This window comes from Paenibacillus xinjiangensis (genome assembly GCF_059686975.1).
Map to the genome: position 1 here is coordinate 1 of NZ_JCAALS010000035.1, position 55,852 is coordinate 55,852.

The window sequence follows — 55,852 nt, forward strand, 5'->3', positions numbered from 1 at the left end:
ATTACTTGTTTATTGCTTCTCCATAAATTCCGTGGAATCTATGGGGCAGTTTCGCTCGTTGTTCAGTTTTCAAAGAACAATTCTTCTTGTTTTGTTTCTCTCGTTCTCGCCATATGTCTCAGCGGCGACTCATATAATATATCACGTATGCCCAAACGAATGCAACCCTTTTTTTTAACTTTTTCAAACTAATTTAACTTGGGATTTTCTACCTGTAATTGCGGACATTCAGAGCGTAGCGTGACAGCTCCTTAGGGGAAGCAATTCTAGCGTACATACGGAAGATGATTTTGTAGCGTCTTGTAATAGCTTGCTTAATATCTCCGTCCAAACGGGAGTCATTAAGATCAAGAAGCATCTCATCTAATTCTTTGCGCAGCACATAATCGAGTTCTTTGCATTCTTTGTCGTTGAATAGTATCCCTAGCATAACAGTTGTGTGCCCTCCTAGTATGTAAGCCTGTACTCTTACTGGTTGAATCACGAGAATGGCTAACAGACAATGAAGTCTGTTAACAAAAAAGCAGCATCTGCGCTTACGCGTCACGACGCTGCTTTACTGTTATGCTCAATTAATAGGAATTTTATTACAACGATAATAACCAAACACTTAATGTACTTTCAATTATAGAAGCAACAAGTAAGGATACCGTCAAAATAACGACAACCGGAATCGTTCGTATCATGAAATATTCGATCTCTCCACCGCCATCTTTCTTCTTCTCAGCGGGTACGAATACAGATCCAATTCTTCTGAGCACGAGCACTCCGAACTTCATGCCATATGCACATGCAATGATAATCGCAGGTATCTCAATGATCCCATGTGGAAGCAAGCCTTTGAACACAACAGCCAGCATTTCGCCCGTCCCCTCAGTAGCAGCGATATGCTGAAGCAGATAACCGATAACCATGCCGTTAATCAATAGAAACAGCAATGGAAGAATACCGAATAAAGCTCCGAGATAGATGATGAAGACAGACTTGATCGCATTATTGAGGAAAATAAAAATGATAAACGATAATGTTGGATTGTCCGATTCATTGAGAGATTGCGCTACACCTCCTAAGGAAGCAAGCTGCTGCTCCAAATAATTACTAAAGGATTCATTCGTCGCTCCGACAAACACTCCGGCAAAAAACAAAATGAATCCAAATATGATGTATGGATTCATAACTCTAAAATGATTCCTGATCTCACGCCATTTGAACAAGATATGTGCACCCTTTCCTTAAGCTTGTTTCTTTGAACAAGGATGAATAACTTTTATGTACGAGCATAGATTGTACTAGAACAAGCTTTCATTAGAGAGGAGAGCCCCCTGAGATGAATTTCTTTTATGTGCTGAACGGCCGCAAAATCAAACGTTACTTCTTAATCACGCTTGCGCTCGTCTTCTCTGTCGGTGTGATCTATGCCGAGAGAGACAACATCACGGTGTTTGCCCCGCAGCAGCCTGCTGCAATCTACAATGTTCCTACAGAAAATAAGGTTGTAGCTCTGACCTTCGACATTAGCTGGGGAGACAAGCGTACGGAACCAATCCTGCAGATTCTAAAAGACAAAGGCATCACCCAAGCGACCTTCTTCCTATCCTCCCCTTGGAGCCAATCACATCCCGACATTGTCAAAAAAATTATGGATGCGGGTTTTGAGATCGGAAGCCACGGTCATAAGCACGACAACTACAGCAAGCTAAGCGATGATGAGATTCGCACACAGATTACGACGGCACATACTATTTTATCCGATCTGACTGGTAAACAACCGAACCTGATTCGTCTGCCTAATGGAGATTTCGACAAACGTGTTCTTCGTATTGCAGGGGAACTGAATTACAAGGTCATTCAATGGGATACAGACTCCCTAGATTGGATGAACATTGGTACGGATAAAATCATTAACCGTGTCGTCAGCCGCGCACACAACGGGGATATTATCCTGATGCATGCCAGCGACTCCGTCAAGCAGACCCATGAAGCGCTTCCCGTCATTATAGACGAGCTTCGATCCAAGGGATACGATTTCGTCTCCGTAACAGGGCTCATATCGCAAACCGAAACGGAAGGTAAAGCCGTCCAGGATAAATCATCTTCGACTTCCTTAACAGGACGGCTGGATGCTGCTGAATATTGATGATTAAGCGACCGGCTTTGCAGATGCTGCAGAGTCGGTTGCTGCTGTTGGCGCAAGCAGCTTAGGCAGAAGAAGGATTTGGTAGGCATTGCAAACAAACAACGGGATAACCATAAAGATTATAGCGGATATATTCGTCTCTCCCTGAAGTGCCGGCCACGCTTCAATGAAGGTCACGAAATACATGAGAAACACAGTTGGGACGAACGCACTACGGTTCGTTTGTTTGATTTTGATATAACCAATGGCAAGTGAGAATAACAGCAGTACTAGAGGAAGTACCCAGAAGAACCAGTTATTCGTTCTTTGCTCATACAGGAGGTAGCCAAGACCTGCTACAGCAAAAACAGTGGTATACCCTTGCAAGGCATTCCATAGGTAGCTTTTGCGGAAGACGCTAAGTGCGATGTAGTTCAGTGTTAGATATGCGAAGAAGCCCATCTGACTGAATGCCCCAATCAGCAGTCCGACCATCCCCATCATTAGAGCGTTGAAGCCTGCGGCCTCGAGTCCCATAAATCCGAATGAGGCATCCGTCCATTGCATGATCGAGCCACTAATAATGGTAACGACCGCACCAACCGCCATACAGCTCCAAAATAGAAAAAACCATTTTCTCAAATTCACGATGTATCCTCCTTATAGTTTTGCGCCAGCAAAACTGGCTTCGTAAGCGTTGGCTTAGTTTTGCGCCAGCAAAACTGGCTTCGTAAGCGTTGGCTTAGTTTTGCGCCAGCAAAACTGGCTTCGTAAGCGTTGGCTTAGTTTTGCGCCAGCAAATTCTTTAGCATATGTACGAAAAATCTCCTGTAAAGCGCATGCATGGACAACAAGTTTTATTTTACCACGTTCGCAATAAAAAGCTAACCTAAACGCATGATAATCCCGTGAACAATAAGGCATACTATCGATTATAAAACAGCAGTTCTGTCACAGAAGGGAGAACAGAGGCATGCGCATAAGATGGGCTTTATTGGCGGCTGTATCAGCCCTATCCATTGTACTCACAAGTTGTGGTGCTGAATCATCTGGCGGCAGCCAGCAGCCTAGTTATAAAGACATGAAATCCATGGTTATCGACATTCTAAAAACAGAGGATGCCCAGAAGGCTCTTCAAGAATCCTCACAGCAAATGTCCGGCTACAGCGGCTCAACGTCCAAGCTATTGTCGGTACAGGATCAGGAGCAAGTTCGACTTGCCGTTAAAGACGTGCTGGTCTCTCCAGATTACAGCAAGGTGCTCAAAACCATGATGACTGACATTCGCTTCGCAGGTGAGTTCGCCAAAGCCGTTAATAAGGAAAACAAAGACATTCACAAGGAATTGCTGAAGGATCCTTCTTATCAGGAACAGCTCATTAAGGTGATGAAAAACCCTGAGATGGATAAAATGATTCTTGATGTGCTTCAAAGTACGCAGTACAAAAAGCAAGTCATGTCGCTTATGCAGGAATCGATGCAAAATCCATTGTTCCGTCTTGAGGTTCTTGATCTAATGAAGAAAGCTGTTCAGGAGGAGCTCAAGCCGTCTCCTACCGAGAAGGTGGATAAGCAGAAGGAACAAGAAGGTGAAGGTGGCGGTGAAGAAGAAGAATCCGGAGAAAGCGGTGAATCCGGCGGTGAGGAAGAGTCTGGCCAAGAAGAGGGCTCTTCGACCTAACTAGCCTTTATATTAGAAAAAGCCCATGCAAGCCAGAGAAGATGGATTTTATCTCTTCCTCGGCTTGCATCGGGCTTTTTTAGTTTAATGGTCGCACTTAGCGATGACTTGATCAGCTAGCTCCAGATAGAGCTGACCTGTCTCGGTATCTGCTTTATATACGGATGGTGAGAAATCGATTTCGGAAATATGGTTGTCTGGTGCACCTAACGGAATTTGCGACAATAGCTCAGCATGTAGAGACTCTGCTAGTCGAGCACCGCCGCCGCGTCCGAAGATATACTCAATATCGCCGTTCCTATCTTTGTAGAAGGACATATTCTCAACTATACCGATAATTTCATGGTTGGTCTTAATCGCCATCGCCCCTGCTCGCGCTGCTACAAAGGCTGCAGTCGCATGCGGAGTCGTAACGATGATTTCTTTACTCTGCGGAATGATCTGATGCACATCAAGCGCTACATCACCCGTTCCTGGCGGCAAATCGAGCAGCAAGTAGTCCAGCTCGCCCCACTCGATCTCGGTGAAGAAATTGCGCAGCATTTTGCCAAGCATCGGTCCACGCCAGACGATCGGGCTGTTGTCTTCTACGAAGAAGCCCATGGAGATCACCTTCACACCGAACTTCTCAATCGGGATGACTCGCTCATTCACGACTTCAGGACGGTTCTCGATGCCCATCATATCGGGCACGCTGAAACCGTAGATGTCGGCGTCGATAATGCCGACGCGCTTGCCTTTACGAGCCAAGGCGACCGCAAGATTGACGGTCACCGTGGATTTGCCGACGCCGCCCTTGCCGCTGGCTACGGCAATGAACTGCACGCCGCTGCTGGGATCGAGCAGCGGGCTTGTTAGCCCGGCCCCGTGCCCTTGGACGGGGCCTTTGGCCGCGCCGCCTGCTGCGGCAGCGGCGGGTGCTGGCGCATCCGCGGCAGCCGCAAGCGGACGAAACCGGCAATGCACGGTTTCGGCGCCAGCCTGCGTCAGCGCGTCGCGCAGCGCAGCTTCCAGCGAGGGCTTCGCTTCCTCGCTAGCCACAAGGACCGTCATCGATACTGCACGGTCCCGAACCATCACATCGCGGACTGCTACGGAGTCCGCGCTATATTGCGCCGTCACTGAACCGACGACTTCTACTGCTTGCTCACGCGTTAACATATGTATGTCCCACCTTTATGCATTCAATAGTGTGCTTATTTACAATGATTATAACACACTGTCTGTTTAGGCGGTTTAATTGTTGCTGGCAAGCTTCTCACCAGAAGCATAGCGCAATATGCCTTCATAGATCGACCCTGCCACTTGTCGTTGATACTCGGCATCAGCTAGTCGAGCTGCCTCACCGGGATTCGACAGGAAGCCGACTTCGATTAGAGCGGTCGGTATATCCTCGATTGCTTTTAATAAGAACACTTTGTCTTCAGTAGCAGCCTGGCGATTCGTATTCTCTAGATTACGTTTAATTTCAGCCTGTATAAATGTGGCCAATAGGCGGTTATCCGGATGATTAGCTGGATTGAAGAATGTCTGAGCTCCAGACCATTTGTCCGATGGAATGCTGTTCATGTGAATACTGACCACCATGCTAGCTTTACTTTCTTTGATGTTACTTACTCTTTTGTACAAATCCTCTGTCTTACGCTTGCTGTATGCCCTGCTATCTCCCTGTGCCAGATCATAATCCCCTTCTCTTGTCATCACGACTACCGCTCCAGCCTGCTGCAAAAAATCACGCAAATATAAAGCAATCGATAAATTCAAATCCTTCTCTACAATTCCTTGCTTACTCACTGCCCCGCCGTCAGCCCCGCCATGCCCCGCATCAATTGCAATGGTCTTCCCTGATAAAGGAAGCGTCCAATACGTAAAGGTTCGTGCGAACGGCTCACTCTGGGTCAACAATATCCAAGTGAGCACAAGAGCCAGTACACCTGCGGTAATACGGAGCGCTCCTTTGTAGGTCATCCACACGACAATGCCACGTCCTTTTCGGCGCATAAAAAAACCACCCCGTCTTCCATCTAATGATTAACGAGTGCAGTGCTTTTTAGTGCAAGCTCTGTACTCCTTATCATTTATATGGGACGAGATGGTCGATTATGAGCCCGAGTTAGCCAACTGGGTGTTCAGACATACCTTCAATCAGGATTTGAGCAACTTCTGGACGGGAGAATTCCGGCGGCGGGCAAATGCCTTCACGCAGCAAGGCACGAACCTTCGTTCCAGACAGTGTCAAATGATGGTCTTTGTCATGCGGACAAGTTTTGGATGTAGCCATGTTGCCGCATTTTTTGCAGAAGAAGCTGTGCTCGAAGAAGAGCGGAGTAATGCCAAGATCTGCTGCTGGAATTGTACGCAATAAATCCTGTGCTTCATACGTGCCGTAATAGTCGCCTACTCCTGCATGGTCACGGCCTACAATAAAGTGGCTGCAGCCATAATTCTTACGAACAAGCGCGTGGAAGATCGCTTCACGAGGACCAGCATAACGCATAGCCCCTGGGAATACCCCAAGGAATACGCGATCGCTTGGATAGTAGTTCTCCAGCAGAGCCAGATAGCTCTTCATCCGTACATTTGCAGGAACGTCATCGGTCTTCGTCTCACCAACAAGTGGATTCAAGAACAGAGCGTCAACAATTTCCATAGCTGTCTTCTGAATATACTCATGTGCACGGTGCACGGGATTACGAGTTTGGAATCCAACTACTGTCATCCAGCCCTTCTCCGCAAAGATACGACGAGTCTCAACCGGATCAAAATAATAATCGCCGAATTTCTCTGGCTGTGGACGATTCAATACGGTAATTGCACCGCCTACATAAGTAGAAGGACGGGACAATAGCTTTTGAACGCCCGGGTGCTCTAGATCATCGGTTTTGAACACGTTAACCGCTTCAACCTTCTGATCGACAGAGTAGATGCTCTCAACGTCAATAATGCCGTAAGTAACACCATCTTCACCAACGAGAACAGCACGAGTGCCTGCTTGCAGTTCCGCAGCCTTCTGCTCCTCAACCGCTAGAGTAACTGGAATGCTCCATACAGTACCGTCAGCCAGACGCATTTGTTGAACTACAGAATGATAGTCGGCTTCATTCAGGAAACCTGTCAGAGGAGAGAATGCTCCTACACCGATAAGGTCAAGATCTGAGATTGTCCATGCGTTAACAATAATTGTGTTAAGGCCTTGTGCTTCCTTGAGCAATGCTTCGCGCTGCTCACCTGTAGCGACCCGGTCAACCAGTACGCCGCCATGCGGTAAAATTTGACTCATTATTGTATTTGCCTCCTAAGGAGATCTGGATACATTATCAAGCCAGCTAACTTTATTATTTATGAAGACCGCATTCTGTTTTCTCTTGACCAGACCAGCGTCCAGCGCGAGGATCCTCACCAGGCATTACCTTACGAGTGCAGTACTCGCAGCCGATGCTCGGGTAGTTCTGGTCATGCAACGGGTTGTAGATAACATCATTCTCACGAATATAGTTCCAAACATCTTCAGTTGTCCAGTGAGCGATAGGATTGAATTTAACGAGTCCGAACTTCGTATCATATTCAATTTTCTTGGAGTTCGCACGGGTTGGAGCCTGATCACGACGAATACCTGTAATCCATGCTTCGTATTTCGACAGAATTTGTGTCAGCGGTTGAACTTTGCGGATGTTGCAGCATTGGTTAGCGTCCGTCTTCCACAGCTCTTCTCCGAATTGTGCGGCTTGCTCTTCTGGTGTAATCTTCGGCTTCACCTCTACAAAAGGAATACCAGGGTAACGCGCAATCATCTTGTCGCGAGTCTCGTACGTTTCTTTGAAGTGGAAATCCGTATCCAAGTAGAAAATATCTGTTGTCGGGCTTATTTTTTGCAGCATGTCGACAAGAACAACATCCTCTGCGCCGAAGCTGCATGCAAATGTAATATTAGGGAATGTTTCGACTGCGAACGCAATAATTTCTTCGGGAGTGGCATGTTCCAGCTCATCCACCTTTTGTTGGATCAATGCTTCTTTTTCAAATAGGTTCATCATTGAGACCTCCATTTTTAATTCCAAGTAAGTTTATATGCTATTGATTTAAATTATACGTTCTCCAGCTCTAATGTTCAACCATAGTTTACTCCAAATTGAAATAAAGTGGCTACTTTTTTTTCAATCGGGTCAAAAACCCTGTACTTCAACATCAATAAGGTCTGAATTCATTAATCATATACCTGGAGAGTTCGAACATGCGATGCTCTCTGCCCCTACTCTTTAAGCTATTAAAAGGCAGCGGAGCAGACGAATGATTCTGATGAAGCGTTAGCGTTCGCCTTTGTTTTCGGATTACCACCTGTCTATATCGTTCAAGTAATCCGAAAACAACAGCGATCGTAAGAACATTCGTCTGCGCAGCAGCTGTTTTAACTCATTTCATTTCTAACAAAATAAAATAAAGCCCTTGACCGTAATCGGCCAAGGGCATTTCCTTGTAAAACAAGGGATATTAACGTTTCGAGAATTGTGGCGCGCGACGAGCCGCTTTAAGACCGTATTTTTTACGTTCTTTCATACGTGGGTCACGAGTCAGGAATCCAGCACGTTTCAGAGCTGGGCGGAATTCAGGGTCTGCTTTGAGCAGAGCACGAGAAATACCGTGGCGGATAGCGCCAGCTTGACCAGACATACCGCCGCCGTTAGCAATTACGAGCACGTCGTATTGGTTAAGCGTCTCAGTAAGATTAAGCGGTTGTTTAACGATCAGCTTCAGCGTTTCCAGACCGAAATATTCGTTCAGATCGCGTTTATTAACAATGATTCGTCCTTCACCTGGCACAAGACGTACACGTGCAACAGAGTGTTTACGACGACCGGTTCCATAGTATTGCACTTGAGCCATGAAACTGTCCTCCCCTTATTAGCCGCGAAGTTCGTAAACTTCTGGATTTTGTGCTTGATGCGGATGCTCCGAACCAGCGTATGCTTTGAGTCTTAGCTTCATGCTGTTACCTTGACGAGTTTTCGGCAACATGCCGTGAACTGCGAATTCGATAACGCGGTCAGCTTTCTTAGCGATCATTTCGTGTGCAGGCGTAACTTTCAGTCCGCCTTGATACATCGAGTGACGGTAGTACATTTTGTTTTGAAGTTTCTTACCTGTCAAAACAATTTTGTCAGCGTTGATTACAATGACGAAATCGCCAGTGTCAACGTGCGGCGTAAATTGTGGCTTGTGTTTGCCACGGATCAGGCTTGCTGCTTCAGTAGCCAGACGACCCAGCGTTTTGCCTGCCGCATCGATGATGTACCATTTACGCTCAACTTCATTTGGCTTAGCCATATAGGTGGTACGCATGGATGATCCTCCTTAATTCCGTTACATTTAAAATTTTATAAACAACGTTTCACGTTTGTTTGTTATCTGTTTAAAGCTGCCAAGTTTGTGAATTCTCAGTCGGGGCTGTGGGATAGCCACTAAGAAAGCACAAGTTATATTCTACTATACAAAGTAGGTTAAAGCAAGCGGTTTGTCATGATTTCTATCATTTTTCATTCGGGTATTCAACCTGAATTAGAATGAGTCCATGTGACATCGCTGTCGGTCCTGCCAAGGCTCTGCTGCGCCCTTTCAATATGCGTTCCATATCGTGTGGCGTGCGTTTTCCTTGACCAACCTGAAGCAATGTTCCCATAATGACCCTGACCATATTGTACAAAAAACCGTTGCCGGTTATATACATATGGAGCAGGCTTCCTTGTTTCTCCAAATAAGCTTCGTAGATGGTTCTGACATGATGTGGCTTAGTGGAGTGTATGGAAGTAAATGATGTGAAATCATGCTCGCCTACCAGATGACTTAAGCCTTGCTGCATAGCCTCGATATTCAAGGGTCTTGGATGGTGGAACGCATAGTGACGGACGAACACGTCAGGAAACTTTCCCATATCAATGGTGTAGCGATAGGTTTTCCGTTTCGCCGATTTCCTAGCGTGATAATGTTCAGGAACCTCGTATGCTTCCCGTATAACGATATCCTTCGGCAGCCTTGAATTCAGCGAGATCGCCCAGCGTTCAACTGGAATCGTAGATTCCGTATAGAAATTGAACACTTGCCCTAGCGCGTGAACGCCTGCATCTGTTCTTCCGGAGCCGATAATAAGAATATCCTCACCCGTCAGCGCCTTAATGGCCTTCTCAATCTCTTGCTGTACCGTTCTTCCGTACGGCTGTGACTGAAAGCCATTAAAGTCCGTTCCGTCATAACTAACCGTGACACCTATGTTTCTCATCCATGCACCGCCTTTACAATCAAAGTGAATAAGCTAGCAAAGAAGTATAGTCCTAGGGACGATCCTTCACCTGGCGCAGCTCCCCCGAGTTGCTCGCCATTCCAGCCCATCACTTGTGTTTCCCTACTACTAGCGGAAGTGGTGTTCTGTTGTTTGTATAGTAGAACAGTCCTTCCGGCCTCTCTTAATCCGATAATCAAACAACGCTTCGTTACTAAGAGAGCTGCTTCCAAGCCATTACAGAGTAAGGCTGAGTATAAGTTAGGAGTTACCCTGTTTGGCTGTAAGCAGATTAAACATTCATCATGTTTATGTTTAACGTATTGGTATGAGTCTGTCCTTACAGGCACAGACTACACGAACGCAGCAGCCGCCTGCATGCTTAAGCACACACACGTCCCACCTGCTGCATGCCAGACCCTTCTCGCCACTAAACAGGCAGCGTAGAGGCATTCTGGAGCCTATAGCAGTTCCTCAGCATGAACTAAAGCTTCTATAGGACCAGTCAGTCTCAAGAAGGCAATAAAAAAAGGTGGCCTCAAGGGTCCACCCTTTCTCAAAGATAAGAAAGTATAAATTTGAACCTTATACTACCCTTATCTTTCACTGCGAAACGTGAGCTTCGCCGCCAAAGGGCGGTGTCAGCCGTTTACGCCTGTCTTACGCGCGATCAACCAGTTCCAAATATACCATTGGCGCAGCGTCGCCACGGCGAGGTCCTAGCTTCAAAATCCGCGTGTATCCGCCTGCACGTTCCGAGTAACGGGCGGCCAGCTCGGAGAACAGCTTTTGGATTGCGTCTTTCTCACCGTCAACTGTTTCACGACGAACGTAAGCTGCTACTTGACGACGAGCGTGCAAGTCGCCTTTCTTAGCCTTAGTGATCAGTTTTTCCGCGATCGAACGAACCTCTTTTGCTTTTGCTTCCGTTGTTTGAATGCGCTCATAAAGGAACAGGTCAGTAACGAGGTCACGGAACAATGCTTTCCGTGCGCTAGCGTCACGGCCTAGTTTTTGATATGCCATCTTGATTTCCCCTCCCTTGCCTTTAGTCTACACTAGATGCTCTTAATGGTAACTACTCTTCCATACGAAGGCCCAAGCCGAGCTCTTCAAGCTTCTCTTGAACTTCCTCGAGGGATTTACGGCCCAAGTTACGAACCTTCATCATGTCCTCTTCGGATTTCGTGATTAGCTCTTGAACCGTATTGATGCCTGCACGTTTCAAGCAGTTGTAAGAACGTACGGAAAGATCCAGTTCCTCGATAGTCATCTCTAGAACTTTCTCTTTCTTATCTTCTTCCTTCTCGACCATGATTTCCGCGTCTTTGGCTTCATCAGTCAATCCGACGAACAGATCCAAATGCTCGGTCAAAATTTTAGCGCCGAGGCTAACAGCCTCTTCCGGTCTAATACTGCCGTCGGTCCATACTTCAAGTGTTAGCTTGTCGTAGTTAGTTACCTGACCTACGCGAGTATTCTCAACGCTGTAATTGACACGGGTAATTGGCGTGTAAATCGAATCGACAGGAATAACCCCAATCGGTTGATCGTCCCGTTTATTACGGTCCGATTGAACGTAACCACGTCCCCGATTAGCAAAAATTCGCAAATGGAGCCGAGCGCCGGAGGCCAAGGTTGCGATGTGAAGATCAGGGTTCAAGATCTCGACATCACTGTCAGCCCGAATATCCCCCGCCGTAACGATCCCTTCACCTTCAGCGTCAATTTCCAACACCTTTTCTTCATCAGAGTGGATTTTCAACGAGAGGCCTTTCAAGTTCAGAATGATTTCAGTAACGTCCTCCATCACTCCAGGAACCGTAGAGAACTCGTGAAGCACTCCGTCGATTTGAACTGAAGTTACAGCTGCGCCAGGCAACGATGACAACAAAATTCGGCGAAGCGAATTTCCAAGCGTCGTTCCATATCCGCGCTCCAGCGGTTCTACGACAAAACGTCCGTATGTTCCATCTTCATTCAAATCTACGGTCTCGATTTTCGGCTTTTCGATCTCAATCACTAATAGTACCCTCCTTCAAACGTCGCTCCGTTACAAACCGTTTTTTTAGTCAAATCTCGTAGTATGCCAAACCTTCACAACCATTATTCACAAGTTGTTGATATTTGATACCACAGCGGACCTAACTATACGCGACGACGTTTCGGCGGACGGCATCCGTTGTGAGGAACTGGCGTTACGTCTTTAATCAGGTTAACTTCCAGACCAGCTGCTTGAAGCGAACGAATCGCTGCTTCACGGCCTGCGCCTGGACCTTTAACCATAACCTCAACAGCTTTCATGCCATGCTCCATCGCTGCTTTAGCTGCTGTTTCAGCTGCCATTTGAGCTGCGAAAGGCGTGCTCTTACGGGAACCTCTGAAGCCCATGTTACCGGAGCTCGCCCATGAGATTGCATTACCGTGAGGGTCTGTGATCGTTACGATCGTGTTATTGAATGTCGAGCGAATGTGCGCTACGCCAGACTCAATATTTTTACGGTCACGACGTTTTGTACGAACGACTTTTTTTGGTTTAGCCATTGTCCTTAATCACCCCTTATTATTTCTTCTTGTTAGCTACAGTCCGACGAGGACCTTTACGCGTACGCGCATTTGTTTTCGTGCGTTGTCCGCGAACAGGCAAGCCACGACGGTGACGAACACCACGGTAGCATCCGATCTCGATCAAACGTTTAATGTTAAGCGAAATTTCACGACGCAGGTCGCCTTCCACTTTAACGGATTTGTCAATCGCTTCACGCAATTTCGCAAGCTCATCTTCAGTCAGATCGCGAACACGAGTGTTTGCGCTAACGCCAGTTGTGCTCAAGATTTTTTGTGAAGTTGTTTTGCCAATTCCGAAAATGTATGTCAGGGCGATTTCCACGCGTTTGTCACGCGGCAAGTCTACACCAGCTATACGTGCCATAGGCCGTTATCCCTCCTTCTATCCTTGTTTTTGTTTGTGTTTCGGATTTTCACAAATCACCATAACGTTGCCTTTGCGACGAATGACTTTGCATTTCTCGCAGATCGGCTTAACCGAAGGTCTTACCTTCATTGTGATTACCTCCCGAATCCTACGTTAGCAAACCTAAGCCGATTTACTTCCGATAGGTAATGCGCCCTTTTGATAAGTCATAAGGCGATAACTGTATAACCACCTTGTCTCCTGTCAGAATACGAATAAAGTGCATTCTGAGCTTACCGGAAACATGTGCGAGAATTTGATGACCGTTCTCCAGCTCCACCTTGAATGTGGCATTCGGCAACGGCTCAATCACCGTTCCTTCGACCTCAATGATGTCTTCCTTAGCCAACCGTCATTCTCCTTTCGCAATTGCATACTTCTGAATCACATAACGTAACTTGGCATTGGTCACCCTGCCCGTCTCAAGCAAGCTGTCAGTGACCTCTGTGCTTACAACGGGTTGTAACTCGAGATGCAGAACGTTCTTTTTCTTCGGTTGATCGAATCTTCGTTTGTCACCATCGACAATCAGCACGAACCTCTCGTCAACAATTTCAATAATAACAGCATAGCTGCTCTCATCTTTCCCCCGAAGCACCTTAACGATTTGGCCGACTTGCGGTAGTTTCTCCATAATAGATTACTCCACGTCCGGTAACTTCGTTAAAATTTCGAAACCGTCCTCCGTTACAGCCACAGTATGCTCGTAATGAGCGCACCATGTGCCGTCTTCTGTTACGACCGTCCAATTGTCTTCTAGCGTGCGGACATATCGTTCGCCGATGTTCACCATAGGTTCGATACAAAGCACCATTCCAGGCTCAAGCCTGGGACCGCGATCTGGCAAGCCGTAGTTCGGTATTTGCGGTTCCTCATGAAGGTCCTCACCGATTCCGTGCCCGACAAATTCGCGTACGACCTGAAAACCGGCCGCTTCGACAACCTGTTGAACCGCATGCGATATTGTAAATAATTTAACACCAGGACGGATAAGCTGCAATGCTGCGTACAGCGATTGCTCCGACACTTCGAGCAGCCGTTTGACTTCACCAGATACCGTACCGACCGGGTAGGTCCATGCGGAATCGCCATGATAGCCTTTATACTTCGCTCCGATGTCAATGCTTATAATATCGCCTTCGTTCAACCTTCTGGGTCCGGGGAAACCGTGCACCAGCTCGTCATTCACAGAAGCGCAAATGCTGGCAGGAAAACCATTGTAACCTTTGAAGGATGGTTCGGCGTCTTGACTGCGAATGAACGTTTCAGCAAGTTGATCAAGCTCTTGAGTCGTAACTCCTGGCTTAACCGCCTCAGCCATTAAACGATGCGTCTCCGCAACAATGCGACCGGCTTCCCTCATATATCGCAGCTCCAATTCGGATTTGCGGATAATCATTACAATGAACCTCGCAAGCAGGAAACGATCTGAGTAGTTACCTCATCAATTTCCTTCTCACCGTCGACTTCACGAAGAAGACTTTTACTCTCGTAATAGTCAAGAAGCGGTGCTGTTTTTGAGATATACTCATCAAGCCTTGTTCCGACTTTTTCTTCTGTGTCATCAGACCGTTGGTATAATTCGCCGCCATCTTTGTCACAAATACCTTCTACCTTAGGCGGGTTGAACAATATATGGTAGGTCGTACCGCAAGCTTTACAGATGCGTCTCCCGGTCAATCGGGCTAGCAGAAATCCGCGGTCAACTTTCAAGTTAACAACATGGTCAATACTGCGATCGAGTTCCGTAAGCATTTGGTCAAGCGCTTCGGCTTGCTGCAAAGTACGTGGGAATCCGTCGAGCAAGAACCCTTTATTGCAATCTTCCAGAGCAAGACGCTCTTTCACGATTCCGTTCGTAATCTCATCAGGAACGAGCAGTCCTTGATCGACAAACTCTTTCGCTTTGAGACCGAGCGGTGTACCTTGTTTCATCGCAAGGCGAAATGCATCGCCTGTCGAGATATGTGGTATGCCAAACTCATCAACGATCCGTTCGGCTTGTGTCCCTTTACCGGCTCCCGGAGGACCCATGAATAAAATGTTCATTGCCGTCTTCCTCGCTTTAAGCACAATAGGCTCATGCGGGTTCCGCCCCATCGCACGCGACGTCACGGAAGCCCCGTCAGAACCTATTGTTATTTATTGATAAACCCTTTGTAATGGCGTTTAATCAACTGGCTCTCGATTTGCTTCATCGTGTCAAGCGCGACACCAATGATGATTAGAAGCGAGGTACCGCCGAGTTGTACCGATTGCGGCAGTCCGGCAAGCTTACCGAACACAACCGGCAACAAGGAAATAACCGCCAGGAATAGCGCACCTGTCAGAGTAATACGTGACAAAACGCGAGTCAAGTAAGATGAAGTCGGTTTACCAGGACGAATGCCTGGGATATATCCGCCGTTCTTCTTCATTTGATCCGCCATTTGAACCGGATTAATCTGAACGAAGGTGTAGAAGAAGGTGAACCCGATAATCAACAGCACGTACAATACCATGCCAAGCGGCGCGTTATAGTTCAAGTTGTTGATAATCCAATTCGCCCAATTAGCCCCTGCCCAGAATTGAGCAATGGTAGCCGGGAACATCAATAGTGAAACCGCGAAAATGACCGGAATAACACCTGCACCGTTCACTTTCATCGGAATATGCGTTGATTGTCCACCGTACATTTTCCGTCCAACAACACGTTTAGCGTATTGAACCGGAATTTTACGGATACCTTGCTGAACAAAGATAACTCCAACGATGATGAGGATGATCACTAGAAGGATCAGCAACATCTTACCAATATTCCAGAACAGCATGCTCTCAGAACCAACGAATTGATCTGTATAGATCGTACGAATATGTCCTGGGATACCTGCTGAAATTGCTGCGAAGATCAGGATCGAGATACCGTTACCGATACCACGCTCCGTAATTTGCTCACCAAGCCACATCAGGAAGGATACACCTGCCGTCAGGATGATAGCAATTACCAAGTAATCAACGAAAGTTGCACCTGGAACCATTTCGTAGCTGTATTGGCGGTTGAAGCCGATAGCTGTCGCAAAGCCTTGCACCAAACCAAGGATAACCGTGCCATAACGTGTAATCTGGGCGAGCTTACGTTTACCGTTCTCGCCTTCCTTCGCCCATTCCGCGAATTTCGGAATAACATCCATAGATAGCAGCTGCACGATAATCGAGGCTGTAATATATGGTGTAATCCCTATCGCGAAGATGGAGAATTGGAATAGCGCGCCACCGGAAAACGTGTTTAGCAAACCGAACAGGTTTGTACCGGCATCGTTGATCTGTGTAAATACGTCTTTGTTAACACCCGGCACCGGAATGAACGAGCCGATGCGGTAAATGAAAAGTATGAAAAGGGTAAACAAAATCCGCTTGCGCAAATCTTCCACTTTCCAGATATTGGACACGGTTTTGAACAATTAGATCACCTCGGTTTTACCGCCGGCAGCCTGGATTTTCTCTACCGCAGATTGAGAGAACTTGCTTGCTTTTACAGTCAGTTGAACATTAACTTCGCCATTGCCCAAAATCTTAATACCCGCTAGTGGATTTTTTACAATCCCTTGCTCAAGAAGAACTTCTGGTGTGACTTCAGTACCTGCTGCAAAGCTGTTAAGTTCTTCAATGTTCACGATCGCGTATTCTGTACGGAAACGGTTGTTAAATCCACGCTTCGGTACACGACGATACAATGGGTTCTGACCGCCTTCAAATCCAGGACGTACACCGCCGCCGGAACGAGCGTTCTGACCTTTGTGACCACGGCCCGATGTTTTACCGTTACCTGTACCAATACCGCGGCCTTTACGTTTACCCACTTGCGTGGAGCCTGGTGCTGGTGCGAGTTCATGCAATTTCATCGTTCTTGCACCTCCTTATTTATTTCTGGAACCATCTATTGTTGTTATACTTCTTCAACTTTAACCAAGTGGCTTACATGGTTAACCATGCCTCGAATAGCCGGGCTATCGTTCAGTACAACCGTTTGACGAATTTTTTTAAGACCGAACGATTGAACTGTTGCACGTTGTTTCTCGTTGCGGCCAATTAAACTGCGAACGAGGGTGATTTGCAATTTTGCCATCGTATACCCCTCCTTAACCTAAAAGCTCTTCGACAGTTTTTCCACGAAGCTTCGCAACATCTTCCGCACGTTTAAGACGGGAAAGACCTTCGAGCGTTGCGTTAACCATATTCATGGAGTTCGAAGAACCGAGCGATTTCGTCAAGATGTCGCCAACGCCAGCAAGTTCTAGAACCGCACGAACTGGTCCGCCAGCGATAACACCAGTACCTTTGGAAGCCGGCTTCAGGAGAACTTCTCCTGCTCCGAAGTGTCCAAGCACTAAGTGAGGAATTGTTGTGCCAACGAGTGGTACATGGATCAGGTTTTTCTTAGCATCTTCAATACCTTTACGAATTGCATCAGGTACTTCGCCAGCTTTACCGATCCCTGCGCCAACGTAGCCATTGCCGTCGCCGACAACTACAAGCGCACTAAAGCTGAAACGGCGTCCGCCTTTAACAACTTTGGAAACGCGGTTGATATTGACAACTTTTTCTGTCAGTTCTAACGTATTTGGATCTACACGCAAGTCGATTAACCTCCTTATAAGAAAATTCGACTAGAATTCCAGACCAGCTTCGCGTGCTGCGTTAGCCAGCGCCTGAATTCTGCCATGATACAAGTAACCGCCACGGTCAAATACTACTTGGGTCAACCCTTTCGCTTGAGCGCGTTTTGCAACCAATTCGCCGACTTTAGTAGCAGCTTCTACGCTACCGCCGTTACCGATTGTTTCAGCAAGCTCTTTATCCTGTGTGGATGCAGCAGCCAGTGTTACACCAGTTACATCGTCAATCAATTGTGCATAAATATGCTTCGAAGAACGGAATACCGATAGACGCGGACGTAATGCCGTTCCGTTGATTTTTTTACGAACACGCAAGTGTCTTTTCAGACGAGCCTTGTTTTTATCGCCTTTCGTGATCATTCAAGGTTCACTCCTTTCCTAATCCTTATACCGCTATGTTAAGCAGCCCAATTAGACTGCTTATTTCTTCTTACCAGCTTTACCTTCTTTACGGATGATGCGCTCACCCTCGTACTTGATACCTTTACCTTTATAAGGTTCTGGCTCACGTACGGAACGGATTTTGGCAGCAGTTGCGCCAACGAGCTCTTTGTCGATACCGCGAACAATGATTTTCGTGTTCGCAGGTACATCGAACTCAATTCCATTCTCAGGAGTGATCTCTACTGGATGAGAGTAACCAACGTTAAGTACGATTTTCTCTCCAGATTTGCTTGCACGGTAACCTACGCCAACGAGCTCCAAGTTTCTTGAGAACCCTTCAGTAACTCCGCTCACCATGTTAGCGATGACGCTGCGAGTTGTTCCGTGCAATGAGCGATGCAATTTATTGTCAGACGGACGTTCAACCACGATCTCAGTAGCTTCGACATTGATCTTCATATCTTTGTGAAGCGAACGGGACAACGTGCCTTTCGGTCCTTTAACTGTAATTACTGTTTCGTCCAGGTTAATGCTTACGCCAGCTGGCACCTGGATCGGTTTGCGACCAATACGGGACATTGTTACACCTCCAATCTTTGTGACTTGTTACTTACCAAACGTAGCAGACGACTTCGCCGCCAGCTTTACCTTGACGAGCTTCTTTATCGGTCATAACCCCTTTGGACGTGGAAATAATAGCAATTCCCAGACCGCCCAAAACACGTGGGATTTCAGTCGCTTGTGTGTACACACGCAATCCTGGTTTCGAAATACGTTTCAAACCAGTGATAACGCGCTCTTGGTTCGGGCCGTATTTCAAGAAAATACGGATAATCCCTTGTTTGTTGTCCTCGATATATTCAGCATCGCGGATGAAACCCTCGCGCTTCAAGATTTCAGCAATTTGCTTCTTCTGTTTCGAAGCGGGCATTTCTACGGTTTCATGACGAACTACGTTCGCATTACGAATGCGTGTCAACATATCTGCAATCGGATCAGACATAACCATTTGTGTTAACCTCCTTCCCGAACTAGGCTGATTACCAGCTTGCTTTTTTAACGCCAGGAATCTGGCCCTTGTATGCTAATTCACGGAAACAAATCCGGCAAATTTGAAACTTTTGCAAAACAGAGTGCGGACGGCCGCAACGTTCACAGCGTGTATAAGCACGCACTTTAAACTTAGGTGCACGTTGTTGCTTTACTTTCATCGAAGTTTTTGCCACTGGGTATTACACCTCCTACAAGTGGATTACTTCGCAAACGGCATGCCCATTTGGGCTAGCAATTCGCGAGATTCTTCGTCAGTTTTTGCAGTCGTGACGATGACGATGTCCATACCGCGCACTTTATCAACTTTATCATACTCGATCTCCGGGAAGATGAGTTGCTCTTTCAAGCCAAGTGTATAGTTACCGCGTCCGTCGAATGCTTTCGTCGAGACACCACGGAAGTCACGTACACGTGGAAGCGAGATGTTGAACAGCTTGTCAAGGAAATAGTACATGCGCTCACCGCGCAATGTTACTTTAACCCCAATCGGCATATTCTCACGAAGTTTAAAGCCTGCAATAGACTTTTTCGCGCGAGTTACAACTGGTTTTTGACCTGAGATAATGCGAAGTTCTTCAACAGCTACATCAAGCACTTTGGAGTTGGAAACTGCTTCGCCAACACCCATGTTGATGACAACCTTCTCGACCTTCGGCACTTGCATCACAGTCGTATAGTTGAACTTCTGCATTAGTGCAGGCGTGATTTCATTCAGAAAACGATCTTTCAATCTTGCTGCCATTTTTGATGGACCTCCTTTCCTAACGTAACGATTAGTCGATCGATTCGCCGGAACGTTTTGCAATCCGGACTTTTTTGCCGTTGTCGAGCACTTTGTATCCGATACGAGTTACCTTGCCGCTCTTCGGATCAATGTGCATCACGTTCGATACGTGAATCGGCGCTTCTTGCTCGATGATACCGCCCTGCGGGTTTACTTGCGATGGACGAGTATGTTTTTTGACGAAATTGACGCCTTCTACGAGTACACGGTTTTCACGTGGATACGCAGCGATTACACGACCTTTTTTGCCTTTGTCCTTACCGGAAATGACAATTACAGTATCGTCTTTTTTAACGTGCAATTTGTTGTTGTGCGATTCAAGAATTTTTTTCAGCCTTGGCATGAGTTACACCTCCTGCATGCTTGATGATCAAGCTATTGCGACCCCATAGGGATTGAATTAAATAACTTCTGGAGCAAGTGATACGATTTTCATGAAATCTTTGTCGCGAAGTTCACGAGCAACTGGTCCAAAGATACGAGTACCACGTGGGCTCTTGTCTTCTTTTACGATAACAGCTGCATTTTCGTCAAAAGCAATATAGGAACCGTCTTTACGACGAACCGAACGCTTCGTACGAACGATTACTGCTTTAACAACGTCACCTTTTTTGACAACGCCGCCTGGTGTTGCTTGTTTAACTGAACACACGATCAAATCGCCGATAGCGCCGACGCGACGTCCCGTACCGCCAAGCACACGAATACACATTAGTTCTTTGGCGCCAGAGTTGTCAGCAACGCGCAAACGAGAAAATGGTTGAATCATTTTAACGTCCTCCTTCCGGGAAAATGCTCATTTACTATACTACATCTTAAAGGATAATCGCCACTTCAGTTATTTCCACGAGTCTGAAGCGTTTGTCTTTCGACAACGGACGAGTCTCCATGATTTTCACGATGTCGCCAATTTTCGCCTGATTCTCTTCATCATGCGCTTTGAACTTTTTCGTGACCTTAATGCGTTTATGGTAAAGGTTGTGTTTTTTATATGTTTCAATAGCAACAACAACTGTTTTATCCATTTTATCGCTTACGACTTTACCAACTAGTACTTTGCGGGCATTACGTTCGCTCATGTTCTTCCTCCTTCCATAAACCTAGAAGTTCCTTGAATTAGGGACAACTATTTAGCTGCTGATTCCAAGTTCTCTCTCATGCAAAATAGTTTTAGCGCGAGCGATGTTCTTACGCACGTCACGAATACGTGTCGGGCTTTCCAATTGGCCAGTAGCCAGTTGGAAACGAAGATTGAAAAGCTCCTCTTTAAAACCAGTGATTTTTTGTTCTATCTCAGCAGAGGTTAGGTTGCGAAAATCATTAGCTTTCATTTGCTTCACCACCTACTTCTTCGCGTTTCACGAACTTCGTTTTAATCGGCAGTTTGTGGGACGCGAGACGCATCGCTTCACGAGCGACTTCTTCGGATACGCCAGCAAGTTCAAACAGGATTTTACCTGGTTTAACAACTGCAACCCATTTCTCAACGTTACCTTTACCGCTACCCATCCGAACTTCGAGAGGCTTTTGAGTGATCGGTTTAGCTGGGAAGATCTTAATCCATACTTTACCGCCACGTTTGATATAGCGAGTCATTGCGATACGAGCCGATTCAATCTGACGGTTCGTGATCCATGACGGCTCAAGTGCTTGAAGGCCATATTCGCCGAAAGCTACTTCAGTACCGCCTTTTGCACGACCTTTCATATGTCCGCGTTGTTGTTTGCGGTGTTTGACACGTTTAGGTACCAACATGATTAGTTGCCTCCTTCCTGGGGAGCTTTCTTCTTAACGGGAAGGACTTCGCCGCGGTAGATCCATACTTTTACGCCGATAAGGCCGTAAGTAGTAGATGCTTCTGCTGTGCCGTAGTCAATATCAGCGCGCAGTGTATGCAATGGAACAGTACCTTCGCTATAGCCTTCCGAACGTGCAATCTCAGCGCCGCCGAGACGACCGCTAACTGCAGTTTTAATTCCTTTAGCGCCAGCACGCATCGAACGTTGGATCGCTTGTTTCAAAGCACGACGGAATGAAACACGACGCTCCAGTTGTTGAGCAATGCTTTCAGCCACAAGAATAGCGTCCAGATCTGCTTGTTTGATTTCAGAGATGTTGATGTGAACTTTTTTGCCTTTGGAGATTTTACCAAGCTCCGTGCGCAGGTTTTCCACTTCAGAGCCGCCTTTACCGATAACCATTCCTGGTTTAGCGGTTTGGATCGTTACGTTAACGCGATTAGCCGCGCGCTCGATTTCGATATGGGAAACTGCCGCATCTTTAAGTTTGTTCTTCAGGTATTCACGAATTCTTACGTCTTCCATAAGAAGATCACCGAAGTCTTTGCCAGCGTACCATTTGGATTCCCAATCGCGGATAATCCCAATACGGAGACCGACTGGATTTACTTTTTGACCCACACGTTATCCCTCCTTATTTTTCAGATACCACCAAAGTGATGTGGCTGGTTCTTTTATTGATACGGCTTGCACGTCCCATTGCACGTGGACGGAACCGTTTCATTGTTGGACCTTGGTTAACGAAAGCCTGTGAAATAACCAATTTGTTAACGTCCAATTGATAGTTATGCTCAGCGTTAGCAATAGCAGAGTTCAGCAGCTTCTCCAGGATCGGGGATGCTGATTTAGGCGTATGACGCAAAATCGCAATCGCTTCACCTACTTGCTTGCCGCGAATCAGATCCGCTACTAGCTGTGCTTTACGAGGAGCAATGCGTACGAATTTAGCGTGCGCTTTAGCTTCTGGCATGGATGAACCTCCTCTCATACATTAAAGATAATATAGGCAACTATTAACGTTTGCCTGTCTTTTTGTCATCGTCATGACCTTTGTAAGTACGAGTCGGTGCAAACTCACCGAACTTGTGTCCTACCATGTCTTCTGTCACGTATACTGGTACGTGCTTACGGCCATCATACACCGCAATTGTGTGACCAATAAACTGTGGGAAAATCGTCGAGCGACGGGACCAAGTCTTGATCACGACTTTTTTGTTGCTTTCGTTCAATACCTCGACTTTTTTGAGCAGGTGGCCGTCAATAAACGGTCCTTTTTTCAAACTGCGACCCATGTGGAGTCCTCCCTTCGCGGAAACGTAGCTTGTATCAAGCGATTATTACTTCGTACGACGACGAATAATATATTGGCTCGATGCTTTTTTCTTCTTACGCGTTTTGTAACCAAGAGTCGGTTTGCCCCAAGGTGACATAGGGGATTTACGACCGATTGGAGCACGGCCTTCACCACCACCGTGTGGGTGATCGTTAGGGTTCATGACAACGCCGCGAACTTCAGGACGCTTGCCCATCCAACGGGAACGGCCGGCTTTACCGATTTTCACGAGTTCGTGATCTTCGTTACCAACAGAACCGATTGTAGCACGGCAAGTTTTCAGAATGCGACGAACTTCACCGGAAGTCAGACGAATCGATACGTAGTCTTCTTCTTTACCAAGAAGTTGAGCGTTCGTACCAGCTGCGCGTACCAATTGACCGCCTTTGCCTGGTTGCAATTCAATGTTGTGGATAACTGTACCTACTGGAATGTTAGCCAGTGGCAATGCGTTACCAATTTTGATGTCAGCTTCTGGACCGGAAACAACTTGATCTCCGACTTTCAAGCCTTTAGGTGCGATGATGTAAGCTTTCTCACCATCAAGATAATGAATCAAAGCGATATTGGATGTACGGTTCGGATCGTACTCGATCGAAGCTACATTACCAATGATACCGTCTTTGTTACGTTTGAAATCAATTACACGGTATTTACGTTTGTGTCCGCCGCCGTGGTGACGTACCGTAATTTTACCTTGGTTGTTACGACCAGCTCTTTTGAAAAGTGGTGCAAGCAACGATTTCTCCGGTGTGCTTGTTGTGATCTCTTCAAATGTCGATACGGACATATGACGACGAGCTGGAGATGTCGGTTTGTACTTTTTGATTGGCACTTAGATTCCCTCCTTTTCTATACAGACGTTTCAAAGAATTCAAGTTCTTTGCTGTCAGCGCTCAATTGAACGATGGCTTTTTTCCAATCTGGTCTATATCCACTATGTTTACCATAGCGTTTTGGTTTACCAGCAACACGCATTGTGTTAACGCCTGTTACTTTTACTTTGAAGATTTGTTCAATTGCATTTTTGATTTCGGTTTTGTTAGCACGAAGATCGACTTCAAACACATAACGTTTAACAGCCATATAATCGCTCGTGCGCTCCGTAATCACAGGGCGTTTGATAATATCGCGAGGATCTTTCATTACGCAAACACCTCCTGTACTTTCTCTACCGCTTCTTTCGTGATGATGAGCTTGTCATGTACCAAGACATCCAGAACATTAATGCCGTCAGCTGCAACGAATTTAACGCCTGGGATGTTACGAGCAGACAATGCTACGTTATCATCATAGCTAGGCAAAACAACTAGTGCTTTGCGATCAGCTTTCAGGTTGTTAAGGATTGCTGCAAATTCTTTCGTTTTAGGTGATGCTAATGTCAATTGATCAAGAACGATAATTTCGTTAGCGATCACTTTGGAAGACAATGCAGATTTAATCGCCAGACGGCGAACCTTCTTCGGAAGTTTGAAGCCATAAGAGCGTGGAGTCGGTCCGAACACCGTACCACCGCCAACCCATTGTGGAGAGCGTGTGCTACCTTGACGAGCACGGCCAGTACCTTTTTGTTTCCAAGGCTTACGACCGCCGCCGCGTACTTCGGAGCGTCCTTTAGTTTTGTGTGTTCCAGCGCGCTCTGCAGCTTGCTGAAGCACAACAGCGCTATGCAATACATGAGAGTTTGGCTGGATACCGAATACGCTATCTGCCAATTCAAGTTCGCCAACTTGGGAGCCACTCACGTTGTATACTGTTACTTTGGGCATTTCTTGTTCCTCCTTTCTAGAGCAATTATTTCTTAACTGTTTGTTTTACTTTAACGAATCCGTTTTTCGGTCCTGGAATGGAGCCTTTAACGAGCAGTACGTTACGTTCTGCATCTACACGGATAATTTCAAGCTTTTGAATCGTGATTGTTTCGTTACCCATATGTCCTGGAAGGCGTTTGCCTTTCGGTACACGGTTCGCTTGGATAGAACCCATCGAACCTGGTCCACGGTGATAACGCGATCCGTGAGCCATAGGACCCGTGCTTTGTCCCCAACGTTTGATAACGCCGGCAAAGCCTTTACCTTTAGAAATACCCGTTACGTCAACAAATTCGCCCTCTGTGAACAAGTCTGCCTTCACTTCTTGGCCAACTTCATACTCACCTAGATTAATACCGCGAATTTCACGAACGTAGCGCTTAGGAGCCGTATTGGCTTTCTTCGCGTGGCCGATTTCTGGCTTGATTACTCTGCTTTCTTTCTTATCGGAGAAACCGAATTGAACGGCTTCGTAACCATCGTTTTCTTGGTCTTTCTTCTGAAGAACTACACAAGGACCTGCCTCGATAACCGTTACAGGAATAACGTTACCTTCTGGAGTAAATACTTGCGTCATTCCAAGTTTTTTCCCTAAGATACCTTTCATGTTGACACCTCTTTTCCTTCTATAATCAAATTATGCTGTATTACAGTTTGATTTCGATATCTACACCGGATGGTAAATCCAGGCGCATCAGCGCATCAACCGTTTGCGGCGTTGGGTTAACAATGTCGATCAAGCGTTTATGAGTACGCATTTCGAATTGCTCCCGTGAATCCTTGTATTTGTGTACCGCACGCAGAATAGTGATGATTTGCTTCTCTGTAGGAAGCGGAATCGGCCCGGATACACCAGCACCGGAACGTTTTGCAGTTTCTACAATTTTCTCTGCGGACTGGTCAAGAATCCTATGATCGTATGCTTTCAAGCGGATACGAATCTTTTGCTTTGCCATATAAGTCCCTCCTTCTATCGCCCAATTTATTATCGGACATACTCCGTGAGAAAACCCTGATCACATGCCCGACGGCCCCATGGCAAAGGGGCCAGGTGTGTCGGCAACCTCTCACATCATCGCAACGTCACAGACCAACAGTCAATATTATACCGAAACATGTAGGCAAATGCAAGGGATAATTGCATTTTCTTTAATGATTGCTGTTTTATTCGTAAACTTCATTCATTAACGGCCGCTCGGTCAATAACACTTACACTACTGTACTAGATTGGGCATCACATCGTCTAGTGGTAACTTACTCTATATAACTCTATATAATAGAAGAAACGAAAAGACGCTTGCTAGTCGTTGCGTTTCTAATAATGCTGCATTAACCGAGTACCACTCGATCATCAGCCATTTTCTTGCCGCTGATCTGCTCGAATTCACCAAGCAGGCGCTCAACCGTAAGCTCTTTTTTTCGGTCCTCGTTCACTTCAAGAATGATCTTCCCTTTATCCATCATAATCAATCGATTACCAAGTCGGATAGCTTGCTCCATATTGTGAGTAACCATCAGAGTAGTCAAGTTCATTTCGCGCACGAGTGTTTCTGTTAAGGTTGTAATCAACTCAGCTCGCGCTGGATCGAGTGCTGCCGTATGCTCATCCAAGAGCAATATCTGAGGTTTGGTGAATGTAGCCATCAGTAGGCTTAGCGCCTGACGTTCACCGCCTGATAACAATCCAACCTTTGCAGTTAGCCGATTCTCAAGACCAATTCCAAGGCGTGACAGCTGCTCACGAAATATTTTACGGCGATCCCTGTTGATACTTAACGAGAAGCCTCTCTGCTTACCGCGCGTATAGGCCATCGCTAAGTTCTCTTCAATCGACATACGTGGAGCTGTACCTGCCATTGGATCTTGGAACACGCGACCAATCCATTTGCTTCTGCGGTACTCGGGAAGGCTGCTAATATTCTTACCGTCGATCCGCACTTCCCCGATGTCCGGCTTCATAACTCCTGAAATAATGTTCATCAGAGTCGATTTCCCTGCTCCGTTACTGCCAATAACGGTTATGAAATCCCCTGGCTTCATGGCTAGATTAACGCCAACAAGCGCAGTCTTCTCATCTAATGTACCCGGGTTGAACAGCTTCGAGACTTGTGCTATTTCCAGCATCAGCGTTTCCCCACTTTCTGTCCTAAGAGATTGGCTGTTCGCTTACGCGCCAAGCTCTTTTGCTTCCATGACTTCTGCATAGATGGGAATACGAGCGCGATAATAACGATAACTGCCGTTATAAGCTTCAAATCCGAAACCTCAAGGAAATCACTTTGATAAGCAAGACCGATAATGATTCGATAAACAATGGAGCCGAGTATGACGGCGAGTGTCGCTTGAAATACGCTTCTTGCTCCAAACAGCGCTTCACCGATAATGACAGAAGCTAGACCGATAACAATCATACCGACCCCCATCGAGATATCTGCAAATCCGCTTTGCTGAGCAACGAATGAACCAGATAGAGCGACAAGACCGTTCGAGAGCGCTATGCCTAATATTTTAGTTGTGTCCGTGTTCGTACCGAAGCTCCGAATCATTCGTTCATTGTCACCAGTAGCTCTCAAGCTAAGACCTAAATCTGTTTTAAAGAACAGGTCAAGCAGCAGCTTGATGACTATAACGATAATCGGCATAATCAGGAGAACCTTTACGCCCGAGAATATCGTTGAAATATCTGAACCCATCAGTCCAATATTAGGCTTGCCCATGATTCTCATATTAATGGAATACAAAGCAATCATCATCAGAATACCGGACAACAGCCCGTTAATTTTACCTTTTGTATGCAATAGGCCCGTTATAGCACCTGCGACAGCTCCGGCGCCAAATGCCGCAAGACAGGCCAACCATGGCGAAGTGCCGTTCGTAATAAGAACTGCTGCTACCCCTGCTCCTGTTGTGAAGCTTGCATCAACTGTAAGATCGGGGAAATCAAGAATGCGAAATGTAATGTAGACACCTAGAGCCATAAGCGAGTAGAGCAAGCCTAGCTCAAAAGCGCCATTTAACCATACTGGCACCGGGGCACCTCCTCCAATAAAATTGAAAACGAGATGAACTTAAGGAACGTTCACCTCGTTCTCACAGCTATTTATTCAATAATGTTGTTGGCTGCATCTTTCACTCCAGCCTTCATTGCGTCTGTTACTGTAATTCCTTGATCAGCCGCCGCTTTCAAGTTAAGGATCAGATCAAGCTTGTCTGGAACCGTTACTGTCATCTCACCTGGATTTTTGCCATTCAAGATTTCAGCAGCCATTTGACCAACTTGGTAGCCATGATCATAATATTTGAAGCCTACTGTTGCAAAGGCACCACTTTCTACTGTGTCACGATCGCTGGAGAAGAACGGAATCTGATTTTCTTTCGCAAGCTGCAGCAAAGCGTCAACGCCCGATACAACCACATTGTCCAAAGTAATGAACATAGCATCTACTTTACCGACAAGTGATTCGCCAGCTTGTTTCACCTCAGAGGTATTGGTAACGGGCGCTTCAATCAATTCGATATTATGTTTAGCCAATGCTTGCTTCGCATTTGCTGTCATAACAACCGCATTCGGCTCACCTTTGTTAATGACGATACCGACCTTCTTCACATCAGGGAAATTAGCAGCGATGAAATCCATCAATTGAATGACAGCTTCAGGATTCGTATCGGAGGCACCAGTAACGTTACCGCCTGGTGCTTCAAGATTAGTTACAAGTTTCGCATCAAGCGGGTCTGTTACTGCTGCGAACAAAACAGGAGCTGTGTTCCCTGCTTTAGTGTAAGCTTGTACAAGTGCTTGAGCCGACATCGTAGCAATACCAAGAGCCAGATCTGCCTTTGCTCCTGCGATTTTTTGTGCAACGGAAAGGTTGTTCGTCTGATCACCTTGTGCTGTATTGAAATCTACAGTTAAGTTTTCCCCGTCAACAAAGCCTGCATCCTTCAATGCAGCAAGAAAACCTTCACGAGTCGCATCAAGCGATGGATGCTCTACGATTTGAGAAATGGAAATCTTGTATTGTTTGTTATCTTCAGGTGCTTGTGTAGCTGTGTTCTCAGTGCCGGAGGCTGCATTGTTGCCTCCGTTTGCATTGTTCTCTACTTTGTTACCGCAAGCCGCGACCACTAATAGTAGAATCAGAGCGAACGGTATCAACCATTTTTTGTTCATCTTTAAATAACCCCTCTCATTGTCGACTAATTATTTCGCATATTAAAATTACCGTTACAGCAATGCATTGTTGCATTACTTCAATAAAGTATATGGAAATATCAAGACATTTCTAGTCACGTACATTACTGACTTTATTAATTTAATATTAAGTGTGCTTGTCAGTCACGTCAATCCTTATATTACAGGAAATATTAAGAATCATTCTAATTGAAATAATAGAACAACCACACCCTACCTTAACAAAAAAGAAGGCTATCCCGAGCAAGCTCAGAATAGCCTTCTTAAACTTCCATGCGGCTGAAGCCGCGTGGAATTATTTTTGGATTGTTGCTACAGCGCCAGCGCCTACAGTACGGCCGCCTTCACGAATGGAGAAACGAGTTCCCTCTTCAACAGCGATTGGAGCGATAAGCTCAACAGTAACTGTGATGTTGTCGCCAGGCATAACCATTTCAGTACCTTCTGGAAGGTTAACGATACCTGTTACGTCAGTTGTACGGAAGTAGAACTGTGGACGGTAACCTGTGAAGAAAGGTTTGTGACGTCCGCCCTCTTCTTTAGTAAGAACGTAGATTTGTGCAGTGAAGTTAGTGTGTGGTTTAACCGAACCCGGTTTAGCCAATACTTGTCCACGCTCAATATCTTTACGGTCTACACCACGAAGCAAAGCTCCGATGTTGTCGCCCGCTTGTGCGGAATCCATCAATTTACGGAACATCTCAACGCCCGTAACTACGGATTTACGAGTTTCTTCAGCAAGACCAACGATTTCGATCTCGTCGCCTACTTTTACTACGCCACGATCGATACGGCCAGTTGCTACTGTACCACGACCAGTGATTGTGAATACATCCTCGACAGGCATAAGGAAAGGCTTAGCTGTGTCGCGCTCTGGAGTTGGGATGTAAGTGTCAACTTGCTCGAAGAGCTCGATGATTTTTTCTGCCCACTCGCCATCTGGGTTTTGCAGAGCTTCACGCGCTGCGCCACGGATGATTGGAGTGTCGTCGCCTGGGAATTCATACTCGGAAAGAAGGTCGCGAACTTCCATCTCAACAAGCTCAAGAAGCTCTTCGTCTTCAACCATGTCGCATTTGTTCAGGAATACAACGATGTAAGGTACGCCTACTTGACGGGAAAGCAGGATGTGCTCACGCGTTTGCGGCATAGGGCCGTCAGCTGCGGATACAACCAGGATTGCTCCGTCCATTTGAGCAGCACCAGTGATCATGTTCTTAACGTAGTCGGCGTGACCTGGGCAGTCAACGTGAGCGTAGTGACGGTTAGGAGTCTCATACTCAACGTGAGCTGTCGAGATCGTGATACCACGCTCGCGCTCTTCTGGAGCTTTATCGATTTGGTCAAATGCAATTGCTGCACCGCCGTATTTTTTGGAAAGTACAGTTGTGATAGCAGCAGTCAAAGTCGTTTTACCGTGGTCGACGTGACCAATTGTACCGATATTAACGTGCGGTTTGTTACGTTCAAATTTAGCCTTTGCCATTGAACTTAATCCTCCTTATTAATTCTAAAGTTATATGTGTGGGCCAATCATCTACGCTTATATTCTAAGTGGAGATGACGGCCGATGCAAACCTAATCATTTCACATAGATGCTAATTATTAAGCACCTTTGTTTTTAGCAATGATTTCTTCCGAGATCGAACGTGGTACTTCTTCATAGTGCGAAAGCTCCATGGAGAATACGCCACGACCTTGTGTACCCGAACGAAGTGTTGTGGAGTAACCAAACATCTCAGCGAGAGGCACCTTAGCACGGATGATTTGAGCGCCTGCGCGCGAATCCATACCTTCGATACGTCCACGACGGGAGTTAAGCATACCCATTACGTCGCCCATGTACTCTTCTGGAACAGTTACTTCTACTTTCATGATTGGCTCAAGCAGGACAGGCTTACACTTGTCTTTAGCTGCTTTAAGTGCCATCGATCCAGCAATTTTGAACGCCATCTCCGAGGAGTCGACATCATGATAAGATCCGTCAACAACAACCGCTTTAACATCAACGAGTGGGAAGCCAGCGATAACACCGTTCTTCATGGACTCTTCGATACCAGCTTGAATTGGAGCGATGAATTCACGAGGAATCGATCCACCAACTGTTTTGTTTTCGAAAATAAATCCTGTGCCTGGCTCTTGCGGAGTGAATTCAACCCAACAATGACCATATTGACCTTTACCACCGGACTGACGAACGAACTTACCTTCAACCTTCGCAGCTTCACGGAACGTCTCACGGTAAGCAACTTGAGGCTTACCAACGTTTGTTTCAACTTTGAATTCACGGAACATACGGTCAACGAGGATCTCAAGGTGAAGCTCACCCATACCAGAGATAATAGTCTGGTTAGTCTCTTCGTCAGTATGTGCGCGGAAAGTAGGATCTTCTTCAGCAAGCTTGGAGATCGCAATGCCGAGTTTATCTTGGTCAGCTTTCGTTTTTGGTTCGATAGCAACCGAGATAACCGGTTCTGGGAAGTTCATCGATTCGAGAACAATTGGATGTTTCTCATCGCAAAGCGTGTCGCCAGTAATCGTATCTTTAAGACCGACTGCAGCAGCGATATCGCCTGAATAAACTTCGCCAATCTCTTGACGGCTGTTCGCGTGCATTTGGAGAATCCGACCAATCCGCTCACGTTTGTTCTTCGATGCATTCAGAACATATGAACCGGATTTAAGGACACCAGAGTATACGCGGAAGAACGTCAAGCGACCCACATAAGGGTCAGTCATGATTTTGAATGCAAGTGCTGCGAAAGGAGCTTCATCAGATGATGGACGCTCTCCTTCTTCACCCTCTTCTGTAGTACCTTTAATTGCAGGTACATCCAGTGGAGATGGAAGATAATCAACAACAGCATCAATCATCAATTGAACACCTTTATTGCGGTACGAAGAGCCTGCAACTACTGGGAAGATTTTAACTTCACAAACGCCTTTACGAAGCGCTGCTTTGATTTCTGGAATAGTGATTTCTTCACCCTCCAGATATTTCATCGTTAAATCTTCATCCAGCTCTGCAACCTTTTCGATCAATTCCGTACGAAGCGCTTCAACTTGTTCAGAATACTCTGCAGGAATCTCGATTTGCTCAGGATCTTTCCCGAGATCATCTTTGTACTTATATGCTACGCGTTCAACGATGTCGATAACGCCTACGAAATCACTCTCAGCGCCCATCGGCAATTGGATTGCAACAGCATTAGCTTGCAGACGCTCACGCATGTCTTTGATAACATTCAGATAGTCTGCGCCAATGATGTCCATTTTGTTAATGTAAGCAATCCGTGGAACGTTGTAACGATCAGCTTGACGCCATACGGTTTCAGATTGAGGCTCAACGCCTTCTTTTGCACTGAAAACCCCAACGGCCCCGTCCAATACGCGCAGGGAGCGCTCAACTTCTACTGTGAAGTCAACGTGTCCCGGGGTGTCGATAATATTGATACGGTAACCCTTCCATTGAGCAGTCGTCGCAGCAGACGTAATCGTAATGCCACGCTCTTGCTCTTGTTCCATCCAGTCCATTGTCGCAGCGCCTTCATGCACTTCGCCAATTTTATGAGTACGGCCTGTATAGAACAAGATACGCTCAGTTGTAGTCGTTTTACCAGCATCAATATGCGCCATAATCCCGATATTGCGCGTATTGTTCAAGGAGAACTCTCTTGCCATGAATTTGTCTCCTCTCTTGTTTTAAAATCATCTTTAACGATGATATCGCGGTCAGAATTCTACCAGCGGTAGTGTGCAAACGCTTTGTTCGCTTCTGCCATTTTGTGTGTATCTTCACGTTTTTTCACGGAAGCACCAGTGTTATTGGAAGCATCTGTGATTTCAGCAGCCAAACGCTCTTCCATCGTTTTTTCGCCGCGGTTACGTGAATAGTTCACGAGCCAACGGAGACCAAGCGATGTACGGCGCTCAGGTTTAACTTCGATCGGCACTTGGTAGTTGGCACCGCCGACACGGCGTGCTTTAACCTCAAGTACTGGCATAATATTTTTCAGAGCTGCTTCGAACACTTCCATCGGATCTTTACCCGTGCGTTCTTGAATCAGCTTGAAGGCATCATACAACAGTGTTTGAGCAACACCGCGTTTGCCATCGATCATAATACGGTTGATGAGACGCGTTACCAGTTTGCTATTATAAACCGGATCCGGAAGCACATCACGTTTTGTTACAGGACCTTTGCGTGGCATGAGAAAGTCCCCCTTTCTTAGATAGTTTGATCATCTAGCATGCATGATAGCAATGCTTCTATTACTTTTTAACTTTAGGGCGTTTAGTACCGTATTTCGAACGAGATTGGTTACGGTTGTTAACTCCCGCTGTGTCCAATGCTCCGCGAACGATATGGTAACGTACACCCGGAAGGTCTTTTACCCGTCCACCACGAATCAATACAACGCTGTGCTCTTGAAGGTTATGTCCGATACCCGGAATGTAAGCCGTCACCTCTACGCGGTTCGTCAGACGAACACGAGCATATTTACGAAGTGCGGAGTTCGGTTTTTTCGGAGTCATTGTGCCTACACGAGTGCACACACCGCGTTTTTGCGGAGCGCTGATGTTCGTTGCTTCACGTTTTAGGGCGTTAAAGCCTTTTTGCAAAGCTGGCGATTTCGATTTTACGACTTTAGCTTGGCGTCCTTTACGGACTAGCTGGTTAATTGTTGGCATGTTGCCACCCCCTTCCCATGATTCATGTCTACTTTATGGCAAGACATTTTACCCAAAAATTAAGCCCACAGATCCAGGCGAATCATAAAAGAACAAATAAAAATTCTTGTCAGCCCATTATCTTTCAATCATGCACCAACAAAAATGGTTTTTTCTTTATTCTTCGTCATTAATGAGCGCTGCCATAGCGGCTCCGACATCTATCCCGCAGGTTTCCCCGAGGTCTATCATGGTATCGACCCATTGAATGGGAACACTCGACCGCTCACACAGATGAACTATCTTCTCTTTCATCCGCGGATCTGCATCACGAGCCACATAGACTTCGATAGCTTTTTTCAGCTCAAGCATCTTCGTCGTCTGTTTCGCGCCGACCTTAAACTGCATGAAATCACCTATCCTTTTGAAGTAGAGGGATCACACAATTAGGCACACTTCGATATATTATCACCTACAGCCCAAAGGTGTCAAGTGACTTTGTCTATATCGTTGATGCAAAGTTTTGGTTATTACCACTATAGGTAATCCACACAAGTTAAATCCGATATACTTTACAAAAATAAAGTACAAGGGAACTATAAAATCAATCATTTATAGTCCCTATACTCTATGAAAGAGCGGGTCACTTTGCATGTGCTAAGCACTGCAAAGATAACCACGCTCTTCGCTTATTGCAGACTGTTATTCAATCGTTACAGCTTCCGATTCCAGCTCGCCTTGATCGGCTGCTTCTGGCTCATCTTCCATACCGACCAGCTTAATGCTGCGGTAACGATTCATACCTGTACCGGCAGGAATCAACTTACCGATAATAACATTTTCTTTCAACCCAAGCAACTGGTCGACTTTACCTTTGATAGCAGCGTCAGTCAATACACGAGTTGTCTCTTGGAACGATGCCGCTGACAAGAACGAATCCGTCTCAAGGGATGCTTTCGTAATACCGAGCAATACCGGCTTAGCAACTGCAGGCTCAAGACCTGCAAAGATGGCTTCACGGTTGGCTGCCTCATATTCATGAATTTCGGCAAACGCACCAGGCAAGAGCGTTGTATCACCAGCGTCTACGATACGGATTTTACGGAGCATTTGCTTAACCATGACTTCAACGTGCTTGTCATTGATTTCTACCCCTTGGTTCCGGTAAACGCGTTGTACTTCTTGCAGGATGTAGTTCTGAACGCCGCGGATACCTTTAATACGCAGCATTTCTTTCGGATCGATCGATCCGTCCGTCAGCTCGTCTCCGGCTTCCACTTGCTGTCCTTGGGTTACACGGATACGCGAACCGTACGTAATAGCGTACACTTTCGATTCCGCTTCACCTTGAACTTCAATCTCACGACGATCTTTTGCTTCGCGAATTTCTTTGACGACACCGTCAAGCTCAGTAATAATCGCTTGACCTTTCGGATTACGCGCCTCGAAGAGCTCTTGGATACGCGGCAAACCTTGCGTAATATCATCACCGGCTACACCACCGGTATGGAACGTACGCATCGTCAATTGTGTTCCTGGCTCACCGATGGATTGTGCTGCAATAATACCTACTGCTTCACCAATCTCAACGTGCTTGCCAGTTGCAAGGTTACGACCATAACATACTTTACATACGCCATGACGAGCCCGGCAGCTAAGCACAGAACGAATCTGAAGCTTTTCAATACCAGCGTCAATAATCGCATCTGCTTTGGAAGAGTCAATAAGCTCGCTCTTCTTAACGATAACCTCACCTGTTTGCGGGTGACGCAGCGTCTCGAATGCGTAGCGTCCTTCAATACGGTCATAGAGATCCTCAATAACCTCTTTACCGTCTTGAATTTTGCTAACGGAGAAGCCTTTATCCGTACCACAATCGTCTTCACGCACAATGACGTCCTGTGCAACGTCTACCAGACGACGAGTCAGGTAGCCTGAGTCAGCAGTCCGTAGTGCCGTATCGGCAAGACCTTTACGAGCACCATGCGTCGAGATAAAGTACTCGAGTACGGTGAGGCCTTCACGGAAGTTCGATTTGATTGGCAACTCGATGATACGACCCGATGGATTGGCCATCAGACCCCGCATGCCGCCGAGCTGGGCAATCTGTGATTTGTTACCCCGTGCTTTGGAGTCAACCATGAGCATGATGGAATTGTAACGATCCATCGACTTCATGAGGATATCCGTAATTTGATCTTTGGCTTTGCTCCAAATTTCAATAACACGGTCATAACGCTCTTCGTTCGTGATTAGACCACGACGATATTGTGTCATAACGACAGATACTTTTGCATCGGAATCTTTCAGGATGGCTACTTTCTCTTCTGGCACGACAACGTCAGAGACGGATACCGTAATACCTGCACGCGTAGAGTAAGTGAAGCCGAGTTGTTTAATCCTATCAAGAATTATCGATGTTAAAGTTGTATGGTATATACGGAAGCACTCGCCGATAATATTACCCAAGTACTCCTTACCAACGCCGCCAGCAATTGGCAATTCGTCAACGATCTTGTTCAGATCGCTACCTTTTTCGTATACGAAATATTTATCCGGAGTTCCTTGCAGCAAGTTCACTTTCGTAGCTTCGTTGATGTAAGGGAAATCTTCCGGGAAGATTTCATTGAAGATTACTTTACCAACCGTTGTAGACAACAGAGATTGCTGTTGCTTCTCGGAGAAGATTGTTTTCTTCAGCACTTTAACTGGGATGAAAATACGCGCATGCAGAGAAACAATACCGCGTTGATAAGCGGAGATCGCTTCATTAACGGTTGCGAATACCGAACCGCTGCCTTTTGCTTCTTTGTTATCCATAGTCAAGTAGTAGCTGCCGAGAACCATATCCTGCGATGGCGTAACAACCGGCTTGCCGTCTTTCGGGTTCAAGATGTTACCTGATGCTAGCATGAGCAAACGGGCTTCAGCCTGTGCTTCTGCTGACAACGGAACGTGTACGGCCATTTGGTCACCGTCGAAGTCCGCATTATATGCAGTACATACGAGCGGGTGAAGCTTAATGGCGCGACCTTCAACCAGAATCGGTTCGAACGCTTGGATACCAAGACGGTGAAGGGTCGGGGCACGGTTGAGTAGAACCGGATGCTCCTTGATTACTTCTTCAAGAACGTCCCACACTTCAGGGCTTACGCGCTCAACCTTGCGTTTCGCACTCTTAATGTTGTGAGCAAGTCCTTTGTTAACTAGCTCCTTCATAACGAACGGCTTGAACAGCTCTAGAGCCATTTCCTTCGGAAGTCCGCATTGGAACATCTTCAGGTTAGGACCTACAACGATAACCGAACGGCCAGAGTAGTCAACCCGTTTACCGAGCAAGTTCTGACGGAAACGGCCTTGTTTACCTTTCAGCATGTGGCTGAGAGATTTCAAAGGACGGTTACCTGGTCCTGTTACCGGACGTCCACGACGACCGTTATCGATCAATGCATCTACTGCTTCTTGAAGCATACGCTTCTCGTTCTGAACAATAATGTCAGGAGCTCCAAGGTCAAGCAGACGTTTCAACCGGTTGTTCCGGTTAATAACGCGGCGGTACAAGTCATTGAGGTCAGACGTAGCGAACCGTCCGCCATCAAGCTGAACCATCGGACGCAATTCAGGAGGAATAACAGGAAGAACATCGAGAATCATCCATTCTGGCTCATTGCCAGAGTTACGGAATGCTTCAATTACTTCCAAACGCTTGATAGCACGATTACGACGCTGCCCTTGAGCAGTGCGCAGTTCCTCTTTCAGCGTTTCTAGTTCTTTCTCCACATCGATATCTTGTAGAAGCTTCTTGACGGCTTCAGCACCCATGCCAGCGTGGAATCCGTAGCCGTATTTTTCACGGTAGCTGCGGTATTCTTTCTCCGACAATAGCTGTTTTTTCTCAAGCGGCGTATCACCGGGATCAGTGACAACATAAGATGCAAAATAGATAATCTCCTCGAGTGAACGAGGCGACATGTCCAGAGCCAGACCCATACGGCTTGGAATTCCTTTGAAGTACCAAATGTGGGATACCGGAGCAGCAAGCTCGATATGACCCATACGCTCACGACGTACTTTCGCACGGGTTACTTCTACGCCGCAGCGATCACAGACAACGCCTTTATAGCGAACACGCTTGTATTTACCACAATGGCATTCCCAGTCTTTAGTAGGTCCAAAAATTTTCTCGCAGAAGAGCCCTTCCTTCTCCGGTTTTAAGGTCCTATAGTTGATCGTCTCCGGTTTTTTAACTTCTCCGCGGGACCAAGAACGAATTTTATCCGGCGAGGCAAGCCCGATTTTCATATACTCGAAGTTGTTCACGTCCAACAAGGAGCAACCCTCCTTCGTCATGTATGGCTATGTCATGCAATTTAACGGCTGCGCGTCCGCGTATTACGGACGGGCAGCCAGCAGTCATCTTATTCGGCCCCAACTTCAGAGCCTTCCAGATTCAGGTTGAGCTTATCGCTTGCACCCTCATCTTCATCATCTATTTCTTTCATCTCGATCTCTTCTTCATTCTCGGACAGGATCTTAACATCCATACCCAAGCTTTGAAGTTCTTTGATCAATACTTTGAATGACTCTGGAACGCCTGGCTCCGGAACATTCTCACCTTTGACAATAGATTCATAGGTTTTCACCCGGCCGACAACGTCATCGGATTTAACCGTAAGAATCTCTTGAAGCGTGTAGGCTGCGCCGTATGCCTCAAGCGCCCATACTTCCATCTCCCCGAAGCGTTGTCCACCGAATTGCGCTTTACCACCGAGTGGCTGCTGCGTAACGAGGGAGTAAGGTCCAGTAGAGCGGGCATGGATTTTATCGTCTACCATGTGCGCTAGCTTGATCATGTACATAACGCCAACCGTAACTTCACGCTCGAACGACTCACCAGTACGGCCATCGTAGAGCACGGTTTTACCGTTACGCTGCATGCCAGCTTCTTCCATGGCATCAAATACGTCATACTCATGAGCTCCGTCGAATACCGGCGTTGCTGCATGAAGTCCGAGTTGCTTACAAGCCATACCAAGATGGACTTCCAGCACTTGACCGATGTTCATCCGTGAAGGTACGCCGAGCGGGTTAAGCACGACTTCAACAGGAGTTCCATCAGGTAGGAATGGCATATCTTCCTCCGGCATAATACGGGCGATAACCCCTTTATTACCGTGGCGTCCTGCCATTTTGTCCCCTTCAGAGATTTTACGTTTCTGTGCAATGTATACACGAACAAGTTGATTCACGCCTGGTGGCAGTTCATCACCGTTCTCACGTGTAAACACTTTAACGTCAACGACGATACCGTCAGTACCATGCGGTACGCGAAGCGATGTATCACGCACTTCACGAGCCTTCTCGCCGAAGATTGCGTGAAGCAAGCGTTCTTCCGCTGTAAGCTCTGTTACACCTTTAGGTGTTACCTTACCTACAAGGATATCGCCTGCGCCGATCTCAGCACCAACACGGATAATGCCTCGTTCGTCGAGATTTTTGAGCGCTTCTTCACCGACATTCGGAATGTCACGAGTGATTTCTTCTGGTCCGAGCTTCGTATCACGAGCTTCCGATTCATATTCTTCAATGTGAATGGACGTGTATACGTCTTCCTTCACTAGCTTTTCGCTAAGAAGAATAGCATCCTCGTAGTTGTACCCTTCCCAAGTCATGAACGCAACGACTACGTTACGACCAAGTGCCAACTCGCCTTGTTCAGTTGAAGGACCATCAGCGAGAATATCGCCTTTCTTGATCACTTCGCCTTTCTTAACGATAGGACGTTGGTTAATACATGTACCTTGGTTAGAGCGCATGTACTTGTGAAGCTTATGCTTGATCAGATCGCCAGTAACTGGCTTGCCGTCAATCAGTTCTACACGACGTACCCAAATTTCATTAGCTGATACGCGCTCGATAACACCATCATGCTTGGAAACGACGCATACGCCTGAATCCTTCGCCGACTTGTGCTCCATACCTGTACCGACAAGCGGAGCTTTCGGAATCAAGAGCGGTACGGCTTGACGCTGCATGTTCGATCCCATGAGGGCACGGTTGGAGTCATCATTCTCAAGGAACGGAATGAGTGCCGTCGCAACCGATACTACCTGCTTAGGTGATACGTCCATGTAGTCAACGCGATCACTTGGCATCGTAAGAATGTTATCTGCTTGGATATTGTAACGAACGATTACACTATCCTCAGCAAATCTACCGTCTGGAGCTAGCTTCGCATTCGCTTGTGCGACTACGTAGTTATATTCCTCATCAGCAGTCAAGTAAGAAATCTGTTCTGTTACAATTCCCGTCTTCGGATCTACCCAACGGTAAGGAGCCTCAATGAAGCCATACTCGTTAATACGGGCAAAAGAGGATAAGGAGTTGATCAGACCGATATTCGGTCCCTCAGGCGTCTCAATCGGGCACATACGGCCGTAGTGAGAGTTATGAACGTCACGAACCTCGAAGCCTGCGCGTTCCCGCGTCAAACCGCCGGGTCCTAGTGCGGACAGACGACGTTTGTGTGTCAGCTCAGCAAGCGGGTTCGTCTGATCCATAAACTGCGAGAGCTGTGATGAACCGAAGAACTCTTTAATCGAAGCGATAACCGGTCTGATGTTAATCAGCGCTTGCGGCGTAATCGCATTCGCGTCTTGAATGGACATTCTCTCACGCACAACGCGCTCCATCCGGGACAAACCGATCCGGAATTGGTTCTGCAGAAGCTCGCCTACTGAACGAAGACGACGGTTACCAAGGTGGTCAATGTCATCTGTGCTTCCTACGCCATGCAAGAGGTTGATGAAGTAGTTAATGGACGAAATAATATCCGCAGGTGTAATATGCTTCACAGACTTATCAATAACCCCGTTAGCAATTACTTTAATAACCTTCGATTCGTCAATTGGTGAGAATACACTAATCGCTTGTAGTGGAATACTATCAGCATCCAGAACACCATTAGCGACATGGTATGTTTTGAAGCCGACGTTCTTCTCAAGCTTATCAAGAATTTCATCAAGCAGACGACGATCAATCATCTGACCAGCTTCCGCGATGATTTCCCCAGTAGACGGATCAACAAGTGTCTCCGCCAAGCGTTGATTGAACAGACGGTTCTTAATATGAAGCTTTTTGTTTATTTTGTAACGGCCAACATTGGCCAGATCGTATCGTTTTGGATCAAAGAAGCGAGCAACTAGCAAGCTCTTCGCATTATCCAACGTCGGTGGCTCACCTGGACGAAGGCGTTCATAAATCTCGATCAACGCTTTCTCCGTGGAATCCGTGTTGTCTTTGTCCAGCGTGTTAAGAATATACTCGTCATGTCCGAGCAATTCTAGAATTTCTGCGTCAGTCCCAAAACCAAGTGCACGCAAAAGCACCGTCACCGGTATTTTCCGGGTCCGGTCAATACGAACGTAGATGATATCCTTTGCATCCGTCTCGAGCTCCAACCAAGCTCCACGATTCGGAATTACGGTAGCTGTGTATGCTCTCTTCCCGTTCTTGTCAACCTTCGTGCTGAAGTACACACTTGGGGATCGAACCAATTGGCTGACAATTACCCGCTCCGCTCCGTTAATAATAAACGTACCGGTCTCGGTCATCAGCGGGAAGTCACCCATAAACACTTCTTGTTCCTTCACTTCGCCGGTTTCCTTATTGAAGAGCCGTACTTTAACGCGCAGTGGAGCTGCATACGTCACATCGCGTTCCTTTGATTCATCGACCGAATATTTCGGTTCGCCCAAGCTATAGTCGATAAACTCAAGCGATAGATTGCCCGTAAAGTCCTGAATCGGCGAAATATCCTGGAACAACTCAAGCAAGTCGTTATCCAAGAATTTTTCGTACGATTTTTGTTGGATTTCAATCAGGTTCGGGACTTCCAGCACCTCGTTGATCCGGGCGTAACTTCTCCGCGTGCGCCGACCATACTGAACAAGTTGTCCTGCCAACTTAACCTCACCCCTCATGTCTGTCTCACAGCATCGATACTACTGCGTCACTACTTTACTATTTCAAATAAAGAAAAGCCCTTATCGAATAGTTCGAAAAAAGAGCATGTTCCGCAAGTCAACCAAGCGCAGCACGGCGCGATGGTACCATATCAAGTAATTTTGCCCAAAATGTAAACATTATACGTCAATTGCACATTTTCTATGCATTCTGCGCTTAAAAATCGCTATTGACATTTTAGTTAACTAAAGAGATTGAGCCCAATTTAATGCTGACATTTTATAATATTACCATATACAGAAAGTCAAGTCAAGAAAAAAGTCTGACCTATTTTTTTGCCAATAAAATCCTGTAGCCTTTGTCTTTTGTAACTTCCTCTACTTCATTAAATAACGACTGCAGCTTAGCCTCTGCGGATGGTGCGCCCTGCTTTTTTTGAATGACCACCCACATAATCCCACCGGGAGCAAGCAGCTCATAGCCTTCTTCAAAAATACGGTGAACGACCTGTTTGCCAGCACGAATGGGTGGGTTCGTAAGAATAACATCATACGTATTGCCTCTTACAGCCTCATAGATATCACTCTGAAGGATAGTCACATTAGCAATGCCATTGAGCTGTGCATTCTCCCGCGACAACTCCACTGCTCTCTCATTAATATCAATCATCGTCACATGCCCCTCAGATGCAAGCTTAGCAGCCGTTAGTCCAATGGGACCATAACCACATCCAACATCGAGCACTTTTGCGGTTGACGCGAATTGTATCGCATTAAGCAGAACACGGCTCCCATAATCGACACCTGATTTCGAAAAAACGCCTGCATCCGTCACAAATTTCAGTGCATAGCCGCGAAGCTCGGCTTGATGAATGTGCCGATCATGCTTTACTCCCGGAGTTCGGGAATAGTAGTGGTCCGACATTATTAATTCCCTCCTGCCTGAAATAAGAGCTAGAACATACAACGAACCCCTTGAAACGTAACGTTTCAAGGGGCCCGTTATCTAGTTGAAGCGAATTACTTCACTTCTACAGAAGCGCCTGCTTCTTCAAGCTTAGCTTTAACAGCTTCTGCTTCTTCTTTAGCAACGCCTTCTTTGATTGCTTTTGGTGCGTTGTCAACAAGGTCTTTCGCTTCTTTCAGGCCAAGACCTGTGATTTCGCGAACAACTTTGATAACGTTGATTTTGGAAGCGCCAGCGCCGTTCAAGATAACGCTGAATTCAGTTTGCTCAGCTACTTCAGCTGCGCCGCCAGCTGCAGCTGCAACTGGTGCAGCAGCAGTAACGCCGAATTCTTCTTCAATTGCTTTAACAAGATCGTTCAGTTCAAGAACGGACATAACTTTAATTGCTTCTAAGATTTGCTCTTTAGACATGGTTATACCTCCAGGAATGGTTTTAGTTTTTTTTTGGTTTCATGCTGCCGGTATGATCGGGCAGACTTGATTGACGCCGAAACGTCTATTAAGCTTGTGCTTCTTTTTGTTCGCCGACTGCTTTAACCGCAAGCGCGAAGTTGCGCACTGGGGCTTGCAATACGCTGAGGAGCATGGAGAGCAAACCTTCGCGAGACGGAAGTTCCGCCAACGCTTTGATTTGGCTATCGTCAATAACTTTGCCTTCAACTACGCCGCCTTTAAGTTTCAGAGCGTCGTTCTTTTTAGCGAAATCGTTCAAGATTTTTGCTGGTGCAATCAGATCATCTTTGCTGAATGCAATTGCGGTAGGACCCGTCAAAATGCCGTTCAGTTCAGAAAGATCTGCAGCTTCAGTAGCGCGACGAACGAGCGAGTTTTTCAGTACTTGGAACTCAATACCAGCTTCACGAAGCTGTTTACGAAGTTCAGTTACTTGCGCTACGTTCAATCCACGATAATCGGCAATGACTGTGCTGGAGCTTTCACGAAGCTTTGCTGCAATCACTTCCACCGCTTGTTGTTTGTCTTGGATGATTTTTGCGTTTGCCAAACTGTACACCTCCCGTAATATTTTACATCCCGTTCCAACGATGAGCTTCCCCTTGCCTATGCATGAGAAAAGCCTTCACAGTAAGTAGACTGTGAAGGCCATGATGGTTCGTTACTGCGATTGCATCGCATACAAACACTTTATCATAACACCTCGGTAGGAAATTAAGCCTTGCGGCACCTACTGTCTACGGTATGCGTATTCGAATTCAGTTCCGTTTCAATTAGCGATAAGACGCTGTCGATACACGAGCGCCAGGGCCCATTGTCGAAGAAACGGCAATATTTTTCAGGTAAATACCTTTAGCTGCAGCCGGTTTAGCACGGTTCAAAGCTTCGATCAGTGTGCGGAAATTCTCGTTGAGTTTCTCTGCATCGAAAGATGCTTTGCCGATTGGCGCATGGATTTGACCTGCTTTATCAAGACGGTATTCAATCTTACCGGCTTTGATTTCTTGAACGGCTTTAGTAACGTCGAATGTTACTGTTCCTGCTTTAGGGTTAGGCATGAGGCCTTTACCACCGAGGATACGGCCGAGCTTACCAACTTCAGCCATCATGTCCGGCGTTGCTACGCAAACGTCGAATTCGAACCAGCCTTGTTGGATTTTGTTGATCATGTCTGCATCACCGACAAAGTCAGCTCCTGCAGCTTCTGCTTCCTTCGCTTTTTCGCCTTTTGCGAATACGAGGACGCGTTTTGTTTTACCAGTACCGTGCGGAAGTACTACGACGCCACGCACTGCTTGGTCTTGTTTCCGTGGGTCTACACCCAGACGGACAGCAACTTCAATGGATTCGTCGAATTTTGCTGTTGCAGCTTTTTTCACAAGTTCAATTGCTTCCAAAGCTTCATAAGTAGCTTCGCTATCAATCAGCTTAGCAGCTTCTAGATACTTCTTGCCATGTTTAGCCATTTTGTTATCCTCCTTATGTGGTTATAGCGGAAAATCCTCCTAGGGATGATCCTCCCACCAGCGATGCAAGCGCATCGCTACCCGGGCATGCCCTGCGGCAGCCCTAGCGTCTATATCCTAATGGAATGGACGCTATTAGTCAACGATTGTTACACCCATGCTGCGTGCAGTACCTTCAATCATAAGCATTGCTGCTTCGACAGAAGCTGCGTTCAAGTCGGGCATTTTTTGCTCAGCGATTTCACGAACTTTGTCGCGTTTCACAGTAGCAACTTTCTTTTTGTTAGGCTCGCCTGATCCTTTTTCGATACCAGCTGCTACGCGGAGCAATACTGCTGCCGGCGGAGTTTTTGTCTCGAAAGTGAATGAACGATCCTCGAATACAGTGATTACAACTGGGATAATGAGCCCAGCTTGATCGGCTGTACGCGCGTTAAACTCTTTACAGAACGCCATGATGTTAACGCCTGCTTGACCAAGTGCCGGACCAATCGGCGGAGCCGGATTAGCTTTACCTGCAGGAACCTGCAGTTTGACCATCTTGATAACCTTTTTTGCCATGTGACTTACACCTCCTTACCCTGTAATCCCAAGCTGAAGCAAATGCTCCATTTCGCCGGGAATGCCGGCGACCATGGAAACCAGATTCTAGATCTTCTCCACTTGAGTGTAATCCAGCTCTAGTGGGGTTTCCCTACCAAACATGTTGACATGAACCTTAAGCTTCGCTTTGTCGAGCAGAATTTCTTCTACTGTGCCAACAAAGTCTGCGAAAGGACCAACTTTGACGCGTACAGTTTCTTTCAGATCGAACTCGATCTTCGGCTTAGGCTCTTCCATACCCATATGCTTGAGAATTTGTTCCACTTCATCAGGCATGAGTGCGATCGGCTTAGAACCGGCACCAGTTGATCCTACGAATCCTGTAACGCCCGGTGTATTACGAACAACGTACCAAGAATCATCTGTCTGAACCATTTCCACAAGAACATATCCGGGATAGACTTTACGCTGAACGACTTTTTTCTTGCCGTCCTTCTCTACCACTTCTTCTTCCATAGGAACTAGAACGCGGAAGATTTTGTCCTCCATGCCCATAGACTCAAGACGACGCTCCAAATTGGCTTTTACCTTGTTCTCATAACCGGCGTAAGTGTGTACGACATACCATCTTTTTTCCATTCCAATCCACCTTTGGACCCTTCTTAAACAATCAGTTCAACTAGAGACGAGATCCCGATGTCAAGAAGCCAAAAGTAAATCGTCACAAACGTGATCGTCAAAAGGACTACGATCGAATAGCTTGTCAACTCTTTACGGTTTGGCCAGCGAACCTTCTTCAGTTCTGCCCAGCTGTCGGCGAAGAAACTAAACGTTGTTCCGAAGCTCTGCTTCAGTTTAGCCAAAAATGCCACGTCCACACCTCCAATTGACTATCTCGTCTCGCGATGAGGAGTCTGCTCGTTACAGAACTTGCAAAACTTCTTCAACTCGATGCGGTCGGGGTGATTGCGTTTGTTCTTGCTGCTCGCATAGTTTCTCTGTTTGCAGTTTGTGCATGCCAACGTGATAATTACCCGCATTGAATTACACCTCCCGAACTGCTACTAAATGCAATCATGATGAGATAATGAATTATACCACCACGAAATGCGGCCCCAATAGGAAAAAAAACCTCACATATAGGCCTACCTAAAACACTTTATCACACGGCATATTTGATGTCAACGGAAAGATAGGGTGGGAAGCAGCGTATATTCTGGAAAAAGAAGTCGAATACTCGGTTCTCGTCCCTACCAGTATAGTCAGAATAGACCGTTTTTAAAACTAAAAATGAGCCGCGCCCTGTACTGGAATTGACCAGACAGATCGACAGCCCACTCTACTTCACAATATAAAATGGAAAGACATAGTTAACCGCTGATGTCTCTGACTTCCAAGTATCGTTCTAATTTGCGTTTCACACGCTGCAATGCATTGTCAATTGACTTCACATGCCTGTCCAAGTCGACAGCAATTTCCTGGTAAGATCTTCCGTCCAAATAAAGCATAAGCACCTTGCGCTCAAGATCGCTTAATATTTCGGACATTTTGTCTTCCAGTCCACTGAACTCTTCTTGATTAATAATAAGCTCTTCAGGATCGGAAACCCGGGTCCCGCATATGACATCCAGCAAGGTTCGGTCTGAATCTTCGTCGTAGATTGGCTTATCCAGCGAGACATAAGAGTTAAGCGGTATATGCTTCTGCCTTGTAGCTGTCTTAATCGCCGTGATAATCTGTCTCGTAATACATAATTCCGCAAAGGCCTTGAAGCTAGCAAGCTTGTCCCCTTTGAAATCACGGATGGATTTGTACAGGCCGATCATGCCTTCCTGAACAATATCCTCACGATCCGCCCCGATAAGAAAATAGGAACGTGCCTTAGCTCGAACAAAATTTTTGTATTTATTAATCAAATATTCGAGAGCCAGGCTGTCGCCATTTCGGACTGCTTCGACGATGTCTTCATCCGTACTGCTGTCATATTCGAGCGTACTCCATTCTTTGAGGTCGATGCTCACGAACTATCCCTCCGGCCTGCAAGGCGTACGCCGCTAGATTCATATGCAACCAAATAGAAACGACACATCGTTCTTCCAATTCAAACGATTGCGTTTCCCGTCGGAAGATAAGTATAAACAAAAGGTTGTACATAGGCTAACTCATCTTCAAATATAGAGCCAGTATACATTATGTAACCTTACACCGTCAACCAATTTGCCCTTCGGGTAGTGCCGTTTTAATAGTAAATTTGTCACTTTGTGGTTATGATTTCTCGCCCCGGCGAAGCCGCTCCAGCTTCGTCCGAACCTCCAGACTTACAATCCCATCGACGGAGTTGCGCTTACCTGGCCTATCTTCCTTCAGCGTGTTCTCAATCTGCTTGCGATTCTGTCCAATATCGATCAGCAGTTCACGCGCGGATAAGCGAAGCGCGCCTATGCCGAATGCTACATGCTGCTCCACCTGATCCGATGTGGCTACATAAATATTGCGCCGCTTATTGTACATCTCTTTAACGAGCCGCTCAATGCATTCATCGGCTGTTTCTTTTTCTTTTGTATACACAATGGTCAGCTTATGATGACGATACGTAGCACCAAGACCCGGAATTTGGTGGGCATCGAATATGACGTATACCTTCATCCCGGTAAAGCCCTGATAGTCAGCAAGAAGATCGAGCAGCTTATCCCGCGCCTCTTCCAGATTAATTTCCTTCAGCTTCTCCAGTACTGGCCAAGCTCCGATCATATTATATCCGTCTACCAACAGGATATCTTCACGCCGACTCATCGGCTATTCACTCCGGCGCTGCCTAACCACTTCATACATGAGTACGCCTGCAGCTACGGACGCATTTAGAGAATTAAGCTGTCCAAGCATAGGCAGCTTGACCAGGAAGTCACATTTTTCTTTAATCAAACGTCCTATCCCCTTGCCCTCATTGCCGATTACGATCGCTAGCGGAAGATCGAACTTCGTTCTGTATACGTCCTGAGGAGCACTAACATCGGTACCCGCTACCCAGACACCCTCCTCTTTGAGCCGATCAATGGTCTGAGCCAGATTCGTTACTCTCGCTACCGGTACATGCTCAGCCGCGCCTGCGGACGTTTTGAGAACCGTCGCAGTAAGTCCAGCCGCACGGCGCTTCGGAATAATAACACCGTGAACCCCTGTGCATTCAGCTGTACGCAAAATAGAGCCTAGGTTATGCGGATCTTCAATTTCATCCAGCACTAGCAGGAATGGCGTTTCGCCACGATCTTTGGCTACAGCAAGGATATCCTCAATCTCTACATATTCGAACGCAGCCGCTTGCGCAACAACACCTTGATGCTGAACGCCCTCCACCATACTGTCGAGCTTACGCTTGTCCACAAACTGAACGATGATTCCGTTCTTTTTGGCCTCTGCCGTAATGGGCTGAGTCATGCTCTTCTGGGCGCCTTCAGCGATCCAGATTTTGTTGATCTCGCGTCCAGATCGAAGAGCTTCCAGTACCGGATGCTTGCCTGCGATCAGTTCTTCTTGATTATATTGATCCGTCATGATAACCCTCCTTCAAGTCAGTCTACTTCCTTATTCATGTTCCAACTGTTCGGCCTTTGAAGCGACTGCTACGGCGAATAGTTCCCGCAGCCTCTCCGTCCGGCCCTCATAATATAAATAACCGACTAAGCATTCCAGCGCCGTTGCTTGGCGGTAGTCGGCGGGGTCTGCATTCTTAGGCGGCGTACCTGATTTCGTATTGCGTCCTCGCCTTACGATATCAGCTTCTTCCTCCGTGAGCAGCGGCTGCCATTTCTCAAGCAGATTTTTCTGCGCCTTGGCAGAGACGAACTTCGTCGCCTCCCGGTGCAGATGATGCGGCTTATGATTGGTTAGTGACACCAGATACTGTCTCACTAACAATTCAAATACACCATCCCCAATATACGCCAGTACTATCGGACTGAGCAGCTGCGTTTTCTTGGAAGGCTCGTAGAACAATAGAGCAGAGCCAGGCTCCCGCTCCTCACCTGGCCTCTCTTGTTCGTTATGGTCTATAGGATTCAACATTGATTCTCCTCCATGCTCGGTATTCCCTGCGCCGCTCATAGACGCCGCCAACGAATCCCTTGCGGAGTATCCTCAAGCGCGATTCCTTTTTCAGTCAACAGATCACGAATCTCATCTGCACGTGCCCAATTTTTCGATTGACGCGCTTCCGTCCGATCTATAATTAACTGTTCAATCTCAGCATCCAGCAGCTCTGCGCCTTCCTCAGCCTGAGGCAGCAGACCAAGCACAGCATCCATTCGCTCCAAGGAGCGGAGAAGTGCCTCAATACCTTCTGCGGATGCATCGCTGCGCTTCAGATATTGATTGGCTTCGTTCACAAGATCGAATACAGCCGTAACCGCATCCGGTGTATTGAAGTCATCGCTCATCTTCGCCTCGAACTGCGCCGCAATCTCAGCGATCCGTCCATCCAGTTCAGATGGAGCTGCTGCTGCAGCATCCGCACCTAGGCTTGATAACCGATGCCGTAGATTGGACTCGCAATTCACGATACGCTCAACGCTTTTCTCCGCTTGAGCGATGGAATCGCTGCTGAAGTTCAGCGGACTGCGGTAATGAGACGACAATATAAAATAGCGAATCGCATTCGGTTTTATTTTCTTAACCAATTCATTGACCGTAATGCCGTTGCCAAGCGATTTGGACATTTTCTCATTATTGATGTGGATATATCCGTTATGCATCCAATAATTAGCGAGCGGCTTGCCTGTCAACGCCTCGGATTGCGCCACCTCGCATTCATGATGCGGGAATTGAAGATCATGTCCGCCGCCATGAATATCAAGCGTATCACCAAGGTAAGTTCTTGCCATAGCCGAGCACTCAATATGCCAACCTGGGCGTCCAGCACCCCATGGGCTCTCCCAATTGATCTCGCCGGGCTTAGCACCCTTCCATAATACGAAGTCCTGCGGATTCTCCTTGCGATCACCAACCTCAATCCGGATGCCGAACTGCAGCTCCTCCAGATTCTGGTGTGAGAGCTTCCCGTATTCCTCGAATTTCGAGGTTCGGTAGTAGACATCCCCTTCGCTCGTATACGCATAGCCTTTGTTGACCAGCTCTTGAATAAACGCGATGATCTCTGGAATATTCCCGGTTACACGTGGATTCAACGTAGCTTTATGAACACCGAGTGAAGCAATATCCTCGTTGAATGCTGCAATAAACTTTTCCGCTACCTCTGGCACAGTCGAGCCGAGCTGCTCCGCCTTGCGAATGAGCTTATCATCGACATCCGTGAAGTTAACGACATAGTTGACCTCATAGCCCGTATATTCCAAAAATCTGCGAACCACATCGAAGAAAATAACAGGACGAGCGTTACCAATATGAATATAGTCATACACCGTAGGACCGCATACGTACATCTTCACTTTTCCGGGCTCCTGCGATACGAATGTTTCTTTGGCTCTTGATTCTGTATTATAAATTTGAATACTCATGATCTCGCTTCTCCTCCAATTGCAGGCTGCCTAAGCTGCTCTACCTCGGCCTTCAAGCCGTCAATTTCCTTCTGCATTTCACGGAACATCTCAATAACAGGGTCTGGCAGCTGCTTATGGTCAAGACGATCCCCGACACGCTCTCCGTTCCGCTTCACTACACGCCCTGGGTTGCCCACAACTGTACAGTTCGTAGGCACTTCACGAAGCACAACCGCATTAGATCCGATATTTGAATTATCGCCCACCTGGAAGGAACCTAATACTTTGGCGCCGGAGCCAATCACGACATTGTTGCCAATGGTAGGATGCCGCTTCCCTTTTTCTTTTCCGGTACCCCCAAGGGTAACCCCTTGATAGATGACGACATCATCGCCGATTTCACAGGTTTCCCCAATGACAACGCCCATCCCATGGTCGATAAATAAACGCTCACCAATAGTGGCCCCCGGATGAATCTCAATTCCTGTCATGAAACGGCTAGCCTGCGATATTATACGCGCTACCGTATACCATCTGTTACGGTAAAAGAAATGTGCCGTCCGATGAGCCCATATCGCATGTAAGCCGGAATACGTGAAGATCACTTCGAAGCGACTGCGAGCCGCTGGATCATTCTCGAACACCGCATTAATATCTGATTGATAATGGCGGAACATGGATTTTCTCCTCTCCAGCTTCACTAATGCGATCTCCTTACGCTTAGTGACTCCAACAACCGGCGGTTCTTCTTGCACGACGAGACATTATTGAAAAATGATCAACATAAAAAGCCTCTGCAGCATGAGATGCTGCAGAGGCGGGCGTGTAACGTCGCGGTTCCACTCTGCTTGGACTGCCTTACATTACTATCGCGCCGCCCTAAGCTAACTGCCTTGCGGCTCGTAAGCTTGAACTGGCTGCCGATCCGGCTGTCCGTCTTCATGCCCTTAACGCAGGCTGACGTTGCTGCCTACCCCGATCCTCGCCATCCTCCGCTGTAACGGTAGGTACGGTATGGCTATAGATACGGCTCAGAAGCAAAGCTCCCAGGTGCATATTTCCGTCCCCCGCACTAGACAACTCACAGCCTACATCCTACGGCCCTGCATGAGCAAAGCGTTGCATGGATGATGATTGTCCTCTCTGTAAATCCAGCAGAACGTACTTCTCCTGTTCATGGCTTTTCTTTTCATCGAATTGTTATTGGTAGTACCAGTATAACGAATACCCAAATAGGTGACAAGGGAATTGTGCCTATACTATTGACCTAGACGTCCGCGCAGTCTGCTCATCACTTTATCTTTGCCTAACAGAGCAATGGATTGATTAAGATCAGGGCCATGCGTTTGTCCCGTGAGTGCTGCACGAATTGGCATAAAGAGCTGCTTGCCCTTGAAGCCGGTTTCCTTTTGTACGGCTTTAATGTTTTCTTTAATGCCATCTACCGCCAGCGGCTCATCGCCGCCCGCTTCTACCAGAGCTAAGAACGCGGAGAGCACTACAGGCACTTGCTCTTCAGCCAGCACAGCCGCAGCTTCCTCCTCATCTTCCACGTTGTCACGGAAGAAGAGCTCGGTTAGTGGTACAATCTCAGACGCAGAGCGCAGCTTGTCTTGATACAGGGCAACAAGATCGCTTACCCAAGCGCGGCCTGCTGCATCAAGCTCCTCAGACGTGCGTCCGGCTTTCTGCAGATGCGGCAAGCATAGATCAACCAGTCGTGGCAGCTCTGTTTTCTTAATATATTCATTGTTCATCCAGCTCAGCTTCTGCGTATCGAATACGGCAGGGCTCTTGCTTAGGCGATCTGCATTGAACACTTGTACAAGCTCTTCACGCGTGAACATCTCCTGCTCACCCTCCGGAGACCAGCCAAGGAGTGCAATGAAGTTGAACAAGGCTTCCGGCAAATACCCTAGGCCATCGTATTGCTCGATGAACTGGATAATGGACTCGTCACGCTTGCTCAGCTTCTTGCGGCTCTCATTCACGATAAGAGTCATATGGCCGAACTTCGGCGCCTGCCACCCGAATGCTTCATAGATCATCAGTTGACGCGGTGTATTCGATATATGATCCTCACCACGCAGCACGTGGCTGATCTTCATCAGGTAGTCATCCAGGACAACCGCGAAGTTGTACGTTGGAATGCCGTCTTTCTTTACAATAACGAAATCGCCCATCTCCACCGTATCGAAGCTGATGGAGCCTTTGACAATATCATCGAACGCATAAGTCTTCCCCTCAGGTACACGGAAGCGAATGCTAGGCACACGTCCCTCCGCTTCGAACGACTGACGCTGCTCCTCCGTCAGATCACGATGACGTCCCGAATAGCGTGGCGTCTCACCGCGTGCGGTCTGTTCTTCCCGCTCCTGCTCAAGCTCCTCCTGCGTGCAATAGCAGCGGTAAGCAAGCCCGCGGTCAAGCAGATCCTGCCAATATTCACGGTAAATATCCAGACGCTCCGTCTGACGGTAGGGACCGTAGCCTCCTCCGATATCAACGCTCTCGTCCCAATCGATTCCGAGCCATTTCAGATAAGTAAGCTGGCTTTCTTCACCGCCGGCAACGTTGCGCTTCACATCGGTATCCTCGATACGAACGATAAATTTGCCGCCATGATGGCGAGCGAACAAATAATTGAATAAGGCCGTTCTTGCATTGCCGATATGTAAATGGCCAGTCGGTGATGGCGCATACCGAACGCGGACTTCTTGTGTCATTGTATTAACCCCTTCCGTATCATCCAAGCATATGTACAAATCGTTTTATTTTAATGAAAATCATAGCACATTCTTTATTAAGCAAACAACAGACTGCGCAGCAATTCCCTCTCCTCTTCCGGTGAAGCCTAGCTGCTCCGTCGTCGTCGCCTTCACGTTCACCTGCGACACCTCTGCATGCAGAGCACGAGCGATAACCTCGGACATTTGCGAAATGTAAGGCAGCATCTTCGGACGCTGAGCGATAATTGTAGAGTCAATATTCCCCAGCTTGTAGCCGCGTTCTTCTACCATTGCCCATACCTCTTCCAGCAGCTTCAAGCTGTCCGCATCCTTGAACGCAGCATCTGTATCGGGAAAATGCTTGCCGATATCGCCTAACCCAAGCGCACCCAGTATAGCATCCGTTATCGCATGCAGCAGAACATCCGCATCGGAATGTCCTAGCAGGCCTTTCTCATATGGAATCTTTACGCCGCCAATAATACACGGTCTGCCCTCCACAAGCTGATGCACATCGAAGCCTTGTCCCACTCTAATCATTTCAATTCTTCCCCTTTCTCCTGCTTCCAAGCAAAAATTCCGCCCATGGCAAATCATCTGGCGTTGTAATCTTTATATTGGTGTAATCCCCTTCTGCTATTGCCACAGCAGCACCCATACGCTCTACGACCATCGCATCATCCGTGCCTAGAAACTGCTCAGCCTCGGCACTCTCATGCGCAGTAACCAGCAGCTCACGACGAAAAGCCTGCGGCGTTTGTATCGCCCACAAGCTTCGACGGTCCGGTGTTGCCACGATCAGACCTGCATCGTCTACCTGTTTAATCGTATCCTTGACCGGTACCGCAAGAACAGCAGCCCCCACTTGCTTCGCTGTGACACAGCAAGCACGAATCGCTTCCGGTGTTACGAGAGGCCGTACCCCATCGTGAACCATGACCCATTCAATGGCTGGCGACAGCGCCTTAATTCCTGCATGTACCGAATGCTGGCGCTCTCCGCCTCCGGCAACGACAGCCGTCACTTTATTCAGGCTATATTCTTGAACAAGCTGGCTGCAGCGCTCCACATCATCCGCACCTACGACAAGCGCTATATCCGCAATATTGTCCAACGATTGAAACAGCTCCAGCGTATGGACGATGATTGGCTTACCTTGAAGAGGCAAATATTGTTTACTTTCTTTCGTTCCCATACGCGAACCGCGTCCGGCTGCGACGACAACGACTCCCCATTGTGATTTCATGACTATGCCCGCCTACCTTCATACTGATTCCCAAGAAGAAACGGCTTCGCCGTCCTCTGCAGGAGGACGGCACCCGTTACTCGTAGAAATAGAAGACTATGTATTGTATCGAATACCATTCAACATATAGTCTTATATTTTGAAATAAGCATGCTAGTCAATTATTCGAATCGATCATAGCAGCTAGTTACTCCTACTATAACCTTTTACTGAGCTTTTTCCAACAGCTTCGGCTTGGCGAATATCATTCTGCCGGCAGATGTCTGCAGGACGCTGGTCACCAGCACCTCCATTGTCGTACCGATATACTCGCGTCCACCTTCCACAACAATCATCGTGCCATCATCGAGATAAGCGACCCCTTGACCATGTTCTTTGCCGTCCTTGATAACTTGTACGATAATTTCTTCTCCAGGCAGCACGACCGGCTTAACTGCATTCGCCAGATCATTAATATTAAGAACAGATACTCCTTGCAGCTCGCATACCTTATTAAGATTGAAATCATTGGTGACGACCTTGCCCTTGAGCGCTTTCGCCAGCTTCACAAGCTTGCTGTCTACCTCGCTGATTTCTTCGAAATCACCTTCATAAATAAGCACCCGTACATCAAGCTCTTTCTGAATTTTGTTCAAAATATCGAGCCCCCGACGTCCGCGGTTGCGCTTCAGCAAATCCGACGAGTCCGCAATGTGCTGCAGCTCTTCCAGTACGAATTCTGGAATGACGAGCGTGCCTTCAATAAATCCTGTTTTGCAAATATCTGCAATTCGACCATCGATAATCACACTGGTATCCAGAATTTTATGTTCTTCGAAGCCGCTTGTCTCATCCGGTATAGCAGGCGCCTTCCGCTGTTCAAGCATGTGGGCTGTCGCTGCAGCCAGCTCTTCTTTTTTGTGCCAAGCGATTCTAAGCCCCAAATAACCAAACAACAACGACATCACTGCCGGCAGTAGAATACCGGGACCTCTAAGCTCCGATACAGCCGGATATAGCAGTACTGACAACAGCAATCCAAGAAACAAGCCGCCGATCCCTGCAAATAAATCCTTTATTGGCATTTCTGCGGTATGCTCTGCCCCTTTTTGCATGAAACGAATGAGCTGCTTCGCTACCATCGTAGCTGCAACCACACCGCATACGGCGCCAATTGCCACATACATGTAATAAGAGCCTGAACGCTGCAGCATTCCGAGTGACGGTTCTGACCAGATTCCCGCTCCGCTCGTCATACTATGCACTTCAGCACCAGCCATTCCACCG

72 protein-coding genes and 1 other annotated feature (1 of these 73 cut by a window edge) are annotated in these 55,852 nt (G+C 47.0%); of the genes, 3 read left to right on the plus strand and 69 right to left on the minus strand.

The features are described 5' to 3' along the window. Positions 1-208 precede the first annotated feature (208 nt). Both AC6ESP_RS25875 and AC6ESP_RS25880 read right to left on the minus strand, forming a co-directional pair. Complete coding sequence (locus AC6ESP_RS25875) at positions 209-430, minus strand: hypothetical protein (RefSeq protein ID WP_497099621.1); 222 nt, start codon at positions 428-430, stop codon at positions 209-211. A gap of 157 nt (positions 431-587) precedes the next feature. After that, positions 588-1,175, minus strand: coding sequence for a stage II sporulation protein M (locus tag AC6ESP_RS25880; RefSeq protein WP_497099622.1), 588 nt, complete (start codon positions 1,173-1,175; stop codon positions 588-590). A 152-nt stretch (positions 1,176-1,327) separates the two neighbouring features. On the opposite strand from AC6ESP_RS25880, the gene pdaB reads away from it, so the two are divergent. Continuing rightward, positions 1,328-2,137: a polysaccharide deacetylase family sporulation protein PdaB gene (gene pdaB, locus AC6ESP_RS25885; protein WP_497099623.1), complete on the plus strand. Its 810-nt coding sequence runs from the start codon at positions 1,328-1,330 to the stop codon at positions 2,135-2,137. Positions 2,138-2,140: 3 nt separating this feature from the next. Here the strand turns inward: pdaB and AC6ESP_RS25890 are convergent, their stop codons facing one another. After that, complete coding sequence (locus AC6ESP_RS25890) at positions 2,141-2,764, minus strand: KinB-signaling pathway activation protein (RefSeq protein WP_497099624.1); 624 nt, start codon at positions 2,762-2,764, stop codon at positions 2,141-2,143. Positions 2,765-3,089: 325 nt separating this feature from the next. Here AC6ESP_RS25890 and gerD point away from each other — a divergent pair, with 325 nt between their 5' ends. Further along, positions 3,090-3,797, plus strand: a complete 708-nt coding sequence (gerD, locus tag AC6ESP_RS25895; RefSeq protein WP_497099625.1) for a spore germination lipoprotein GerD — start codon at positions 3,090-3,092, stop codon at positions 3,795-3,797. 84 nt (positions 3,798-3,881) lie between these two features. Here the strand turns inward: gerD and salA are convergent, their stop codons facing one another. The 62 genes from salA to cysE form a co-directional block, all read right to left on the minus strand. Next, complete coding sequence (gene salA, locus AC6ESP_RS25900; RefSeq protein ID WP_497099626.1) at positions 3,882-4,958, minus strand: iron-sulfur carrier protein/transcriptional regulator SalA; 1,077 nt, start codon at positions 4,956-4,958, stop codon at positions 3,882-3,884. A gap of 75 nt (positions 4,959-5,033) precedes the next feature. Further along, complete coding sequence (gene cwlD, locus AC6ESP_RS25905; protein ID WP_497099627.1) at positions 5,034-5,798, minus strand: N-acetylmuramoyl-L-alanine amidase CwlD; 765 nt, start codon at positions 5,796-5,798, stop codon at positions 5,034-5,036. A 112-nt stretch (positions 5,799-5,910) separates the two neighbouring features. Beyond that, positions 5,911-7,077, minus strand: coding sequence for a sulfate adenylyltransferase (sat, locus tag AC6ESP_RS25910; RefSeq protein WP_497099628.1), 1,167 nt, complete (start codon positions 7,075-7,077; stop codon positions 5,911-5,913). 55 nt (positions 7,078-7,132) lie between these two features. Next, positions 7,133-7,828, minus strand: coding sequence for a phosphoadenylyl-sulfate reductase (locus AC6ESP_RS25915; RefSeq protein WP_497099629.1), 696 nt, complete (start codon positions 7,826-7,828; stop codon positions 7,133-7,135). Between the two features lie 457 nt (positions 7,829-8,285). Next, positions 8,286-8,678, minus strand: coding sequence for a 30S ribosomal protein S9 (rpsI, locus tag AC6ESP_RS25920; protein WP_497099630.1), 393 nt, complete (start codon positions 8,676-8,678; stop codon positions 8,286-8,288). An 18-nt stretch (positions 8,679-8,696) separates the two neighbouring features. Further along, positions 8,697-9,134: a 50S ribosomal protein L13 gene (rplM, locus tag AC6ESP_RS25925; RefSeq protein WP_497099631.1), complete on the minus strand. Its 438-nt coding sequence runs from the start codon at positions 9,132-9,134 to the stop codon at positions 8,697-8,699. Positions 9,135-9,321: 187 nt separating this feature from the next. Further along, complete coding sequence (gene truA / locus AC6ESP_RS25930) at positions 9,322-10,068, minus strand: tRNA pseudouridine(38-40) synthase TruA (RefSeq protein WP_497099632.1); 747 nt, start codon at positions 10,066-10,068, stop codon at positions 9,322-9,324. Between the two features lie 660 nt (positions 10,069-10,728). Next, positions 10,729-11,094: a 50S ribosomal protein L17 gene (gene rplQ / locus AC6ESP_RS25935; RefSeq protein WP_497099633.1), complete on the minus strand. Its 366-nt coding sequence runs from the start codon at positions 11,092-11,094 to the stop codon at positions 10,729-10,731. A gap of 52 nt (positions 11,095-11,146) precedes the next feature. After that, the gene (locus tag AC6ESP_RS25940) at positions 11,147-12,091 is read right to left on the minus strand and encodes a DNA-directed RNA polymerase subunit alpha (RefSeq protein ID WP_497099634.1); all 945 of its coding nucleotides are present in this window, start codon (positions 12,089-12,091) and stop codon (positions 11,147-11,149) included. 125 nt (positions 12,092-12,216) lie between these two features. Further along, positions 12,217-12,612, minus strand: a complete 396-nt coding sequence (gene rpsK, locus AC6ESP_RS25945; protein ID WP_497099635.1) for a 30S ribosomal protein S11 — start codon at positions 12,610-12,612, stop codon at positions 12,217-12,219. A 19-nt stretch (positions 12,613-12,631) separates the two neighbouring features. Beyond that, complete coding sequence (rpsM, locus tag AC6ESP_RS25950) at positions 12,632-13,000, minus strand: 30S ribosomal protein S13 (RefSeq protein WP_497099636.1); 369 nt, start codon at positions 12,998-13,000, stop codon at positions 12,632-12,634. 18 nt (positions 13,001-13,018) lie between these two features. Continuing rightward, positions 13,019-13,132: a 50S ribosomal protein L36 gene (gene rpmJ, locus AC6ESP_RS25955; RefSeq protein WP_003333770.1), complete on the minus strand. Its 114-nt coding sequence runs from the start codon at positions 13,130-13,132 to the stop codon at positions 13,019-13,021. A gap of 43 nt (positions 13,133-13,175) precedes the next feature. Further along, entirely contained in the window at positions 13,176-13,391 is a 216-nt protein-coding gene (gene infA, locus AC6ESP_RS25960; protein ID WP_053373919.1) for a translation initiation factor IF-1, read from the minus strand. 3 nt (positions 13,392-13,394) lie between these two features. Continuing rightward, positions 13,395-13,676 carry a hypothetical protein gene (locus AC6ESP_RS25965; protein ID WP_497099637.1) on the minus strand — a complete coding sequence of 94 codons (282 nt, stop codon included), beginning with the start codon at positions 13,674-13,676 and terminating at the stop codon, positions 13,395-13,397. A 6-nt stretch (positions 13,677-13,682) separates the two neighbouring features. Continuing rightward, positions 13,683-14,441, minus strand: a complete 759-nt coding sequence (gene map, locus AC6ESP_RS25970; protein ID WP_497099638.1) for a type I methionyl aminopeptidase — start codon at positions 14,439-14,441, stop codon at positions 13,683-13,685. Beyond that, the gene (locus AC6ESP_RS25975; RefSeq protein WP_497099696.1) at positions 14,441-15,091 is read right to left on the minus strand and encodes an adenylate kinase; all 651 of its coding nucleotides are present in this window, start codon (positions 15,089-15,091) and stop codon (positions 14,441-14,443) included. Before AC6ESP_RS25975 ends, map begins: the two co-directional genes overlap by 1 nt. 89 nt (positions 15,092-15,180) lie before the next feature. Beyond that, positions 15,181-16,482: a preprotein translocase subunit SecY gene (gene secY / locus AC6ESP_RS25980; RefSeq protein WP_497099639.1), complete on the minus strand. Its 1,302-nt coding sequence runs from the start codon at positions 16,480-16,482 to the stop codon at positions 15,181-15,183. Further along, positions 16,483-16,923 carry a 50S ribosomal protein L15 gene (rplO, locus tag AC6ESP_RS25985; protein ID WP_497099640.1) on the minus strand — a complete coding sequence of 147 codons (441 nt, stop codon included), beginning with the start codon at positions 16,921-16,923 and terminating at the stop codon, positions 16,483-16,485. 44 nt (positions 16,924-16,967) lie between these two features. Next, on the minus strand, positions 16,968-17,147 hold the full coding sequence (gene rpmD / locus AC6ESP_RS25990) for a 50S ribosomal protein L30 (RefSeq protein WP_497099641.1): 180 nt from the start codon (positions 17,145-17,147) through the stop codon (positions 16,968-16,970). 13 nt (positions 17,148-17,160) lie between these two features. After that, positions 17,161-17,658 (minus strand): 30S ribosomal protein S5, encoded by a 498-nt coding sequence (gene rpsE, locus AC6ESP_RS25995; protein ID WP_497099642.1) that lies wholly within the window; start codon positions 17,656-17,658, stop codon positions 17,161-17,163. Positions 17,659-17,688: 30 nt separating this feature from the next. Beyond that, positions 17,689-18,057, minus strand: a complete 369-nt coding sequence (gene rplR, locus AC6ESP_RS26000; RefSeq protein WP_497099643.1) for a 50S ribosomal protein L18 — start codon at positions 18,055-18,057, stop codon at positions 17,689-17,691. Between the two features lie 60 nt (positions 18,058-18,117). Further along, on the minus strand, positions 18,118-18,660 hold the full coding sequence (gene rplF, locus AC6ESP_RS26005; protein WP_497099644.1) for a 50S ribosomal protein L6: 543 nt from the start codon (positions 18,658-18,660) through the stop codon (positions 18,118-18,120). A gap of 31 nt (positions 18,661-18,691) precedes the next feature. Next, positions 18,692-19,090 carry a 30S ribosomal protein S8 gene (gene rpsH, locus AC6ESP_RS26010; protein ID WP_497099645.1) on the minus strand — a complete coding sequence of 133 codons (399 nt, stop codon included), beginning with the start codon at positions 19,088-19,090 and terminating at the stop codon, positions 18,692-18,694. Between the two features lie 31 nt (positions 19,091-19,121). Continuing rightward, a complete protein-coding gene (locus AC6ESP_RS26015) occupies positions 19,122-19,307 on the minus strand; it encodes a type Z 30S ribosomal protein S14 (RefSeq protein WP_497099646.1) in 186 nt (61 codons plus the stop codon). A gap of 26 nt (positions 19,308-19,333) precedes the next feature. Further along, a complete protein-coding gene (gene rplE / locus AC6ESP_RS26020; RefSeq protein WP_497099647.1) occupies positions 19,334-19,876 on the minus strand; it encodes a 50S ribosomal protein L5 in 543 nt (180 codons plus the stop codon). Between the two features lie 31 nt (positions 19,877-19,907). Continuing rightward, positions 19,908-20,261, minus strand: a complete 354-nt coding sequence (gene rplX, locus AC6ESP_RS26025; protein WP_497099648.1) for a 50S ribosomal protein L24 — start codon at positions 20,259-20,261, stop codon at positions 19,908-19,910. Between the two features lie 57 nt (positions 20,262-20,318). Then, entirely contained in the window at positions 20,319-20,687 is a 369-nt protein-coding gene (rplN, locus tag AC6ESP_RS26030; protein ID WP_497099649.1) for a 50S ribosomal protein L14, read from the minus strand. A gap of 46 nt (positions 20,688-20,733) precedes the next feature. After that, entirely contained in the window at positions 20,734-20,997 is a 264-nt protein-coding gene (gene rpsQ / locus AC6ESP_RS26035) for a 30S ribosomal protein S17 (protein WP_497099650.1), read from the minus strand. Positions 20,998-21,048: 51 nt separating this feature from the next. Beyond that, the gene (gene rpmC / locus AC6ESP_RS26040) at positions 21,049-21,249 is read right to left on the minus strand and encodes a 50S ribosomal protein L29 (RefSeq protein WP_497099651.1); all 201 of its coding nucleotides are present in this window, start codon (positions 21,247-21,249) and stop codon (positions 21,049-21,051) included. Beyond that, entirely contained in the window at positions 21,239-21,673 is a 435-nt protein-coding gene (gene rplP, locus AC6ESP_RS26045; protein WP_497099652.1) for a 50S ribosomal protein L16, read from the minus strand. The genes rpmC and rplP overlap by 11 nt, the downstream gene beginning before the upstream one ends. Before the next feature lie 2 nt (positions 21,674-21,675). Beyond that, positions 21,676-22,338, minus strand: a complete 663-nt coding sequence (gene rpsC, locus AC6ESP_RS26050) for a 30S ribosomal protein S3 (RefSeq protein WP_497099653.1) — start codon at positions 22,336-22,338, stop codon at positions 21,676-21,678. 13 nt (positions 22,339-22,351) lie between these two features. Further along, positions 22,352-22,687 carry a 50S ribosomal protein L22 gene (gene rplV / locus AC6ESP_RS26055; protein ID WP_494850981.1) on the minus strand — a complete coding sequence of 112 codons (336 nt, stop codon included), beginning with the start codon at positions 22,685-22,687 and terminating at the stop codon, positions 22,352-22,354. Positions 22,688-22,730: 43 nt separating this feature from the next. Then, positions 22,731-23,009: a 30S ribosomal protein S19 gene (gene rpsS, locus AC6ESP_RS26060; protein WP_497099654.1), complete on the minus strand. Its 279-nt coding sequence runs from the start codon at positions 23,007-23,009 to the stop codon at positions 22,731-22,733. Between the two features lie 45 nt (positions 23,010-23,054). After that, positions 23,055-23,885 (minus strand): 50S ribosomal protein L2, encoded by an 831-nt coding sequence (gene rplB / locus AC6ESP_RS26065; protein ID WP_497099655.1) that lies wholly within the window; start codon positions 23,883-23,885, stop codon positions 23,055-23,057. A gap of 17 nt (positions 23,886-23,902) precedes the next feature. Continuing rightward, on the minus strand, positions 23,903-24,196 hold the full coding sequence (gene rplW, locus AC6ESP_RS26070; RefSeq protein ID WP_497099656.1) for a 50S ribosomal protein L23: 294 nt from the start codon (positions 24,194-24,196) through the stop codon (positions 23,903-23,905). Beyond that, the gene (gene rplD / locus AC6ESP_RS26075) at positions 24,196-24,819 is read right to left on the minus strand and encodes a 50S ribosomal protein L4 (protein WP_497099657.1); all 624 of its coding nucleotides are present in this window, start codon (positions 24,817-24,819) and stop codon (positions 24,196-24,198) included. Before rplD ends, rplW begins: the two co-directional genes overlap by 1 nt. Positions 24,820-24,844: 25 nt before the next feature. After that, complete coding sequence (gene rplC, locus AC6ESP_RS26080) at positions 24,845-25,468, minus strand: 50S ribosomal protein L3 (protein WP_497099658.1); 624 nt, start codon at positions 25,466-25,468, stop codon at positions 24,845-24,847. 40 nt (positions 25,469-25,508) lie between these two features. Beyond that, a complete protein-coding gene (rpsJ, locus tag AC6ESP_RS26085) occupies positions 25,509-25,817 on the minus strand; it encodes a 30S ribosomal protein S10 (RefSeq protein WP_005544556.1) in 309 nt (102 codons plus the stop codon). Between the two features lie 373 nt (positions 25,818-26,190). Then, positions 26,191-26,985, minus strand: coding sequence for an ABC transporter ATP-binding protein (locus AC6ESP_RS26090; RefSeq protein WP_497099659.1), 795 nt, complete (start codon positions 26,983-26,985; stop codon positions 26,191-26,193). Beyond that, on the minus strand, positions 26,985-27,890 hold the full coding sequence (locus AC6ESP_RS26095; protein ID WP_497099660.1) for an ABC transporter permease: 906 nt from the start codon (positions 27,888-27,890) through the stop codon (positions 26,985-26,987). Before AC6ESP_RS26095 ends, AC6ESP_RS26090 begins: the two co-directional genes overlap by 1 nt. A gap of 71 nt (positions 27,891-27,961) precedes the next feature. Then, a complete protein-coding gene (locus AC6ESP_RS26100) occupies positions 27,962-29,032 on the minus strand; it encodes an ABC transporter substrate-binding protein (RefSeq protein WP_497099661.1) in 1,071 nt (356 codons plus the stop codon). A 316-nt stretch (positions 29,033-29,348) separates the two neighbouring features. After that, on the minus strand, positions 29,349-30,539 hold the full coding sequence (gene tuf, locus AC6ESP_RS26105; RefSeq protein WP_497099662.1) for an elongation factor Tu: 1,191 nt from the start codon (positions 30,537-30,539) through the stop codon (positions 29,349-29,351). 119 nt (positions 30,540-30,658) lie between these two features. Continuing rightward, positions 30,659-32,734 carry an elongation factor G gene (gene fusA / locus AC6ESP_RS26110; protein ID WP_497099663.1) on the minus strand — a complete coding sequence of 692 codons (2,076 nt, stop codon included), beginning with the start codon at positions 32,732-32,734 and terminating at the stop codon, positions 30,659-30,661. A gap of 59 nt (positions 32,735-32,793) precedes the next feature. Continuing rightward, entirely contained in the window at positions 32,794-33,264 is a 471-nt protein-coding gene (rpsG, locus tag AC6ESP_RS26115) for a 30S ribosomal protein S7 (protein ID WP_497099664.1), read from the minus strand. A gap of 61 nt (positions 33,265-33,325) precedes the next feature. Then, positions 33,326-33,745, minus strand: coding sequence for a 30S ribosomal protein S12 (gene rpsL, locus AC6ESP_RS26120; protein WP_114383955.1), 420 nt, complete (start codon positions 33,743-33,745; stop codon positions 33,326-33,328). 156 nt (positions 33,746-33,901) lie between these two features. After that, on the minus strand, positions 33,902-34,132 hold the full coding sequence (locus tag AC6ESP_RS26125; protein WP_497099665.1) for a ribosomal L7Ae/L30e/S12e/Gadd45 family protein: 231 nt from the start codon (positions 34,130-34,132) through the stop codon (positions 33,902-33,904). 294 nt (positions 34,133-34,426) lie between these two features. Next, complete coding sequence (gene rpoC, locus AC6ESP_RS26130) at positions 34,427-38,053, minus strand: DNA-directed RNA polymerase subunit beta' (protein ID WP_497099666.1); 3,627 nt, start codon at positions 38,051-38,053, stop codon at positions 34,427-34,429. Positions 38,054-38,142: 89 nt separating this feature from the next. After that, a complete protein-coding gene (gene rpoB, locus AC6ESP_RS26135) occupies positions 38,143-41,706 on the minus strand; it encodes a DNA-directed RNA polymerase subunit beta (RefSeq protein ID WP_497099667.1) in 3,564 nt (1,187 codons plus the stop codon). Between the two features lie 310 nt (positions 41,707-42,016). Further along, complete coding sequence (locus AC6ESP_RS26140; protein ID WP_497099668.1) at positions 42,017-42,613, minus strand: class I SAM-dependent methyltransferase; 597 nt, start codon at positions 42,611-42,613, stop codon at positions 42,017-42,019. A 95-nt stretch (positions 42,614-42,708) separates the two neighbouring features. Continuing rightward, complete coding sequence (gene rplL, locus AC6ESP_RS26145) at positions 42,709-43,068, minus strand: 50S ribosomal protein L7/L12 (RefSeq protein WP_497099669.1); 360 nt, start codon at positions 43,066-43,068, stop codon at positions 42,709-42,711. Between the two features lie 88 nt (positions 43,069-43,156). Further along, entirely contained in the window at positions 43,157-43,660 is a 504-nt protein-coding gene (gene rplJ / locus AC6ESP_RS26150) for a 50S ribosomal protein L10 (RefSeq protein ID WP_497099670.1), read from the minus strand. A gap of 56 nt (positions 43,661-43,716) precedes the next feature. Then, positions 43,717-43,871 (minus strand) — a sequence feature (ribosomal protein L10 leader region). Positions 43,872-43,883: 12 nt separating this feature from the next. After that, a complete protein-coding gene (gene rplA, locus AC6ESP_RS26155; RefSeq protein ID WP_497099672.1) occupies positions 43,884-44,576 on the minus strand; it encodes a 50S ribosomal protein L1 in 693 nt (230 codons plus the stop codon). A 135-nt stretch (positions 44,577-44,711) separates the two neighbouring features. Beyond that, the gene (gene rplK / locus AC6ESP_RS26160; RefSeq protein WP_284241895.1) at positions 44,712-45,137 is read right to left on the minus strand and encodes a 50S ribosomal protein L11; all 426 of its coding nucleotides are present in this window, start codon (positions 45,135-45,137) and stop codon (positions 44,712-44,714) included. An 87-nt stretch (positions 45,138-45,224) separates the two neighbouring features. Continuing rightward, the gene (nusG, locus tag AC6ESP_RS26165; RefSeq protein WP_497099673.1) at positions 45,225-45,758 is read right to left on the minus strand and encodes a transcription termination/antitermination protein NusG; all 534 of its coding nucleotides are present in this window, start codon (positions 45,756-45,758) and stop codon (positions 45,225-45,227) included. A gap of 23 nt (positions 45,759-45,781) precedes the next feature. Next, positions 45,782-45,991: a preprotein translocase subunit SecE gene (gene secE, locus AC6ESP_RS26170; protein ID WP_475750874.1), complete on the minus strand. Its 210-nt coding sequence runs from the start codon at positions 45,989-45,991 to the stop codon at positions 45,782-45,784. An 18-nt stretch (positions 45,992-46,009) separates the two neighbouring features. Next, positions 46,010-46,159 (minus strand): 50S ribosomal protein L33, encoded by a 150-nt coding sequence (gene rpmG / locus AC6ESP_RS26175; RefSeq protein ID WP_015847242.1) that lies wholly within the window; start codon positions 46,157-46,159, stop codon positions 46,010-46,012. A gap of 330 nt (positions 46,160-46,489) precedes the next feature. Further along, the gene (sigH, locus tag AC6ESP_RS26180; protein WP_497099674.1) at positions 46,490-47,140 is read right to left on the minus strand and encodes an RNA polymerase sporulation sigma factor SigH; all 651 of its coding nucleotides are present in this window, start codon (positions 47,138-47,140) and stop codon (positions 46,490-46,492) included. 244 nt (positions 47,141-47,384) lie between these two features. Then, on the minus strand, positions 47,385-47,912 hold the full coding sequence (locus tag AC6ESP_RS26185) for an NYN domain-containing protein (protein ID WP_497099675.1): 528 nt from the start codon (positions 47,910-47,912) through the stop codon (positions 47,385-47,387). Between the two features lie 3 nt (positions 47,913-47,915). Next, positions 47,916-48,671 carry a 23S rRNA (guanosine(2251)-2'-O)-methyltransferase RlmB gene (gene rlmB / locus AC6ESP_RS26190; protein WP_497099676.1) on the minus strand — a complete coding sequence of 252 codons (756 nt, stop codon included), beginning with the start codon at positions 48,669-48,671 and terminating at the stop codon, positions 47,916-47,918. Positions 48,672-48,701: 30 nt separating this feature from the next. Continuing rightward, positions 48,702-49,181 (minus strand): Mini-ribonuclease 3, encoded by a 480-nt coding sequence (locus AC6ESP_RS26195; RefSeq protein ID WP_497099677.1) that lies wholly within the window; start codon positions 49,179-49,181, stop codon positions 48,702-48,704. 35 nt (positions 49,182-49,216) lie between these two features. Beyond that, complete coding sequence (gene cysS / locus AC6ESP_RS26200; RefSeq protein WP_497099678.1) at positions 49,217-50,629, minus strand: cysteine--tRNA ligase; 1,413 nt, start codon at positions 50,627-50,629, stop codon at positions 49,217-49,219. Further along, positions 50,626-51,312, minus strand: a complete 687-nt coding sequence (gene cysE, locus AC6ESP_RS26205; protein WP_497099697.1) for a serine O-acetyltransferase — start codon at positions 51,310-51,312, stop codon at positions 50,626-50,628. The genes cysS and cysE overlap by 4 nt, the downstream gene beginning before the upstream one ends. Positions 51,313-51,378: 66 nt before the next feature. Between cysE and AC6ESP_RS26210 the strand changes: the two genes are divergently transcribed. Then, positions 51,379-51,612, plus strand: coding sequence for a hypothetical protein (locus AC6ESP_RS26210; RefSeq protein ID WP_497099680.1), 234 nt, complete (start codon positions 51,379-51,381; stop codon positions 51,610-51,612). Between the two features lie 258 nt (positions 51,613-51,870). Here AC6ESP_RS26210 and gltX read toward each other — a convergent pair whose 3' ends face one another. The 4 genes from gltX to AC6ESP_RS26230 all read right to left on the minus strand — a co-directional run. Next, positions 51,871-53,337, minus strand: coding sequence for a glutamate--tRNA ligase (gltX, locus tag AC6ESP_RS26215; protein WP_497099681.1), 1,467 nt, complete (start codon positions 53,335-53,337; stop codon positions 51,871-51,873). A gap of 60 nt (positions 53,338-53,397) precedes the next feature. Beyond that, positions 53,398-53,880 (minus strand): 2-C-methyl-D-erythritol 2,4-cyclodiphosphate synthase, encoded by a 483-nt coding sequence (gene ispF, locus AC6ESP_RS26220; protein WP_497099683.1) that lies wholly within the window; start codon positions 53,878-53,880, stop codon positions 53,398-53,400. 1 nt (position 53,881) lies between these two features. Further along, a complete protein-coding gene (gene ispD, locus AC6ESP_RS26225) occupies positions 53,882-54,586 on the minus strand; it encodes a 2-C-methyl-D-erythritol 4-phosphate cytidylyltransferase (RefSeq protein WP_497099684.1) in 705 nt (234 codons plus the stop codon). A 206-nt stretch (positions 54,587-54,792) separates the two neighbouring features. Beyond that, positions 54,793-55,852: the 3' portion of a PIN/TRAM domain-containing protein gene (locus AC6ESP_RS26230; RefSeq protein ID WP_497099685.1), read on the minus strand. 38 nt of this gene lie beyond the right edge of the window; only the last 1,060 of its 1,098 coding nucleotides appear in the window; its start codon lies off the right edge, out of view; it ends in the stop codon at positions 54,793-54,795.

Bases quoted from the DNA above. Each gene is read 5' to 3' on its own strand.
- AC6ESP_RS25875 (WP_497099621.1), bottom strand. From the start codon at position 430: ATGCTAGGGATACTATTCAACGACAAAGAATGCAAAGAACTCGATTAT.
- AC6ESP_RS25880 (WP_497099622.1), bottom strand. From the start codon at position 1,175: ATGAATCCATACATCATATTTGGATTCATTTTGTTTTTTGCCGGAGTG.
- pdaB (WP_497099623.1), top strand. From the start codon at position 1,328: ATGAATTTCTTTTATGTGCTGAACGGCCGCAAAATCAAACGTTACTTC.
- gerD (WP_497099625.1), top strand. From the start codon at position 3,090: ATGCGCATAAGATGGGCTTTATTGGCGGCTGTATCAGCCCTATCCATT.
- salA (WP_497099626.1), bottom strand. From the start codon at position 4,958: ATGTTAACGCGTGAGCAAGCAGTAGAAGTCGTCGGTTCAGTGACGGCG.
- cwlD (WP_497099627.1), bottom strand. From the start codon at position 5,798: ATGCGCCGAAAAGGACGTGGCATTGTCGTGTGGATGACCTACAAAGGA.
- sat (WP_497099628.1), bottom strand. From the start codon at position 7,077: ATGAGTCAAATTTTACCGCATGGCGGCGTACTGGTTGACCGGGTCGCT.
- AC6ESP_RS25915 (WP_497099629.1), bottom strand. From the start codon at position 7,828: ATGAACCTATTTGAAAAAGAAGCATTGATCCAACAAAAGGTGGATGAG.
- rpsI (WP_497099630.1), bottom strand. From the start codon at position 8,678: ATGGCTCAAGTGCAATACTATGGAACCGGTCGTCGTAAACACTCTGTT.
- rplM (WP_497099631.1), bottom strand. From the start codon at position 9,134: ATGCGTACCACCTATATGGCTAAGCCAAATGAAGTTGAGCGTAAATGG.
- truA (WP_497099632.1), bottom strand. From the start codon at position 10,068: ATGAGAAACATAGGTGTCACGGTTAGTTATGACGGAACGGACTTTAAT.
- rplQ (WP_497099633.1), bottom strand. From the start codon at position 11,094: ATGGCATATCAAAAACTAGGCCGTGACGCTAGCGCACGGAAAGCATTG.
- rpsK (WP_497099635.1), bottom strand. From the start codon at position 12,612: ATGGCTAAACCAAAAAAAGTCGTTCGTACAAAACGTCGTGACCGTAAA.
- rpsM (WP_497099636.1), bottom strand. From the start codon at position 13,000: ATGGCACGTATAGCTGGTGTAGACTTGCCGCGTGACAAACGCGTGGAA.
- rpmJ (WP_003333770.1), bottom strand. From the start codon at position 13,132: ATGAAGGTAAGACCTTCGGTTAAGCCGATCTGCGAGAAATGCAAAGTC.
- AC6ESP_RS25965 (WP_497099637.1), bottom strand. From the start codon at position 13,676: ATGGAGAAACTACCGCAAGTCGGCCAAATCGTTAAGGTGCTTCGGGGG.
- map (WP_497099638.1), bottom strand. From the start codon at position 14,441: ATGATTATCCGCAAATCCGAATTGGAGCTGCGATATATGAGGGAAGCC.
- AC6ESP_RS25975 (WP_497099696.1), bottom strand. From the start codon at position 15,091: ATGAACATTTTATTCATGGGTCCTCCGGGAGCCGGTAAAGGGACACAA.
- rplO (WP_497099640.1), bottom strand. From the start codon at position 16,923: ATGAAATTGCATGAACTCGCACCAGCACCAGGCTCCACGCAAGTGGGT.
- rpmD (WP_497099641.1), bottom strand. From the start codon at position 17,147: ATGGCAAAATTGCAAATCACCCTCGTTCGCAGTTTAATTGGCCGCAAC.
- rplR (WP_497099643.1), bottom strand. From the start codon at position 18,057: ATGATCACGAAAGGCGATAAAAACAAGGCTCGTCTGAAAAGACACTTG.
- rplF (WP_497099644.1), bottom strand. From the start codon at position 18,660: ATGTCCCGTATTGGTCGCAAACCGATCCAGGTGCCAGCTGGCGTAAGC.
- rpsH (WP_497099645.1), bottom strand. From the start codon at position 19,090: ATGGTTATGTCTGATCCGATTGCAGATATGTTGACACGCATTCGTAAT.
- rplE (WP_497099647.1), bottom strand. From the start codon at position 19,876: ATGGCAGCAAGATTGAAAGATCGTTTTCTGAATGAAATCACGCCTGCA.
- rplX (WP_497099648.1), bottom strand. From the start codon at position 20,261: ATGCCAAGGCTGAAAAAAATTCTTGAATCGCACAACAACAAATTGCAC.
- rplN (WP_497099649.1), bottom strand. From the start codon at position 20,687: ATGATTCAACCATTTTCTCGTTTGCGCGTTGCTGACAACTCTGGCGCC.
- rpsQ (WP_497099650.1), bottom strand. From the start codon at position 20,997: ATGAGCGAACGTAATGCCCGCAAAGTACTAGTTGGTAAAGTCGTAAGC.
- rpmC (WP_497099651.1), bottom strand. From the start codon at position 21,249: ATGAAAGCTAATGATTTTCGCAACCTAACCTCTGCTGAGATAGAACAA.
- rplP (WP_497099652.1), bottom strand. From the start codon at position 21,673: ATGTTGGTACCTAAACGTGTCAAACACCGCAAACAACAACGCGGACAT.
- rplV (WP_494850981.1), bottom strand. From the start codon at position 22,687: ATGCCAGAAGCTAAAGCGCACGCTAAATTCGTACGCATTGCTCCTCGT.
- rpsS (WP_497099654.1), bottom strand. From the start codon at position 23,009: ATGGGTCGCAGTTTGAAAAAAGGACCGTTTATTGACGGCCACCTGCTC.
- rplW (WP_497099656.1), bottom strand. From the start codon at position 24,196: ATGAAAGATCCTCGCGATATTATCAAACGCCCTGTGATTACGGAGCGC.
- rplD (WP_497099657.1), bottom strand. From the start codon at position 24,819: ATGCCCAAAGTAACAGTATACAACGTGAGTGGCTCCCAAGTTGGCGAA.
- rplC (WP_497099658.1), bottom strand. From the start codon at position 25,468: ATGAAAGGTATCTTAGGGAAAAAACTTGGAATGACGCAAGTATTTACT.
- rpsJ (WP_005544556.1), bottom strand. From the start codon at position 25,817: ATGGCAAAGCAAAAGATTCGTATCCGCTTGAAAGCATACGATCATAGG.
- AC6ESP_RS26090 (WP_497099659.1), bottom strand. From the start codon at position 26,985: ATGCTGGAAATAGCACAAGTCTCGAAGCTGTTCAACCCGGGTACATTA.
- AC6ESP_RS26100 (WP_497099661.1), bottom strand. From the start codon at position 29,032: ATGAACAAAAAATGGTTGATACCGTTCGCTCTGATTCTACTATTAGTG.
- tuf (WP_497099662.1), bottom strand. From the start codon at position 30,539: ATGGCAAAGGCTAAATTTGAACGTAACAAACCGCACGTTAATATCGGT.
- fusA (WP_497099663.1), bottom strand. From the start codon at position 32,734: ATGGCAAGAGAGTTCTCCTTGAACAATACGCGCAATATCGGGATTATG.
- rpsG (WP_497099664.1), bottom strand. From the start codon at position 33,264: ATGCCACGCAAAGGTCCTGTAACAAAACGTGATGTGCTTCCGGATCCG.
- rpsL (WP_114383955.1), bottom strand. From the start codon at position 33,745: ATGCCAACAATTAACCAGCTAGTCCGTAAAGGACGCCAAGCTAAAGTC.
- AC6ESP_RS26125 (WP_497099665.1), bottom strand. From the start codon at position 34,132: ATGCAGTTTAAGGTCGGCGCGAAACAGACGACGAAGATGCTTGAGCTG.
- rpoB (WP_497099667.1), bottom strand. From the start codon at position 41,706: ATGAGGGGTGAGGTTAAGTTGGCAGGACAACTTGTTCAGTATGGTCGG.
- AC6ESP_RS26140 (WP_497099668.1), bottom strand. From the start codon at position 42,613: ATGTCGGACCACTACTATTCCCGAACTCCGGGAGTAAAGCATGATCGG.
- rplL (WP_497099669.1), bottom strand. From the start codon at position 43,068: ATGTCTAAAGAGCAAATCTTAGAAGCAATTAAAGTTATGTCCGTTCTT.
- rplA (WP_497099672.1), bottom strand. From the start codon at position 44,576: ATGGCTAAACATGGCAAGAAGTATCTAGAAGCTGCTAAGCTGATTGAT.
- rplK (WP_284241895.1), bottom strand. From the start codon at position 45,137: ATGGCAAAAAAGGTTATCAAGATGGTCAAACTGCAGGTTCCTGCAGGT.
- nusG (WP_497099673.1), bottom strand. From the start codon at position 45,758: ATGGAAAAAAGATGGTATGTCGTACACACTTACGCCGGTTATGAGAAC.
- rpmG (WP_015847242.1), bottom strand. From the start codon at position 46,159: ATGCGGGTAATTATCACGTTGGCATGCACAAACTGCAAACAGAGAAAC.
- AC6ESP_RS26185 (WP_497099675.1), bottom strand. From the start codon at position 47,912: ATGAGTCGGCGTGAAGATATCCTGTTGGTAGACGGATATAATATGATC.
- rlmB (WP_497099676.1), bottom strand. From the start codon at position 48,671: ATGACGGATCAATATAATCAAGAAGAACTGATCGCAGGCAAGCATCCG.
- AC6ESP_RS26195 (WP_497099677.1), bottom strand. From the start codon at position 49,181: ATGTTGAATCCTATAGACCATAACGAACAAGAGAGGCCAGGTGAGGAG.
- cysS (WP_497099678.1), bottom strand. From the start codon at position 50,629: ATGAGTATTCAAATTTATAATACAGAATCAAGAGCCAAAGAAACATTC.
- gltX (WP_497099681.1), bottom strand. From the start codon at position 53,337: ATGACACAAGAAGTCCGCGTTCGGTATGCGCCATCACCGACTGGCCAT.
- ispF (WP_497099683.1), bottom strand. From the start codon at position 53,880: ATGATTAGAGTGGGACAAGGCTTCGATGTGCATCAGCTTGTGGAGGGC.
- ispD (WP_497099684.1), bottom strand. From the start codon at position 54,586: ATGAAATCACAATGGGGAGTCGTTGTCGTCGCAGCCGGACGCGGTTCG.